This window comes from Acinetobacter sp. WCHAc060042 (assembly GCF_003231195.1).
In the GTDB taxonomy this organism is placed as follows: Bacteria; Pseudomonadota; Gammaproteobacteria; order Pseudomonadales; family Moraxellaceae; genus Acinetobacter.
The window spans coordinates 1-48,589 of record NZ_QKVN01000030.1; the positions used below are offsets into that span (position 1 = coordinate 1).

Sequence of the window (48,589 nt, forward strand, 5' to 3'; positions counted from 1 at the left end):
CCCCCAAATTCACTTATTTGAAACAGGCGTTGGTTTTTTCTACAAAACCCAGCAAAAATCGTATTTTTCATCTATTTTTTGATCATATTTATAATTTTTTCTCTTATTTTTTACAAGATAAGCTTTTCGTTTCCAATCTTTAAATCTATTTTCAGGCTTAAAATTCAATCAGTAGGCTTTATTTTTGGCTTGCCACTTAATTTCCAGTAAATTTTGAGCAACCCTTTTCAGACTGAACATTCCGCGATTCATTTGATTTGTATATTTCAAGACAGTATTTTTTTTAAAGATGTCGCTCTTTTATATTGAGTACAAACATTACATCCCAAAATCACTATATTCCCCCACATTTCCAGTTAAAAATGTGAAAGGACTCTGCTTTCCATAAGCGCAAATACTTCTTTTGTCTTTTATTTAATGCAAATAATAAAAAGCCCTCTTCTATCTATACCTCATTCAAGATAATTCAAAACAGTGCTGCAACAATATTTGCGATAAAACTTAATAATACGAAGTATCTGGATATAAGTAGAAAACACAGTGCTATATCACGAACTCGTATTAAATGAGTCCGTTGTACTCAACATCTATGGCAATTCGTTCTTTGTCTGCGTGTAATTGATTTTAAAAACTAAATTTTTGCCAATAAAAAAGGAAGAGATCTCTCCCAAAACCTCTTCCTCTGAGTTAGATCGTTATCTGATCCATAGATGTCATTATTATAGTTATCTTAAAAAAAGTCCCTTGGGGAAGAGACTTGAAAACTGTGGAGAGTTATTCCTATTGACCCTCTAGATATGTTAAAACACAAACTAGGCGTTGAAATCTTATACACTCTCATTTTAAATTGCAATATTTAAGGGAAAATTTAAGTATTGTTTTTATAAGGTTTTTTTTGAATTTGGTTATTTGATTTTTTTATAACGCATAAAAAACAAAAAGCAGACCGAAGCCTGCTTTTATATCAACAACTTAACATTTATAGATGAATAGCATTAGTCCGTAAAAGTGACTTTTGCAATGGCTTTTTTACCCGACTGGATAATTAAAGTGACATTTTCTTTAACAGAGAAACTCATATCAACCACTTTCCAGTCAACTTTGACCGCACCACGACCCACAGCATCTTTTGCTGCTGCTGCATTTGGGTTTAAGCCCGCTACGCGAAGAATCGTTGCAATAAATAACTCGCCACCAAATTCAGCGCGTGAAATCGTTACTTCTGGTGTCCCTTCGGGTAATTCACCCTCAGTAATCAAGTTACCTGCACCTTTATGTGCATTTTCTGCAGCTTCTGCACCGTGGAAACGCTCTACCAACTCAAGTGCTAAAATCTTCTTCACTTCTTGTGGATTACGCCCTTCAGCAATTTCGTTTAGCAGGACTTTAATTTCTTCAACGGATTTAAAGCTGAGTAAATCGAAATAGCGTTCAATTAAAGCATCTGGCATCGAAAGAACTTTTTGATACATCGCCCCTGGTGCATCAAATACCCCAATATAATTACCCAAAGACTTAGACATTTTGTTCACACCGTCTAAACCTTCAAGGATGGGCACCGTAATGCAGACTTGCGCTTCTTGGTCATAACGACCTTGCAGTGTACGCCCCATCAATAAGTTAAAGGTTTGGTCTGTACCGCCTAACTCCACATCTGCCTCAAGAGCAATCGAGTCATAACCTTGAACCAATGGATACAAAAACTCATGAATTGCAATCGGTTGATGGTTGTTATAACGCTTGGTGAAGTCATCACGCTCAAGCATACGTGCAACCGTTTGCTGTGATGCCAACTGAATTAAATCAGCCGCTGTCTTGGTTGCAAACCATTCTGAGTTAAAACGTACTTTGGTTTTATTCGGATCAAGAATTTTAAACACCTGTTCTTGATAGGTTTTTGCGTTTTCAAGTACTTGCTCACGCGACAATGGTGGGCGTGTTGCACTTTTGCCCGTCGGGTCACCGATCATCGCGGTATAGTCCCCAATCAGGAAGGTCACGTCATGACCCAAGTCTTGGAAAGTTTTCAGTTTATTAATTAAAACCGTATGCCCCAAGTGCAAGTCAGGCGCAGTCGGATCAAAGCCCGCTTTAATTTTTAAAGGACGATTTTCTTTTAATTTCTTCAGAAGATCTTCTTCAGAAATAATTTCATGCGTGCCTCGTTGAATGAGAGCAAGTTGTTCTTCAGCCGGCAGGAAATTTGACATCACAAAACCCAAACACATCAGTTATTCAATTTGTGCGATATACTAACACTTTTTCAGCACATTGCAGGCTTTAGAATAATCATGACAGCGATCTATATTGGGGTAATGACCGGCACCAGCATGGATGGTGTTGATATTGTTGCTGCTTCTTTTGATCCATTGCAGCTTCATGCCACCCTCACTCTTTCTTTCGATCCCGATTTACGCGATGAACTGATGGCACTCACTTTGCCTGGTGACAACGAAATCGACCGTATGGGTAAGGCAGATGTGGCTTTAGCAAAAATGATTGGTGAAGGCATCAATCAACTGATTGAACAAAGTCATTTAGATCGTAGTCAAATCAAAGCTGTTGGCTCACATGGACAAACCATTCGCCACCGCCCAGAGCATGGCTTTACCCTGCAAATTGGTGACCCAAACATCATCACTGAAATCACCCAAATTCCGGTGATTTCAGACTTTCGACGTCGTGATATGGCCGCAGGTGGACAAGGTGCCCCGCTGGTTCCTGCGTTTCACCAAGATATGTTCCAACATGAAAGCATTCATCGCGTCATCTTAAACCTAGGTGGCATCGCAAATGTCAGTATGTTGCCCGCAGGCCAACCTGATCAGGTCTACGGTTTTGATACAGGCCCAGCCAACATTTTAATGGACGCTTGGTGTGAACGCTTTACTGGGCAGCCTTACGATGAAAATGGCAATTGGGCAGCTTACGGCCATCCGATTCGCAGCCTGCTTGATCGTCTACAATCCCATGAATATTTTTCCAAAGAACCACCGAAAAGCACTGGTCGTGAAGACTTCAACCTTGAATGGTTAGATGAACAAATTGCTGACTGGCGCAATGACCTTGAATACGACGAACTTGAAGACAGCCCCGAAAATGTTCAAGCTACCTTAATGAAGCTCACCACACGCGCCATAAAAAAAGCCATCTACCGCTCTGACATGGATACCGGTGAAGTCTATGTCTGTGGTGGTGGTGCCTATAATTCACACCTTTTAGAACAACTACGCTGGCGCTTACGTAAGCACAATTGGTCTGTACAAACGACCTCCGCGATTGGCTTAGCCCCAACATGGGTGGAAGCCACCGCCTTTGCTTGGTTGGCTATGCGTTTTATCCAGCAACTCAATGGCAACTTACCCGCAGTGACAGGCGCACAGGGCGACCGTATTCTTGGAACGATTACTGCGGTTTAAACATCACAGCGCTTCTAGTCCTTTAGACGCAACATAAGCAAATCAAAAAAGCCAGTCGGTTATTCACCTGACTGGCTTTTTATCTATATCAACGATTTTTTCCTGTTAATGTTAACGCATCATTAACTTGGCATTTTCCTGACGGAAGGCTTTTAAGATTTGTTGCCCTGCTCGTCCCGTCGGACTTAAACCTAAACGAATCTGCTCCTGTCGAATCGCTTGGCGCGTTTTATCACCAATCAAACCGTCCACCGCGCCAATATCATAGCCACGATTCAGTAAAAACTGCTGAATTTCACGACGTTCAGAACGCGAAGTGCCTGCATCATCAGTTGGCCAAGTTGTAGTAAACCCGCCTTGCCCTTGTAAGCGGTCTGACAAATGCGCAATCGCTAATGCATAACTTTCTGCTGCGTTATAACTATAGATTGCATCAAAGTTTTTAAAGACTAAAAACAGTGGACCATTTTCACCAGCGAGCGCCATCAGCCCCGCTTGCGAACTAGAGGATAAATTGCCTTGAACTAACGCTGAGCCATCTGCGCGTACCAAGCCATTTTGCATCCAGTAAGATAAGGGCTTTTTATTGCGACGACTTTCACCACTCAGAGAAATCGCTTGCGGATTTTTTACTTCAAATCCCCAAGGTTGCCCGGTTTGCCAGCCGCGTTTTTTGAGGAAATTGGCTGTTGATGCCAAAGCATCTGTGGTACTCGACACCAAATCACGGCGTCCATCACCATCAAAATCGACCGCCAGCTCTTCATACGTCGATGGCATAAACTGGGTATGACCAAACGCACCTGCCCACGAACCTTTCAGTTGCGACTCAGTTAAATCGCCACGCTGTAAAATACGCATCGCGGCAAAAAACTCACCACGGAAATAGCTTTGACGGCGCCCCTCACAGCTCAATGTACCCAGAGCTTGTAATAATGGATATTTACCTGAAATATCACCAAAATTACTTTCAACGCCCCACACGGCAACCACAGTCTCCGCAGGCACACCATACGCGGCCGCAACCCGATTCAACACGTCACGATGCTGCGCCAATTTTTGCTGACCGACCGCAACACGCTCATCATCCACCAATCCTGACAAATAATCCCAAATCGGCGTGGAAAACTCAGGTTGGTAATTTAATTTTTCAATCACAGAATAATCAGGCGTTAAATTTTGCGTGTAGCGATCATAAGTGGATGCAGACACACCATTCGCCATCGCTTGGCTTTTTAAGTTGGCAATACAGCTTTGAAATAAGTTCTGAGGGCTATAATCGGAGCTTGCGACATTTGAACCGCCCGCAACTTTTTGACCATTAATAATAAGCTCAGCATTTGCCTGAGTCACCGCTAAAAAAATTGAACCTAAAAGAAAAGCAAAACGGTGCATAAAATCCCTAATGATTCTTTATCTCTAAATTATGCGTTTTACCTTAACACTTTCAATTTCACTTTTCTGAATCAAAACGTAAATGAATATTGATAATAATTTAAATTCAAAATCATCTTTTAAATTTAAAATCACTTACCCACAACACCACAAGCCTCAGCCGTTGAATTCAAAAACAAACTCCAGCTCAAAACGTGCTTTGAATTCAATCATCTTGATTTGAATTTATTTATCCACAACTCATCTTTAATGTTAATAATCAACAATATAAAAAGAATCAACCATCAGAAACCAAACTCAACATTTTCAAATTCAAAACTTTAAATTCATTCAGCGGTCTTTAAATTTATTCTTTTGAATTTAAATTCAAACAGCATCAAGGCTTTTAAATTTAAACATTCGATTTAAATTTAAAATGCGCTTTTGAATTCAAATTTTTTACTTCTATTTTTTAAATTCAAAACACGCCTAAAAAGATATCCACAGAATCAAGTTAACTGAGATTTCTGCTGGTTCAGCTTTTTTAGGTGAAAATCAGTGTCACATTCAATTGTGGGCTCTGTTTTAAACGTGCATCTCTGTACAAAACTCGCTTTATTTTGCTTTCAGTTTATTTTTCTATGCGCTAATTTTATCTAAACGGATAAAAAAACACGCAATTTATTTTAATTTTGATCCGATTAACGGTTACTTTTATCGAAGAGGCGCAATCATGCCTGAATGAATCCAAATAAAAAAGCGACCACTCTTGTGATCGCCTTTTTTAACAACAACTGAAGCTTTAGATGGTCATATCTTCGCTCAGTGCCAATGGATTCGGTAAAATTTTCGCCAACTGACGACATAGCGTCGTGAGTTGAGCGGTATCATTCGGCATTAAAGTCATGTGACCAATCTTACGACCTTCACGTTCTTGCTTATTATAAAGATGTAGATGTACACCTTCTAAGGCCAAGACTTGTTCAGACTGTGGATACTGACCAATAATATTGATCATGACCGTAGGGCGAACCACTTCAGTGGAACCCAAGGGTAAGCCTGCGACTGCACGAATATGGTTTTCAAACTGAGAGCATACTGCGCCTTCAATCGACCAGTGTCCTGAATTATGCACACGTGGCGCCATTTCATTGGCATACAAACCTTGGTCTGTAACAAACAGTTCTAAGGTCAATACGCCAACATAATTCAAATGATTCAATAGGCGAGTGATGTAGTCTTGTGCAACGGGTTGTAAGTCCGCACTATTCGGCGCAGGGACAATCGAGTGCGACAAAATACCATGATGGTGATGGTTTTCAGCCAATGGCCACGTTTTTACATCGCCATTTTGACCACGTACCGCAATGATTGAGACTTCACGTGAGAAAGTCACAAAGCTTTCTGCAATTAAACTGCCTGCAGGACCTAATTCAGCCCATGCTTGTTCAATTTGCTGTTCAGAACGCAATACAAACTGACCTTTGCCATCATAGCCGCCTGTGGCTGTCTTCAGCACAATCGGTAAACCTAACTCAGCAACCGCAGCGTTTAAGCTTTCTAGTGAATCTACCGCTTTATAAGGTGCAACAGGAATCTCAAGCGCATCAAATAACGCTTTTTCAGACAAGCGATGCTGTGCAATGGCTAAAGCCTGACGTGGCGGATGCATATCTTTTTGCTTGGTCAAAACATCAACATCAGACAAAGGCGTATTTTCAAACTCAAGGCTGAAGACATCTGCGCTAGCAATAAAGTCTTGTAAACCGTTTTCAGTTTTGCTTGAAATCACCGTTCCTAAAGCCGCTGAAGGACAGTCTGTACTCACATCAAAGAACGTACATTGAATATTTAGTGGCAAAGCCGCTTGCGCCATCATGCGACCCAGCTGCCCACCACCAAAAATACCGATGGTTTTATTCATGAGGAATGCCCCGTATTAAGCTTGGCCTGGAATATTGTTGCTTGCGACTTTGTCAGTTTGTGCAGCACGGAAATCTGCTACATTTTTTGCAATCTCAGGACGTGTTAGACCTAAAATTTGCGCTGCCATAATCGCAGCATTGGTTGCACCTGCTGGACCAATCGCCAAGGTGCCCACTGCAATACCCGCTGGCATTTGTACAATGGATAACAGTGAATCAACACCGTTTAAAATCGAAGACTTCACTGGTACACCCAGTACAGGTAAATCAGTTTTCGCCGCACACATTCCTGGTAAATGCGCCGCACCGCCTGCACCTGCAATAATCACTTGGATACCACGGTCACGTGCTTGTTCAGCATATTCAAAAAGACGATCTGGCGTACGGTGCGCAGACACAACTTCCGCTTCAAATGGGACGCCAAGTTGCTTAAGCATATTAGCAGTGTGTTCGAGAGTGGCCCAATCTGATTGAGAACCCATGATAATTCCAACGAGAGGAGTGTCTTGTGAAGCGGCCGCATTCATTGCAATGTTTCCAGAGATAGTTAAGAGAGATAAATCTCGACTAGCGCCAAGCTTTAATAAGAGCCCCGTATTATAGACTGATTTTTCAGCTCTCCAAAATTTAACCGTAAAACTAAATGCAGATTTTTCTTATTTTTTTATGGCGTAGCATAAAACTTAAATAAAAATAGGGCAGTAGCTCATTTTTTGATTTATTGGCTGCGAAAAACAAAATACACACAACCGAATAAACACAGTCCCGCCCACAAATAATCGAGCTTAAAAGGCTGTTTGAATAAGAAAAGCATAAAGGGGACAAAAACCAATAACGTCACCACTTCTTGGGTGATTTTCATTTCGCCCATCGACCAGCCTTGCTGTGACAACATACGGGTCGCAGGAATCATAAAACTATATTCCACCAACGCGATGAACCAACTAAATAAAATGGCTTGCCAAAGCGGCACCCCCGGTAAAAATTTTAAATGTCCATACCATGCAAGTGTCATAAAACAGTTGGCAATAATCAATAAAATAAAGGGCAGGGACATGAAGCTAAATCGCCGAGTTTAGGAGCATTTTATTGTACGTTTTTTGCTAGAAAATTCAGCAAATATTGCACTTTTCAGCCGATTTTTTTACAAAATAAAAGCGCTGTTCAAGCCGCAGAATAATTAAACGATTAGATACAAGAATCACTATCTTTTCGCTAAGCGCCTTGCTATGGTTGCTTTCACATCGAATTAATCACGACAACAGCACCAACAATACGTGATGTGTCTATAAAAGCAGTGGAGTGAGGCGGAATGCATCTGCATATTTTGGGTATTTGTGGCACCTTTATGGGGTCTTTAGCGCTTTTAGCACGTGATCTTGGCCATACAGTGACGGGTTCGGATCTAAACGTTTATCCTCCTATGTCCACCCAGCTCGAAAATGCAGGCATTACTTTAATGCAAGGTTATGACCGCAGTCATTTACAACCTCATCCAGATTTGGTCATCGTGGGCAATGCGATGAAACGCGGGATTGATGCAGTTGAATACATGCTCAATGAAGGCTTGCCCTATATTTCAGGCCCGCAATTTTTGGCCGATCATGTACTTCAAGGTAAACACGTACTTGGCGTAGCAGGCACGCATGGCAAAACCACCACCACCACCATGTTGGCTTGGGTATTGGATCAGGCGGGTTTAGAGCCAGGTTTCCTCATTGGCGGTGTACCTTTAGGTTTCTCTGAAAGTGCACGTTTAGGTGCTGGCAAATACTTCTGTGTCGAAGCTGATGAATATGATTCTGCCTTTTTCGACAAACGTTCGAAGTTCGTGCATTACCATCCCAAAACAGCCATTTTAAATAACCTTGAATTTGACCATGCCGATATTTTTGATGATCTAGCAGCGATTCAAAAACAATTCCATCACTTGGTTCGTACCATTCCTAGCGAAGGTCGTATTATTGCGCCTATTACTGAAAGCAATATTGATGAAGTTTTAGAACAGGGCTGTTGGACACCTGTGGTTCGTACCTCTTTAGAGGCTCACGACAAGTCTGAATTGTATGCCGAACAACTGAGTGCGGATGGTTCACATTTTAAAGTACTCCAACACGGCGTGGTAAAAGGCATCGTGCAATGGAACATGACAGGGCAGCACAGCGTGGCCAATGCATTGGCGACTATCGCTGCGGCTGAACACGTTGGCGTGAGCATTGAAACAGCGTGCGCAGCACTGTCTAACTTTGGTGGTGTGAAGCGCCGTATGGAGCTTTTAGGCACGGTACGTGGCGTTGAAGTGTATGATGACTTTGCCCATCACCCAACCGCAATTGATACTACGCTAGAAGGCGCACGTAAGCGTTTAGGAGAGCGTAAGTTGTGGGCGATTATTGAACCACGTTCAAATACCATGCGCATGGGAAGCCATAAAGATGGACTTGCGCACTCTGCACGTTTGGCCGATGAAGTGATTTGGTATCAGCCAGAAGGTTTGGACTGGGACTTACAACCTGTCATTGCAGCCGCACCGAACAAGGCCGTAGTTGCACGTACATTAGATGACATTATCCAGACCATTGTCAGTGATGCAGGTGAGGGCGATGCGGTCGTGATCATGTCTAATGGCGGCTTTGGTGGTTTACACCAGAAATTGATCAGCGCCTTAAACGCAGAGTAAGCTATTCTCTCTTAGACGAAAAAAACCGCAGTTCAATCTGCGGTTTTTTTACAAGCTTATTCAATTAAAAACCAGACATCGTGCCCGTATATTCAAAGTCTTTTAGTTTTGCCCAACCTTGAACCGTGTCTCCCAAACGCTTGCTGAAATACATGATCGAAACCCACTGTTCTTGGCCATCATCATAGGTGCTATAAGCAGTAATATGGTCATTTTTAATCATAAACAGATCTTTGATTTTACAAGCATTACTCGGTGCTGAATGAAAATACACTCTGGTTGGAACAATCACTTTCATGCCCCAACGTGGGATGATCTGGACTTCTTTTTGTTCGGCCTTTTCCTCAAATTTTACACAGTCTTCAGCATGCAATAAGGGGGCAACTAAACTAAATAGACCAATAGATAAAAGCGTCTTCATATACTTTAATTCCATTATCTTCAGCACTGCAAAGTACAAATTAGAACTGCAATGGCAGCTATATTGATCTCATTTTAGCTTAACGCTTAGAACCGCAGTGAATGCCATGAACAACTAAGCCGCAACATCCTCAAAACTTTTCTCACGGCGAAACATCACATCGACATAAGAACAAGTCGGGATAATTTTCAGGTTTTTCTCACGTGAAAAATCAACCAGAGTATCCAATAGCAAACGCGCCACACCTTGACCCCGTAGTGAATCATCGACCCAAGTATGATTGGCATCAATGGTTGTGTCATCTCGCCAAATATAGCTAATTTCAGCAATACGCTGACCGTCTGCATTATTTAAAAAAAACTCACCTTTTTGATCACGATCTACATGTTGAAATTGCATAGCACACTCATTGAATGGATTGATTTATAGTTTTCTATCTTAGTGGAATAAAACATCATGAATAGATGGATCTTTGTCGAATACCGATTTGGCAAAAGGACACAAAGGTAAAATTTTCACGCCCTTATCACGAGCAAAGTTAACCAAAACATCCAATAACTGACGCCCCACATGTTGCCCACGCAGTAACTCACTGACCCAAGTGTGGTCAATGATAAATTTATCACCCCCAGCCCAACTATAAGTCATTTCCGCCACACGATCATGGTCTTGCTCGACAAAAACTTCGCCTTTACTACCTGTTTCTTGATGTTGAATTTTCATTATTATTCCTCTTCGGTTTACTGTTTTTTTAGATTGCCACAAATTGAAGTAAAATTTTGTCTCATTTATATTTCATCTACAATTTTCTTTAATATTTGCTCAAACCATAAAAATATGCGATGCTTAGCTCACTTTTGGATCAAACCCAAAACCAAATTTATGTTGAACAAGGGGAGTAGCCTCCTCCAAACGTGAAAAATCCATGCTATGCATCACTTTCACGTGTCAGATTATCGTCATTACACTTTGCAAAAAGTCGGTATCTGAGCATTTTAGCGCACAAAATACATACGCTAAAATGTAGGCAAGACCTTGATCATGTTGTTACAGATGTTTTATTTCATCTGGCAGCAGGTCAAGGTTTTTTTGTGGCCGATTGCTGGATGTGGAGGATTTCATGGAATCTATCGGCAATTTATGGCTATACCTTGCTTTTTTCGGCATTGTTACTGTGATGCTACTGATCGACTTTTTAGGCTTTAAACAAAAAGAAGGCCAAGAAGTTAAAATCAAAACAGCCGCGTTATGGAGTATTGCATGGGTTTCCGTCGCATCACTCTTTGGTGCAGGTCTCTGGCTGTATCTACAACAAACTGCAGGTGTCACTGTGGCCAATACCAAGGTCATGGAGTACTTCGCAGGCTATTTACTTGAAAAATCTTTAGCCGTCGACAACGTCTTTGTCTGGCTGATGATCTTTGCTGCTTTTGCCATCCCACCTGCATTACAACGCCAATTACTGCTTTACGGTGTCTTGGGCGCGATTATTCTACGTACCATCTTTATTTTTATTGGCGCGTGGTTCGTGCAAGAGTTCTCATGGATTCTGTATATTTTCGGTGCCTTCTTAGTCTATACGGGCTTCAAATTCTTCAAAGGGCAGGGCGAAGAAGAAACCAATATCGAAGATATGGCGATCTTAAAATGGCTACGTAAACATATGCGGATTACCCCGCAAATGCACGGCAATAAATTCTTCGTCCGTCAAAACGGGATGTTGTGGGCAACGCCGCTGTTCTTGGTGTTGATTTTAGTTGAAGCGTCGGATGTAATTTTCGCGGTGGATTCCATTCCTGCAATTTTCGCGGTGACTTCTGATCCGTTTATTGTGTTAACAGCAAACTTAATGGCGATTTTGGGTCTACGTGCGATGTTCTTCTTGTTGTCTGGTGCAGCAACCAAGATGCATTATCTCCCGTATGGTTTAGGTATTATCTTGGTGTTCATTGGCTTTAAGATGCTGATGTTGGATGTGTTCCATATGCCAATTTGGATTTCACTGGGCTTTATTGTGTTGGTGCTGAGCATTACTGCGATCTTGTCGATTCGATACAGTAAGAAACATCATCAAACCACCCTCTAATCTTTTAAAAAAGCCTTCCACTGTGAAGGCTTTTTTATGACCAAATTTTAGTATGCACAAGACTTAATCCTATGATTTTCTATGTAAATGTACTGTACTTTGTGCAGACAGCTCCCTATGATAAGCGGGCTTAAAACCCTTGGTTTTACCTGTAATAATAAAACAACCCGAAGGTTGCTCATCCATGCGTACCAAAAAATTAACTCTTGTTGTGGTGCCGGTTTTACTCACGGCATGTAGCGGTTCTAAAACCCTACAACAGGATGTTTATAATAACCAATACAACTGCTACCAAGACTGGCATTTTGAACTGTGCGAACCTGCTAATGAAAATGGCGAATCAAGCTATAGTGGTTCTACTGGGGTTTATATCGGCCCACAATATTATAAAAATAATCGTAAAGTCCGTTACTTAGGTCAAGTCATGAAAGCACGTGGACGACATTCGACAGGCGCACCCAAAATCTCGACTCACGTTTTTAGCCATGCCAAATCCCAACCCATTCGGGGAGGCTTCGGCCGTGGCGGAGGCTCGTTCGGAGGTTAATACATGAAACGAGTTCTACTGCCTGAGCGTGCAAACTGGCAACAGATGCATCAAGAGATTGGTTTTGACTACTACAACTTGCCTTCGCGGGATGGTTCAATATATTGGTCAGAAGGGGTGGCTTATGAGTTTAGCCTCAAGCAAATTGAACAGCTTGAAGATGCCTCGAACGAATTACACCAGATGTGCCTTGAAGTGGCAGGGGACATGATTCAACGCGGTCATTATCCCGAATATTTTCAACTCCCCCCAGCAGCGATTCCTTTGATTGAGCACTCATGGAATAACCAAGCGCCGATGCTCTATGGCCGTTTCGATTTTGCCTATGATGGTCAAGCCATCAAAATGCTGGAATACAACGCCGATACGCCAACGGGTTTACTCGAAGCCTCTGTTGCACAGTGGCATTGGATTGAACAGGTCGAAAATATTGCAAACCGTGATCAGTTCAACAGCATTCATGAAAAGCTAATTGAGCGTTGGAAACAGCTCTATCCTGCGCGTAGCCGTGTCCATTTTGCAGCCTGCCAAGAAGCAGGGCGTGAAGATTGGGGCAATTTAGAATACCTCATGGATACCGCTTTTCAGGCAGGCTTAAATGTCAGCGAACTGTCGATGGAAAACATCGGTTGGAATGGCACAGCCTTCGTCGATTTGCATCAGCAAGAGATTCAGCATTTATTTAAGCTGTATCCGTGGGAATGGATTTGGGAAGAAAATTTTTCGCAGTTTCTCAAACCCGCAACCGAATGGATTGAACCGTGTTGGAAAATGCTACTCTCCAATAAAGCCCTGTTGATCGAGCTATGGAAACGCTTTCCAAATCATCCATTGTTGTTAGAAACCCACGCTTATGATGCACACGCTCACTATGCAGGGAAATGGGTGCGTAAGCCCATCTTAGCGCGCGAAGGCGCAAATATTCATATCCTACAAAACAATGTCGATTGCGGTGCAGCCTCAGGGAGTTTTTACTTCGATGACTACGACAAATATGGCTATGTCATGCAACGCTGGGTAAAAACTCCGTTGCATGAAGGCATGCTGCCTACCTTGGGACTTTGGATGGTCGGGGATGAATGTGCGGGGATGTCACTGCGTGAAGATGTGTTTGATGTGATTGGCAATGATGCGCATTTTGCTGCGCATTATTTTGTGGAATAAAGTGGCGCTCTAAATCACCTATTTAAAATAGGTGTCCAAAAAGTAATACGGCTCTGTTCAGGCGTTTTAGTAGAAGCACTATCACTTTTAGGTTATTCACGGCGGAGTCTTATCTTTTTTAAATTCAATACTGGGAGCTCATTTATTCTTTTGTTTCGCCAAATGAGAAGCGAAGTTTCGTAAAGAAAGCATTTGTCCTCTGCAAAACCTGCTCACGTTCTATAATTAAAAAATCTGTATTGCAAAAACAATCTATTCCAAACACTACGCAGGTTGCGGATGACGCTTGCGTCTATCAAATAAAGTTTAAATTGAAAAAGAAAATGCCTGTCAACTCTAAAACTGACAGGCATAGATTCGAAGACAATATTTTTTTCAAGCTTAAATGGTATGTGCTTTAACCCGCTTCATATAAGACACCAAACGCGTGAAAAACAAGATTTGCAGGAAGATGGTAAATAGCGAAATAGTCCATTCATACCAATGATCAAACGCCGTGCCTTCTAGATTAAAAGCAAAATAAAGCCCCAATAACACTGCACCAAATACCACACCCGCCACAGTGGTTTGTACCAAAATGGGAAAAGACAAGGCTGTGATTCGACCTAAGAAATGCTCACCCTCATCGCCGCCATTGGCTTTATAAGTGCTTTGAATCCCAATATACATAATCAATAAGGTCAAAAGTCCCTCAACACCAATCACACGAACATCACCATAGGGTGAATACATGCCGTAGTAATACACCACTGAAACCAATAAGGCGGTGACTAAGTAATAATTTTTATAATGCTTTTTATCGAGGGTATTGCTAGATAATTCATGTGCTAATGCTTTGGTATTCCAAAAATACATGCGGGTCATGGTCTCTTATTTTATCAATGCCGACACTGTACTGATTCAGCATTTAAAGATAAAGACTTTCTCAGCAAAATTTTGCGAATAGATTGAATCATTTAAGTCCAAAGCGTGTGCTTATGCATAGCATAAAAAAACTTCCGTAAATAGCCGTGAAAAATATCCAGTTTGCGGTACAATCAATCGAAAAAAAGTCAAAACGCAGGTTTAAAATGTCTTCTGTAGTTGCAACGACGGCGGTTCGCGGTCGCTTCCTAGATATTCAGAATACGGTTGCCCAAGCGCGTGAAATTCACGACCAAGTGCGTTACGTAGAAGATGGTTTACTGATTAGCCACAATGGCAAAATCCAATGGTTTGGATCTTGGCAGGAGGGGCAACAGCACCTTCCTGTTGGCGTCGAGGTTCAGCACTATCATGAACAATTGATTGTGCCGGGTTTTATCGACACCCACATTCATTTTCCACAAACAGAAATGGTGGGGGCCTATGGCGAACAGCTACTCGAATGGCTCAATACCTATACTTTCCCAACCGAATTACAATTTTCCGATAAAGCCTATGCCGACCAGATTGCCCAATTCTTTGTGCAAGAACTGCTGAAAAATGGCACCACCACAGCCTTAGTCTTCTGTACTGTGCATAGCGAATCAGTCGATGCACTATTTGAAGCGGCTGGGCAGCACCAGATGCGTCTGATCGCAGGTAAAGTCATGATGGACCGTCATGCACCTGAAGGTCTGTGTGACACACCTGAAAGTGCTTATGCAGACTCTAAAGCACTGATTGAGAAATGGCATGGCAAAGGCCGTAATCTATATGCAATTACGCCACGTTTTGCCCCAACCTCAACACCAGAGCAATTGGCTAAAGCAGGGCAGCTCAAAGCTGAATACCCAGATGTATATGTGCATACGCATTTAAGTGAAAATAAAAATGAAATCGCTTGGGTGAAAGACTTATTCCCAGAACAGCAAGGTTATCTCGATGTTTATCATCACTTTGGCTTAACGGGTTCACATTCGGTCTTTGCCCACTGCGTGCATTTAGAAGACGCAGAGTGGGACTGCATGCATCAGACTGACTCGGCCATTGCTTTCTGTCCGACCTCCAACCTCTTTTTAGGTAGTGGTTTATTTCCGTTAAACAAGACTTGGGAAAAGCAGGTAAAAGTTGGGCTTGGTACAGACATTGGTGCAGGAACCTCTTTTAACCAACTACAAACCCTCAATGAAGCCTATAAAGTACAGCAACTTCAAGGTGATAAACTGTCCGCATTTGAATCGCTCTACCACGCTACGCTGGGCGGTGCCAAAGCACTGAGCTTGGATGATAAGCTCGGTAACTTTAATGTAGGCAAAGAAGCCGACTTTGTGGTGCTCGACCTCAAAGCAACCGCGTTGCAAGCATTACGTCAGCAACGTGCAAAAGGGATTGAAGATGCTTTATTTGCTCTGATGACTATGGGTGATGACCGCAATATTCATGCGACTTATATTTTTGGTCAGAAGGCTTATCTGCAAGACTAAGCAGCAAATAGCAAAAATTTAAGCGGTTAATCAAGTTTTGAAACGACTTTGATTTTTGCCTCTAAACCAAGCTGCATCCCGCCTACAATGCAATGATTACATTTTCAGCGGGCAAAAGGGGGTGCATCTCGTTTAGAGATATATTAAAATTAATGCATATATAGAGGTGTTGCAGGTCAACGCCTTTTTTATTTTTGATTTTTTTTAATTTTTAGGTATCTACCCATGACCGTTCAAATGAGCGTAATGATTTCTACTGAAGAGATTCAAGCGAAAGTAAAAGAGCTTGGTGCACAAATTGATGCGCATTATGCAAACAGTGATAAGGAACTCGTACTGATTGGTTTATTACGTGGTTCAGTCATTTTCATGGCAGACTTATGTCGTAGCATTTCAAAACCACATGAACTCGATTTCATGACGGTATCGAGTTATGGCGGCGGTACGATATCTTCACGTGATGTAAGAATTTTAAAAGACCTAGATGGTGAAATTCGCGGTAAAGATATCTTAGTGATTGAAGATATCATCGACTCAGGCAACACCTTGAGCAAAGTATTAGAAATTTTAGAAACACGTTCTCCAAACTCAATTGAGCTATGCACCTTAGTCAGCAAGCCTTCACGCCGTGAAATTGAACTCGATGTGAAGTTTTTAGGTTTTGACGTTGAAGATAAATTCATCGTTGGTTATGGCCTAGACTACGACCAAAAGTACCGTCATTTGCCCTTTATTGGTGAAATTGGTCTTTAAGACCTATCGAGAAAAAAGTGGCCGAAGGCCACTTTTTTTATTTTCACTATCACATAAGTACATAAAACATACAGTTTTTAGCAGATTCACTCTACTGCATAGTCGCATTATGCCCGATGATAATTTTGCACATGATTTAAAAACAAAGACATGATAAAAAAAGGAGTTGGCTCATGTGGTCACTTATTGTTGCTATTGTCGTAGGTTTTATTGCAGGTCTCATCGCGCGTGCCATTCATCCAGGTGATGATAAAGCAGGCTTCATTGTTACCACGTTACTGGGGATTGCAGGTTCACTCTTAGCTACCTATGGCGGTCGTTTACTTGGTCTCTATAGTGAAGGCTCGGCAGCAGGCTTTATTGCTTCAGTTATTGGGGCCATCATTATTTTATTCATCTATAACATGGTCACCAAAAAAGCCTAAAACATCCATTAAAAAAAGCACCTTTTCAGGTGCTTTTTATATTTGGACTATTATAAGCCCAGTTCACGCCACATATTTTCAATGGTGGTTGAAGGCACAGCGCCATTCACTTTAAAACCATTTGAGAAAATAACCACAGGCGTTCCTTGTAAGCCTAAGCTCTGTCCCAATTGTAAGTTACGTTCAATTGGATTAGCACACGGTTTTTTCGATGTCGGCTGAGTTCCTTTCGCAATCAAATTTTTCCACGCAAGGGCAGGGTCTGCTTCACAAAATACTTGCTTCGATGGTGCAACTGATTGTGCCTTGATGGGGTAAATAAAAGTGTAGATGGTCACATCATTCAGCTTATTCAACTCAGCCTCTAACTGCTTACAGTAAGGACAGTTCGGGTCTGAAAAAACAGCCAATTGGCGTTTCCCATTGCCTTTAACCATTTTAATGGCATCTTTTAACGGCAGCTTATTCCAATCGAGCGAATTTTGTTGCACATATAAAGCTGCACTTAAATTTTTCTGATCTTTTAAGCGCACCATTGAACCTGCAATCACATGCTCAGCCGCTTCACCTAAATACACAATTTCGCCATCTAAAGATCCGCTATAAATGCCCGACATTTCTGTTTTTTGAATATTTTGAACATTAATATTTGGATAATTCTTTTTTAAGTTGGCTTGAACACTTTCTACACTGGCCATACTCATACTTGCAATTGCACTTGTAAGTAGTGCCAAACCCAGTTTTTTTATCATCACTTTTTGCTCTTTCAATCGGAGAACCACGGCGCTAGTGTAGAGTGTATTATTCAAGCATTGAATCATTTTTTCTTATGCTTTACCGAAACCCAACATGACAGAACGATCAACCGACCAAAGTTTCACGTGGAACATCAAATAAAATAGAGTTAATCTCGACTGAAACATGAACAATTTCCTCATGAATCGACAGCATCTCACGCACCTGATCTGCACAATAATCCGATGTTGTTTCTAAAGCCAAAATACATGAAAACTTGCCTTTACCTACTTTCCAAACATGTAAATCGGTCAAAGTCGTTTGTGGTAGTTCTGCCACTACCTCGCGAATTTCTTCCACCACATGATGGTCCATTTCAGCATCTAACAAGGTTTTTCCCGTTTCTTGCATTAAGCTCCATGCCCATTTTGCCACCAATATTGACCCCACAATCCCAAGGGCAGCGTCAAGAAAATCCCAACCAAAATACTTACCAAAAATCAAAGCAATAATAGCAAAAATAGACGTCACAGCATCTGCCACCACATGCATAAATGCAGCTTTCTGATTTAAATCATGATGATGGGCATGTACTTCTGCTGCATGATCATGAGCGTGATGGTGATGGTGATGGTGATGGTGATGGTGATGGTCGCCATCGTGCAGCAACCATGCACAGATTAAATTAACCAATAAGCCTAAAATCGCAATTGGAATTGCTTCGTTATAATGAATTTGTACAGGCGAAAAAAGGCGTTGAATTGAGTGAAAAGCCATAAAACCTGCTACTACCATCAGCAAAATAGCACTGCTGTAACCTGCAAGAATTTCAATTTTCCATGTGCCGAAACTAAAGCGCTGATCATGGGCATAATGCCGTGCAGCACGATAGGCAAAATACGCCAAACCCAGTGCCAGCATATGCGAACTCATATGCCAACCATCTGCCAGTAAAGCCATTGATTGGAAAATCCATCCACCAATCACTTCTAATAACATCATGACTGCCGTTAAAATGGTCGCGATTAATATCCGTTTTTGGGCCAGTGGATTACCTTCATCAAAATGATGCGTGTGCTGACGTGATGGGCTATTTTGCATTTAAAATCATTCACCAATATACTCCCATACAGTATATTTATTTTTTGGAGCAATGTGTTGAGTCATTTGCATAAAGATAAAAAAATTTTAAACCGCGTAAAACGTTTACAAGGGCAAGTGAACGCTGTTGAGCACTCCATTGCGCATCCAGAAGCCAGTTGTATCGACGTTTTACAACAAGTTGCTGCCATAAAAGGTGCAGTCAATGGGCTAATGAATGAACTCGTTGAAGCCCACTTACGCCATCATGTTTTAGCACATGCAGAACAGGTCAATGAAGAAGAGTTAGCTGAGTTCTTAAAACTGCTGAAACGTTACGGCTAAGTTTTATTGCGTTCTTTTTCAAGTTTTTAGTTGACCATTTTTTCCTCAAGCCGATACACTGTTGCTCTCTATCATTTTCTTCTCACTGTTTAAACAGATCACTTGTTTTGACAGAGAGCCTCATGGCATTTGCATGACAACAACCACTTCTTGGCGTCCATTTTGCATGGTTAGCCTTGCTTTAATGATGGGAACAATGGGGACAGCTTTGGCCAGTCCGCTTTACCCCCTATACCAAGCCTTATGGCATTTACTGCCGAGCCAAATCACCTATATTTTTGTGGCATATATGTTCGGCTGTCTTGCCACATTACTCTTTCTTGGACGGACCAGTAATAGCATCGGCTATCTACGTACCTTACAAGTGGGGCTGGTATTTATCACCGTGGGATTGGTGATTTCTGTCTATGCTTCTAATGCTCTAATCCTGTCTTTGGGGCGCTTTATTATTGGTATTGCGTCTGGTTTGATGACCACTTCAGCTTTATTGGGACTAATGTATACCGTACCGAAAAGTCATCAACAAATAGCGCCACAACTGAGTTCGATGATTACCGCAGTAGGTTTTGGCTTAGGCCCGCTGATTGGTGGCCTGATTGCTCAATTTTCAGAATACCCTTTGGTCAGCCCTTATCTCCCCGTTATTCTTGGTGCTGTAGTGTGTTTCTTTGGCTTATTTTGGGTTCAATCTCCCACGTTTACAGTACAGCCCTTTAGTCTTGCTCCGAAACTACTCCGACCAGAAGTACAATATCATCAGTTGTTTTTGATTGTTGGATTTACCGCATTTAGTGCCTTTGCTGCATTTAGCTTATTTGCTTCTTTATCTCCGTCATTTGTCAGTGATATTCTGCCGTGGCATGGCCCACTCGTCAGTGGCTCAGCCATTACCAGTATTTTGATTATCTCTGCCGTGGTGCAGTATTTTGCCAGAGCCATACCTGCTAATCAGTGTCTCAACTATGGCTTAATCACCTTGATCCTAAGCCTAGGCATTTTAGCTTTGTGTATGCTGTTTCAACTGAGTATATTTTTCTTTATCAGCGATTTTTTAGTGGGAATTGGGCACGGTTTAACTTTGATTGGTGCTTTTGGTCTGATTTATGCCATGACCACCACAGAAAACCGAGCGGCTGTAATGTCAACCTATCTTTTTATCGGTTATTTAGGTACGATTGTGCCCATTGTGGCTGTGGGCTATCTAGCAGATCACTTTGGCTTAAGTTTCGCAGTGATCAGCTTTTGTATTGCTATTGGTATATTGTGTTTTTATCTGTGGTTTTCACATCAGAGCAGTACACCTCTAACTTTAAATATGAAAAAGCCCTAATCAGAGGGTTTTTTCATCAATAGCAGTGTTATTTTCCAATACAGAACGATCCAAAAATTTTCCCAAGTAAATCATCCGCACTAAAGCCCCCTGTAATTTCACCGAGGGCATTTTGTGCCAAACGGAGCGACTCTGCGACTAACTCACCTGCGTTATACACCACCAATTGTTCACGGGCTTCAGCAAGATAAAGCTGAGTGCGTTTCATTGCGTCTAAATGGCGTGTACGCGCAATAAAGGTATCTTCTTCTGGCTGGAAGCCTGCATGCGCTGTAATCGCTTCTATGAGCGCTTGAACGCCAGTTTCTTGCTTGGCCGAAACCATAATATGACGAAAGCCGTTAAAATCTTCGATATGTGATGTTGTTTCCGTCAAATCACACTTATTGCCAATCAGCATTAAACGTTTCGGTTCAATATGCTCAGCAAAATATGCTTGCGCCAGTTTGAGTGGGTCTTCACCTTGACTTAAGTCATAAACCAAAAGTAACAGATCGGCTTGCTCAATTTCTTTAATGGCACGGCGGATCCCTTCTTTTTCTACAATATCACCTGTTTCACGCAAACCCGCGGTATCGGTTAGTGTTATAGGTAAACCATTCAGGGTAATTTTTTCATGTAAGACATCCCGCGTCGTACCTGCAATATCCGTCACAATGGCGCGTTCAATGCCCGCTAAAGCATTGAGTAGTGATGACTTACCCGCATTCGGTTTCCCTGCAATGACCACTTGTAAACCTTCACGCAGTAACTGTCCTTGACGAGCCGATTGTTGCACTTGGTTCACAGCAGCCGTAACACCATCTAAAAGATTTAAAATTTTCCCGTCCGCAAGAAAATCAATTTCTTCTTCAGGAAAATCAATTGCAGCTTCCACATGCAAACGTAGATGAATCAATTGCTCCAGCACGCGATTTACTTTAGTTGAAAATGCGCCTTGTAATGAACGTACTGCAGAACGTGCAGCCGCTTGTGATGTCGCATCAATCAAGTCAGCGATCGCTTCCGCCTGTACCAAATCCAGTTTGCCATTTTCAAAAGCACGCATGGAAAACTCACCGGCTTTTGCAGCAATTGCACCAAGCTCCAACAAACGTCCCAGTAAAGCATTTTGAATCACAGGGCCACCATGCCCTTGCAACTCAACCACATCTTCACCAGTGAACGAATTCGGGTTCGGAAAACAAATCGCTAAGCCTTCATCCATCACTTCACCAGATGCATCATAAAACTGGCGAAAACCTGCAAAACGCGCTTTCGGTAAGTCCTTTTGAGTCAAGGCCTGTGCAATCTCGTACGATTTAGGACCAGATAGGCGAATGACCCCGACACCACCACGCCCAGGTGGTGTTGCAATGGCAGCAATCGTAGTTCGGTTGTACATAACATTCACCTAAAAATCTTAAAAACGCGCAAAGAAAAATCCGCCTAAGATTACCATCTTAAGCGGATTTATTCAGCTTTTCGCGAAAAGTTGCCTCGATTAGCTCGACGCACTTTCCTTATTCAAGCGATCTTTTTCAACAGATTTGTTGATCAACGTTTGTTGAATGATCGTGATACTGTTGTTGACAATCCAGTACAACACCAAGCCCGAAGGGAAGAACAGCATAAAGACTGTAAAAACAATCGGCATGATGCGGAATACTTTGGCTTGCATCGGGTCTGCAGGCTGTGGATTTAAAGACTGCTGAATGAACATGGTTGCGCCCATCAACAGCGGTAAAATAAACCACGGATCCATTGCTGACAAATCTTGAATCCAAAGTAACCATGGTGCATGACGAAGTTCAACAGACTCCATCAATACCCAGTACAATGCAAGGAAGATTGGCATTTGTAATAACAATGGCAAACAACCAGCAAGCGGATTGACTTGTTCTCGTTTATACAATGCCATCATTTCTTGAGAGAAGCGCATACGGTCTTCACCGAACTCTTCTTTCATACGTTGCATTTCAGGTGCAATAACACGCATTTTCGCCATTGAGCGATAGCTCTTAGACGACAATGGCCACAGAATCAGTTTCACCAAGACCGTTAACAGAATAATTGCCCAGCCCCAGTTACCCACTAAACCGTGGAAGAACTCAAGACCCAAGAACAACAATTTCGCAATTGGCCATAACCAACCATAATCAACAGTTTGGTTCAAACCTGTTGCTAATTCTTTTAGCTCAGATTGAACTTTAGGGCCTGAATAGAAAGTCGCATCAATCTCAGCCACTGTTCCTGCAGGCACAGTAATTGTTGGTGAAGTAAAACCAATGATATTCATATCATCAGTCGACTTACGCGATTCTAATTTTGCAACATACGGTTGACCGTTACCTTGCGTAAGCTTTAAGTCACCTGGAATCCAAGCACTGACGAAATAGTGCTGAACCATAGCAACCCAGCCACCTTTCGCTTCAACATTCAATTTTTCTTCATTGAAGTTAGCAAATTTCAGCTTGTTATAATGTTCATCTGGCGAACCCCAAGCACCACCTAAGAAAGTGCCCAATGTGAAAATACCTTGGTCTGACTTACCTGGATCTTCAGAGTTGTCACGTTTGAGTTGACCAAACATTTGACCCTGCCAGTTTTGACCACTGCGGTTCACCACTTTATGGTTCACAACAATAGGATAGTCACCTTGCTTGAAGGTAAAGGTTTTAATGATTTCCACACCATCCGCTGTTTTCAGTACCATCGGTACAGTTAACACTTTGATGCTTTTACCATCTTCCGTTTGAACCGCTTTGGCATCGTTTAATGTATAAGCAGATTTTTCAATCTCATACATCGGGCGACCGCTACGATTACTGTCTGGACCATTAAGACCAATTAAACCAGACTGCGCCACATAAGTACGTTTCGCATCACTTTCCAGCATGACAAATGCTTCATTGCTGTCTTTGCTCTTGTCATGGTTTAACAATTCAATACGAACAATATCACCACCTTTAGGGTTAATCCAAAGATGATAAAGGTCAGTTTGTACTGAAATAAGCTGTTGATTTACAGATGCTTTAGCTTCTGTAACTGGTTGCTGAGTCGCGATATTTGCTTGTGGCATATCAGACGCTGCTGAAGCCGTTTGAGCATTTGGCAAATCTGCAGATACTTCATGCGAAACTACAGCAGCCTGTTGAGGCTGTTGCTGAGTTGCCACATGTCCATAATCTTTTTGCCAAGCCAAAATAAGCAAATAAGCGACAACAAACATGGCCCCGAGAATGGCAAACCTGGCCCATTGTTGCATATCTATTACCCCAAGTGGTTAGAGTGATTTTGGTTCAAGAAACAATCACGAAAGGGTACAGCAAGCAGACGCTTTTGAGAATCTATTTGCTGAAAAGAGATAAAACGAATCCTTTTAGCTGGAACAGGGTCATACCCCGATCCACCCCAAGGATGACAACGGCAAATACGTTTAGTAGCCAACCACACACCACGCACAGCACCATGTGTATGGACTGCTTCCAATGAATATTGAGAACATGTAGGGATATAACGACAACGCGGTCCAAGTAAAGGACTAATCGCAATTTGATAAAATCGAATTAACCAATGCAGTAACCGGACCATTGGCCATCTCTACTTTTGCAGGGAGGGAGCTATTTTTTGATGCTTTTTGGCAAGACGTTGTAATTTTTGCCAAGCAAATTGTAATTGCTGGTGCAACTCTGCATTAGGCACTGTTTCTATCCCCATTTTAGGCATAACCACAATATCTAAAGTTAATTGCTGTTGATGCAAGCGAAAGCTTTCGCGAGCCAAACGTTTTACTCTATTTCTTTCGTGTGCACGACGCACTTTCTTTTTAGCAACAACAATACCCAAACGACTATGAGGTTGTTCGGTCAGTTTTGCTAGAAATAAGAAATGGGGTTGATGCACTTTAAAAAGCGCACCATCGAAGACACTTTTATAATCGGCAGCACAGCGAATACGAACCTCTGTGCTGAAGCCATAAAGTGTAGTCATAACACCCAAAATCGCTTTAAGCGTTAACTATTGATTAAACAGTTAAGCTGTGACGACCTTTTGCACGACGACGAGCTAATACTTGGCGACCAGCTTTAGTAGCCATACGAGCACGGAAACCATGAACGCGCTTACGCTTTAATTCAGATGGTTGGAATGTACGTTTCATATCGAAACTCCAAAAATGATCATTCAATGAAGGTTCGCGATTTTAGTGTTCATTGCTTGAGCTGTCAATGAAAAATAGATTTTCTTGCAAAATTAACTTGTTTTTAATGTATGCCTGCAATAAAAGCTCAAATCTCTTATACACAGCGTTTTTTATTATACACAAGCTAGATTATTGTTTATTAAAGTGATATAAGTTATCAGCAAGATTATTCACATAATTATCCACAGTTGTTTAAATTCAATTACATTGTAATGCTTTAAATTTAAATTCATATCTCAAGCGAAGTTATCCCCAAAAACAGCGCTCTTATAAATAAATTCAAATTTATAAATTTAAATTTATTACTATTAGGGTTGTATTTTTCTGTGGAAATTGCACTTTTCTATTTAAAAAACATAATTATATGGTGTGGATAAAGTTGTTTTTATAAAAATAATAGTTTGTGGATAACTTTATGCTATATTCTATCCACAGCTTGAGGATAAACTTATCCACAATAGCATTTGAATTTAAATTTGTTTTCATAAGTAGTCTTTTTGAGCAATATCGACAGAATTTCCCATGACAGATGTGGATAACTTGGTTAGAATGGCGACCCGCTTCGGTGGGTGCTTCGTGTTTTTATTAATTATCGATGGAATGAATAGGGGTTTCACATGCTTTGGACGGACTGCTTAACTCGCTTGCGACAAGAGCTATCTGGGAATGTCTTTACGATGTGGATACGCCCTTTAGTTGCAGAAGAGTTAAATGACACATTACGTCTGTATGCGCCGAATCCCTATTGGACACGTTACATTCAAGAACACCATCTTGAGTTGATTACTATTTTAGTTGAACAACTCTCTGAAGGACGTGTGCGTAAGGTTGAAATTTTAGTCGATTCAAGACCTGGGGCGATTTTATCTGCGGCTGAACAACCTGCAACCACAACTGCAGCTTTAGAGTCAGCACCTACGCCTGTGCAGCGCCCTAAAAAAGAAAAAGACGAAAGTCCTGCTAAAAATAATCGTAAACGTCAGCTTAACCCTTTATTTAGTTTCTCACTTTTTGTTGAGGGGCGTTCAAACCAGATGGCTGCTGAAACATGTCGTAAGGTTTTGACTCAGTTGGGGGCTTCTCAGCACAATCCATTATTTTTATATGGTCCGACTGGATTGGGTAAAACGCATTTAATGCAGGCGGTTGGTAATGCTTTATTGCAAGCCAAGCCTAATGCGCGCGTCATGTATATGACGGCTGAAAGTTTTGTGCAGGATTTTGTCAGCTCTTTGCAACAGGGCAAAGTGGAAGAATTTAAGAAAAATTGCCGATCTTTAGATCTATTATTGGTCGATGATATTCACTTACTTGCAGGAAAAGAGGCAAGTTTAGTGGAGTTTTTCTATACATTTAACGCACTTTTAGATGAGTCTAAGCAAATTATTTTGACTTCTGACCGCTATCCAAAAGAATTGACTGAATTAGACCCTCGTTTGGTTTCACGTTTTTCGTGGGGCTTATCAGTGGGGGTTGAACCACCAGATATTGAAACACGAATTGAAATTTTGCTGAAAAAAGCAGAAAGCAATGACGTCGAACTGCCGCGAAATTGTGCCTTGTTTATTGCACAACAAGTCGTTGCGAATGTTCGTGAGCTTGAAGGTGCGTTGAATAAAGTGGTGGCCATTTCGCGCTTTAAAGGCACAGCGATTGACTTAGATGTCGTGCGTGAGTCTTTAAAAGACGTCTTGGCGATTCGTGCACGAACCATCAGTACTGAAAATATTCAACGTGTGGTGAGTGAGTACTTTAGAATTCCACTGAAAGAGTTGGTTGGACCTAAACGTACCCGTATTTATGCACGCCCACGCCAATTGGCGATGGGTTTGGCGCGTGAGTTAACGGGCGACAGTTTCCCTGAAATTGGGATGGCTTTTGGTGGGCGTGATCATAGTACGGTGATGCATGCCTGTGAAAAAGTGGTCAGTTTGAGAGATGAAGATCCGATCTTCAATGAGGACTATAAAAACTTACAGCGCTTACTACAAAGTTAAGTGTGATTGTTCAAATTCTGTTCTTGCAATGCGGCATGTTCTGCCGCATAGTACACTGCTAAAAACACTTTTATTTATTCTTTTATCTTCAGTATTTCGAGGAATGTATCGTGCGTTTAAAAATCGCGAAAGAAAGCTTACTTAATGTTCTATCACATGTCGTAGGAGCGGTTGAACGTCGCCATACTTTAAACATTCTTTCAAATGTCAAAGTTCAAGTAAATCAAGAGTCTTTGACTATTACAGGCTCTGATTTAGAGGTTGAGCTGGTTGCCAGTACCACACTTGCTGATGGGGCATGTTTACAAGCGGGTGAAACAACTGTTCCTGCACGTAAGTTGATGGATATTTGTAAATCTTTGCCAACTGCAGCCTTAATTGACTTACAGATTACTGAAGATCAACGCTGTATTTTAAAGTCAGGCAATAGCCGTTTTGTTCTCGGGACTTTACCAGCTGAAGATTATCCACTTTTAAGCACAGAAAACACGCAAGGCACCCAAGTAGCGGTGACGCAGCGTGAATTAAAGCGTTTATTTGAAAAAACTGCTTTTGCTATGGCGGTACAAGACGTACGTTTTTATCTCACGGGAACCTTGCTTGAGATTGATAACAATCAATTACGTGCAGTGACCACAGATGGTCACCGTTTGGCGCTGTGTGAAACTGTCGCCAGCTCAGATGCAACGCAGTTGATCCAAGCCATTGTGCCACGTAAAGCTGTAGCTGAATTACAACGTTTACTGAGCATTGAAGATGAGCAATTGGCATTGTTGATTGGTCGTGAGCTGTTGAATGTGACCATTTCAATTGCTAGTCGTGACAAAGAACAAGGTGAAACGACTGTTCGTTTCACGACGAAACTGATTGATGGTAAATTCCCTGACTATCGCCGTGTGATTCCACGTGGTGGTGATAAAAATGTCTTAATTGCACATGATGTCTTTAAGCAATCTTTACAACGTGTTTCGATTTTAAGTAATGAAAAACTACGTGGTGTGTTCTTAAATTTTGATGCCGATACGCTACAGCTTCGTGCGAATAACCCAGAACAAGATGAAGCCGTAGAAGACTTGGCGATTCAATATAGTAATGCACCAATGGAAATGTCTTTTAATGCCCAATATATCTTGGATGTATTAGGTGCATTGGATGGTGATGATGTGTCTATGACCATGACCGAAGCCAATCAGTCGGTTTTGGTTCAAGACCCTGCGCATCAAGATCAGACTTATGTTGTTATGCCAATGCGTGTTTAAGACTTAGGTTGACGCATGCAAATTACGCGTTTAAATATCGAACGTGTTCGAAATTTAAAGACGGTTGCTCTCCATGGATTGCAACCGTTTAATGTTTTTTATGGGCAAAATGGTTCAGGTAAAACCTCAATTTTGGAAGCCATCCATCTGCTGGCGACAGGGCGCTCCTTCCGTACCCATATTCCTAAAAACTACATTCAAACCGATACCCAAGATGCCATAATTTTCGCGCAGTCCAGTACAGAAAAGATTGGCATGCAAAAGCTGTTGTCAGGTGAACAGTTGATTAAGGTCAATGGTGACAACATTGCCACCCAAGGGCAGTTAGCCAAAATTCTTCCCCTACAACTGATTGATCCACAAAGTACCGATATTATTGATCATGGTGCGAAGCCGAGAAGGCAGCTACTCGATTGGTTGATGTTCCACGTGGAACCAGAGTTTTATCATGCATGGCAATATTACTCGCGTGTCTTAAAACAACGGAACAGTTTACTTAAAACACGACGAAATTTAAGTTTGGTAGACTTGGAACCGTGGAACAAAATGCTCAGTGATTATGGAGAAATGCTACATTCGCAAAGAGTGAGTATTGTGGAGCAATGGAAGGACTTTTTTGAGCAAGATTTAAAACAACTTTTGCCACATATTCAGGTTGACTTGGAATACAGTCCAGGGTTTCACACTGATGTAGGGTTACTGCATGACCTGCAAAGTCACCATCAAAAAGACCTCGACCGCCGCTATACGGAATATGGGCCGCATAAGGCAGATTTACGTTTAAAAACAAGCCTAGGTGATGCAGACGTGGTGCTTTCACGGGGACAAAAAAAGCTGTTAATCATAGCTTTAAAACTGTCACAGATTGCAATGCTGCATGCCTGTAATAAGGAAACTGTGGTATTATTAGATGATCTGACAGCAGAATTAGATTTAACAGCACAACAACGTTTAATAGAGCGATTGAGCCAACTAGGTAGTCAAGTTTTTATTACCACTTTAGAGTATGAATCAGTCAAAAATCACTTACATGATTTATCTATTTCTTATCAATTATTCTGTGTTGAAAATGGTCAAGTTCAAGTTGTCGCACAATGATTTTAGATTTTACCCATCACGGGATAGACCTATTTTTCGCTAGGGAGAAACCATGAGTTCAGAAGATCAACAAGCTGCTTCTCAAACGGAACAAACCACAGAAAAAGCTTATGATTCCTCTAGTATCAAAGTATTACGTGGATTGGACGCAGTACGTAAACGTCCAGGTATGTATATTGGTGATACGGATGATGGTTCAGGCTTACACCATATGGTGTTTGAGGTGGTGGATAATGCGATCGACGAAGCGCTTGCAGGTCACTGTGATGAAATCTTGGTGACGATTCACGAAGATGAATCTGTCAGTGTATCGGACAATGGCCGTGGTATTCCGACCGATATTCACCCTGAAGAAGGGGTTTCTGCAGCAGAAGTTATTCTCACTATTCTGCACGCAGGCGGTAAGTTTGATGACAATAGTTACAAGGTTTCAGGTGGACTACATGGTGTAGGTGTATCTGTGGTGAATGCATTGTCACGTAAGTTAGAATTGACGATTCACCGTGCCGGTCATATTCACCAACAAGAATACAAACATGGCGATCCTGTTTATCCTTTAGCGGTAATTGGTGATACCGAAACGACAGGAACAACTGTACGTTTTTGGCCAAGTGCTGAAACTTTTAGTCAGACTATTTTCAATGTCGATATTTTGGCACGCCGTTTACGTGAATTGTCTTTCTTGAACGCAGGCGTGCGCATCGTTTTGCGCGATGAGCGTATCCATGCGGAACATGTGTTTGACTACGAAGGCGGTCTGTCTGAGTTTGTGAAATATATTAACCAAGGCAAAACACATCTAAATGACATTTTTCATTTTACCGTACAGGCGGAAAATGGCATTGGTGTTGAAGTGGCATTGCAGTGGAATGATACTTATCAAGAAAATGTCCGTTGCTTCACCAACAACATTCCACAAAAAGATGGCGGAACGCATTTAGCAGGTTTCCGTGCAGCCTTAACCCGTGGCTTAAACAGCTACATGGAAAATGAAAACTTACTCAAAAAAGAGAAAGTAGCCGTTTCAGGGGATGATGCTCGTGAAGGTTTAACTGCGATTGTTTCAGTGAAAGTTCCTGATCCGAAGTTCTCTTCACAAACCAAAGAAAAGTTGGTTTCAAGTGAAGTGAAACCGGCGGTTGAACAGGCAATGAATAAATCATTCTCTGAATATTTGCTTGAAAACCCACAAGCGGCAAAAGCCATTGCAGGCAAAATTATTGATGCAGCTCGTGCCCGTGATGCAGCGCGTAAAGCGCGTGAAATGACGCGTCGTAAAAGTGCTTTAGATATTGCTGGTTTACCTGGTAAATTGGCGGATTGCCAAGAGAAAGATCCTGCATTGTCTGAATTGTATCTGGTCGAGGGTGACTCTGCGGGTGGTAGTGCGAAACAAGGTCGTAACCGTAAGATGCAAGCGATTTTACCGTTGAAAGGTAAAATCCTAAACGTGGAACGTGCGCGTTTTGACAAGATGATTTCATCACAAGAAGTGGGCACGCTGATTACGGCATTAGGTTGTGGTATTGGTCGTGAAGAGTACAACCCAGATAAACTTCGTTATCATAAAATCATCATCATGACCGATGCGGACGTGGATGGTTCGCACATTCGTACCTTATTGTTGACTTTCTTCTTCCGTCAAATGCCAGAGCTGGTAGAACGTGGTTATATCTATATTGCACAGCCACCGTTATACAAGCTGAAAAAAGGCAAACAAGAGCAATATATTAAAGATAATGATGCGCTTGAAACCTATTTAATTTCAAACGCAATTGATGAGCTTGAATTACACGTTAGTGAAGCTGCACCTGCAATTCGTGGTGAGGCTTTGGCGAATGTGATTGCAGATTATCAAACGTCTCAGAAGAGCTTGCAGCGTCTAACAGTTCGTTATCCTGCCAGTGTTCTAGATGCGTTGATTTCTGTGGAAGGCTTTAAGCTTGATCACAATCATGACCGAGCTTATGTCGAGCAGTGGGCTGAGCAAGTGCGTAGTGCTGTGGCAGAAATTCAGCCAAGCTTGCGTCCTGAGTTGAGCTTAGAAACGTTTGAAAAAGAGCTGGCAGATGGTCAAAAGATCGAGACTTATTTGCCTCGTATCACCATCTATGTACACAATCTGCCGCACAGCTATTTACTAGATGCGGGTTTATTGGGTTCAGGTGAATATGCACGCTTGCTGAAAAACTCTAAGAGCTGGTTCACGCTGCTTGAAGACGGTGCTTACCTGCAAAAAGGTGATCGTAAAATTGCAGTCACCAACTTCCATCAAGTTTGGCAGCATATTTTGTCTGATTCACGTCGCGGTATGATGATTCAGCGCTATAAAGGCTTGGGTGAGATGAATGCGGACCAGCTTTGGGAAACCACAATGGATCCTGAAAACCGCAACATGCTACAAGTGACGATTGAGGATGCGATTGAGGCTGATCGTATGTTCTCTTGTTTGATGGGTGATGACGTGGAACCACGTCGTGCATTTATTGAAGAGAATGCACTGAATGCGGATATTGATGCTTAAACGCTTTACAAAATACATAGAAAAAAGCACTCGTTAGAGTGCTTTTTTTACAGCATTTTTTATGCTTTTGAATAAAATATAAGCAATGTACAATGTTATTAAACTGACTTATAGCGATGTCATGATGTAAGTATCAAGTCTTTTTGCACAGTGCAAAATGTGAGGTCATTATGATGGATAACCAACTAGAACAAGTACGCGACATTTGGGTGAATGCATTTTTTACCGGTAATTATGAAGTTTTAGCTCAATATGAAGATGAGCATTTTAAAGTGGTCTATGAGCAAGCCGATCGTGTAGAAAGCAACTATACACGCTATGAAAAGATCGCACATGCGGTGAAAAATGGGGTTTGGAAACCTCAAAAACCTGATGTCGAATTTGAAGAATTTGAGTTTAACCGAGACCAAACACGCTGTCAGGTTTTGATTGGTTTGGTTGAAAATAGCCAACAAATCCAAGAAACATGGATTTTCGATCGGGGTTGGAAAATACAAGAATTACGTTTTTTAAAGGCGAAAAGAGCCATTTTAAATTAAAGAAAAACGGCTAAAAAGGGTTAACTTTAGCTAAAATAATCGAATAAATAAGCATCACCAAGCTGTGGATAAAATATAAATACGCTTTATATTAGGTGTCAAAATACGTATAATTTTATCCACAATGGATGTGATCTGAAGAATCTAAATTTAAAAGTTGTGATATTTTTTGAATTTAAAAACCGCTTTCCTGTTTACCTTGTCCTTTTAAATTCAAAACAAACTGTTTTTGAATAATTTGAAATGTTGCTGTTGTTTAGTGGCCGAGATGTTTTGCTACAGAAAATTGTGCTTTGGACACGCATAATTAAGTTTATTTGAGTTTACATGATTGAATATTCTATTAATTTAGCAGAATTAAATAATCGAAAAATCACTTTTTAAGAATATCTAAATAATAGTTATTATTTTTCATAAGTATATGTTTTATTTTAAAAAAATATAATTTTCTTGATGGAAAACTGGATTGATTTTTATATCAAAGAGGTCCGTTTGGAGAGTGTTTGAAAAACATTCAGCCAAAGTCCGCCGATAAAAATGAAAAAGCATAAAAAAACCCGCGATGCTTGTGCATCACGGGCAGTGGTAGCTGTGTTAGATAGAATGTTTTAGTCTTCGAATGAACTTTCGAGCTCTTCAAGTTCCATCATCAGCTCTAGCATTTGTTCTTCAGCTTCACTGACTTGGTTTTTCAGTTCGGTTTGCTCATTCATCAATTTCATGAGTTCATCTTTGCGTGCAGCGTCATATAGGCCAGCATCACCAAGTAAACTTTCGATTTCGACTAAACGTGGCTGGTGCTTTGCTAGCAGGCTTTCACATTTTTCGATATTTTTACGAATCGGGCGCGTTTGTTCACGGCGCTGTGCAGCCAATTTACGCTGCGCTTCTTTATCCACTTTGGAAACGAGCGTTTTTTGCTCACTGACTTTAGACACTACAGGTGCTATTTGTCCACCTTGTTTAATCATCTCTAGGCGCGCTTGGCGTAACCAGTTGGCATAATCGTGTAGATCGCCTTCAAATTCGGTAGATTTTCCAGCATGGACTAAAATGAGGTCATCGCACACACTGGCAATCAGTTGGCGTTCGTGCGAAACCAAGACCACAGCACCTTCATAGTCTTGTAAAGCCATGGTCAGAGCATGGCGCATATCTAAGTCTAAATGGTTGGTCGGTTCGTCTAGAATCAAAACATTGGGGCGTAACCACACGATTAACGCCAATGCCAAACGCGCACGTTCACCGCCTGAGAAGCTCTCGCAAGGGGTATCCATCCGTTCGCCACTAAAGCCGAAACTGCCTAAAAAGGCACGTAAGGTCGCTTCACTGATTTTTTTATCCGCAATTCGTGCCAATTGCAGCATTGGGCTGGCCGATTCATCCAGTGAATCCATTTGATGCTGGGCAAAATAACCAATATTCAGCAGTTCGGAAGCTTTGCGTTGTCCTGCGAGTAAAGGTAAATCACCAACCAAGGATTTGATTAAGGTTGATTTACCAGCACCATTCATCCCCAATAAGCCAATCCGGCTCGTTGGGGTGATTTGTAGGTTGATATTGGTGGCAATCAGCTTATCGCCATAACCAATATCAGCCTGCTCTAGAGTGAGTAGTGGTGAACTCATTTTGGTGGGTTCACGGAAGCTAAAGGTAAATGGGGTATCGACATGCGCAGGAGCAAGCAGCTGCATCCGTTCCAGTTGTTTAATTCGGCTTTGTGCTTGACGCGCTTTAGTGGCTTGAGCTTTAAAGCGATCAATATATTTTTGAATATGTGCCCGTGTTTCGAGCTGCTTTTCATAGGCTTGTTGTTGTTGTGCCAAACGTTCTGCACGAGTGGTTTCAAAGGTAGAATAGTTACCGCTATAGAGGGTGAGTTCTTGATTTTCGATATGCAAAATACGGTTAGTAATGGCATCTAAGAAATCGCGGTCATGTGAAATTAAAATCAAAGTACCTGTATAGGCATTTAACCAATCTTCTAACCATAAAATAGCATCGAGATCTAAGTGGTTGGTCGGTTCATCCAGTAATAATAAATCCGAACGGCTCATCAGAGTACGTGCTAAGTTTAAACGCATCCGCCATCCACCAGAGAAACTCGAAACCAAAAGTTGGTTTTGATGTTCCATAAAACCCAGACCCGCCATAAGCTGAGCGGCTTTAGCGGGTGCAGAATAACCGTTAATTTCGTCGAATCGGCCATGTAAATCAGCCAGTTCAGTGTCAGTTAACTGTTCAGGATGGTTGAGCTGTTGTTGAATGTTCCAATATTCTTCATCACCGGTCAGGACGAAATCAATTGCAGCCATATCTAAGGCTTTTACTTCCTGCGCCATGTGCGCCACTGTCCATACAGCAGGACGGCTCAGGGTGCCATCATCAGGACCGATTGAGCCTAAGAGTGCAGCAAACAGGGTTGATTTTCCAGCACCATTGACACCGGTGAGACCAACTTTCCAACCCGGATGGATTTGCATGGAGGCTTTTTGAAATAACACTCGTCCACCACGGCGCAATGAAACTTGATCAAGCTGAATCATGGAACTATCAAATATCAGAAAAAGGTGCGCCTATTCTAATGGATGCGTCAGCAAAAGACTAAACATTCAAAATTTATCTGAACTGAAATCTTGAATAGTTACTTTTAAGGGGAGGATGAAACCATTTGACCTTTGGTCGGAAAGCTAAAAGTTGACCTTTTTTGACCTATATTGAGAAATAGCACACAGATATATTTCCCCAGTAAAACAAAAAACATGAAGGGATAATAATGAAAAGAAAAGGAATTTTTATTTTATCGACACTCGCACTGTGCGCTTTCTCCAGTATGGTGCAGGCGAAGCAACAAGTCTGTGTCTTTGACTTACTGGGTAAAGCAGGTGAATCTTATAAATTCTTAGAAGAATGGGCTTTGGTCAGTAAAAAATGGGGCGCACAGGTACAGTTGATTTCGTTTCAGGACGAAGACTTGGCCGGTAAAGCCTTTCAAAATGATAAATGCGATGCGGTGTATATGACCTCGATGCGCGCGCGCACCTATAACAAGTTCGCCGGTTCGATTGATGCCTTAGGTGGAGTGCCAAGCAATAAAATTGCACAAAAGGCCGTGGAGTATGTGCTTGATCCTCGCAATACCAAACGCATGACCACCACATTACAAGGGGAAAACTATGAAGTGGCAGGCATTGGCTTAATTGGTTCAGCTTATATTTTTGTCAAAGACCGAAGTTTGAACACTATTGAGAAAGCGCAAGGTAAAAAATTTGCCATCCTGCATTATGACCGTGCACAACGGGTGATGGTAGAGCGGGTAGGCGCTGTTCCTGTGATGTCGGATATCTCCAACTTTATAAAAAAGTTTAATACAGGTGAAGTGGATGTGGTTGCTGCACCTGCTTATGCCTACAAACCACTAGAAATTGAAAAAGGTCTAGGCGCTAAAGGGGCTATGCTTAATTTTCCCGTGGTCAATGTCACTGCAGATTTAATTGTCAGACCCGAGCGTTTTCCTGCCCAATTTGGCGAGCAATCGCGACAATGGTTTTTACAAAAAATCCCGCAATCCTTTGCCATGGTGCAGCGACTAGAAGCGGCCATTCCAAGCAAAATCAAAATGCAACTGAGTAAAGAAGATAAAGAAAAATATCAGCGTATGCTACGCGAAGGGCGCATTGATTTAACCAAACAAGGAGTCTATGACCCAGGCATGATGCGCGTGCTGAAAAAAGCCCGTTGTACGGTTGAACGCACGAACTTTGAATGTTCATTGGGTGGTGAATAAGGCGAAAAGCTGTATTTCTTTGTAATATTAAGCATTATTCATGTAAAGCGGATGATACTGGTTTTTATTCTAAAATGATGAATTTAAAGTAGTTTATAAATCATCCGAAAATAAGAGATTGAGAAAAGCAAAAAAATTTGCCCAATTGACAGTGATTTTTGAGTAAATGCTCTATTTTTTTAATTTTAACTTGCTTAATATTTTGCATGTGTATGGACACCTGTCAAACAACAAAATGAACAAGGACATAAGAATGAAAAAACTAACCCTCGCACTCGCTGCTTTTTCTGCTTTGGGTGTGGCGTCGACGGCACAAGCGGCTAAAGTGGACATCTGTGTATTTGACTTGCTTGGCAAATCAGGTGAGTCCTATCAAATGGCGCAAGAATGGGCTCTAGCTGCAAAAGGCTGGGGGGCTGAAATTAATTTAATCCCTCGTCAAGATGAAGCCGTTGCCGACAACGATTTTAAAGCAGGTAAGTGTGATGGTGTGTTTATGACCGCTATGCGTGCACGGCAGTACAATAAATTTGTCGGTTCTATTGATGCATTGGGTGGTGCTCCAAGCAATGCTATTGCACAACGTGCGATTACTTTTGCATTGGATCAGCGTAATGCGACCAAAATGGTGACCAATCTTGGAGGTAAAAAATATGAAGTGGCCGGGATTGCACCTTTAGGTTCAGCTTTTATTTTTGTACGAGATAAAAGTATTAATTCCATTGAAAAAGCGGCGGGTAAAAAGTTTGCAGTCTTGGGCTATGACGATGCGCAAAAAATCATGGTACAACGCGTCGGTGCGCAAGCGGTGATTTCTGATGTGTCTAACTTTGTGGCGAAGTTTAATAATGGTCAAGTCGATATGGTCGGCGCACCTGCTTATGCTTATAAACCCTTAGAAATTTATAAAGGTTTAGGCACAAATGGCGCCATGTTTAACTTCCCTGTACTACAAGTGACCGCTGATTTTGTGATTCGCCCCGATCAATTTCCCGCAGGCTTTGGACAAAAATCGCGAGATTGGTTTGTGAAAAACCTACCGAAAAGCATCGCGATGATAGGCCGTTTAGAAGCAGGCATTCCTGCAAAATACAAAATGAACCTCACAGCAGAAGACAAAACCAAATATCAAAAAATGTTGCGTGATGGTCGGATGGATATGACCAAACGAGGCATTTATGACCCAGCGATGATGTCAGTCTTGAAAAAAGCCCGTTGCTCGGTGGATAAAGCCAACTTTGAATGCTCACTGGGCGGTGAATAATTTTCTGAATGTGTTCCAAGAAAGCTCAGTTTAAATTGAGCTTTCTTTTTTGTTTTTAATCGACTGATTTAAATGGTTTTGATGCAACTAATTTATATAGCGCGTAGGAAATGAGTGGTTATGAACCGAGTGAAGTTTCATTCGGGGCATCAAAAAATAACAAAGAGCACAAGTGAATGGCTCATCACAATAAACAACAATAAGTCTAAAGGAAGATGTATGAAACAGTGGATGAAAAGCCTCAGTGTTGGGACATTAGTCATTTCTGCAACAGCGATGGTACAGGCTAAACAAGTGGTTTGTGTCTTCGATTTGGTCGGAAAAAATGGTGATGTCTATAGCTTGATGAAAGATTATCAGTTGGCGGCTAAAAACTGGGGGGCGGATATTGAACTGCGTGTAGGCCAAAACGAAGCTGTGATTGCTGAGGATTTCAAAGCAGGAAAATGTGATGCTATTAGTGTCACAGGTATGCGTGGGCGTCAATTCAATGCGTTTACAGGTTCACTCGACGCGATTGGTGCGATTCCCGATCTCAATTTAGCAGTGAAAGTCATGCAAGGCTTGGCCAGCCCAGCTTTTGCTAAATATATGGTGAATGGTAAGTACGAGGTCGCAGGTGTGATCCCCGTTGGAGACGCTTTTTTATTGGTGAATGACCGTAGCATCAATACCGTAGCGAAAGCCGCAGGCAAGAAAATTGCGGTTTTAGACTATGATCAAGCACAAAAAGTCATGGTTCAACAAATTGGTGCACAAGCTGTCAGTGCTGATGTCACTAACTTTGGGGCTAAGTTTAATAATGGTCAGGTTGATATTATTGGTGCACCTGCTGCCGTGTTTAAACCTTTGGAATTACATAAAGGTTTAGGAACGAAAGGCGCCATTGTGAATTATCCGATTTTACAGGTCACAGGGAATATCATTATTCGCCCGGATAAATTCCCTGCAGGTTATGGACAAAAATCACGGGAATGGGTCAAAGGACAGTTACCGCGTGCATTTGGTATTTTGGGTAAAATGAAAGCCGAAATCCCACAAAAATATTGGATGCAGGTGCCTGCAGCCGATCAACCTGGCTATCAAAAGATGATGCGTGAAGCACGGATTGATCTCACCAACCGCGGTATTTACGATAAGCGAATGATGAAACTGTTATGGCAATTCCGTTGTAAGCAAGCAGCGAAAAACTTTGAATGTGGCTTACAAGATGAGAATTACAAACAATCTTGATAAAATTAGTCTGATTTGACTTTAAATATTCAAATAGGGACCATATATTGAGTATGCTATACTCGAAATATGGTCTTTTTGATTTGAAAGACAGCTGAACCGAACTGAGGAATCTAAGATGAATGCCCAAGCACTTGAACTAAGCGACAATGCCGCAAATAAAGTACGTCAATTACGTGACAGTGAAGGGAATCAAGATTTAATGCTCCGTGTATATGTTACGGGCGGTGGTTGTTCAGGTTTTTCTTATGGTTTTAACTTTGCTGAAAACCAAAATGAAGACGACGCAGAATTTATCAATGGTGATGTGAAAATGTTGGTTGACTCATTGAGTTATCAATATTTGGTCGGTTCAGTGGTGGATTATATTGAAGGTTTGGAAGGTTCACGTTTCGTCGTGCAAAACCCAAATGCAACAACGACCTGTGGTTGTGGTTCATCGTTCTCGATCTAAACCTGACCGGATTAAAAAAGCCCTCATCATGATGAGGGCTTTTTTATGTGCAATCATTCGCTTTCAATCGAGTTTAATTGCATCGAGTAAGTCAAAAATAATCGTGGTGACATCTTGGCTTAAGTCTCGGTTATTAAAAACTTCATAGGCAGTAATCGTGACATCGGTGTCACTCGGTAACAGTTTCTGTTCTTCTTCAATCAAATCATTGATCGGCAAAAGCGTCTGTTTCACTTCCAGATGTAAAATATCCTTAAACTCTAAATTCTCATCTTCAAGTTCTAACAGTTGCTCGTTGAAATAGGGCAATAGAATAGAATGGAGATAAGGTTGAATCTCAACAATATCAAAGATTTCGATATCACGAGTTTCTTCAATCGTACTGATGTGGTCATTTACTTCGATTAAGATATGGTAGTAACTCACATTCGTCTCCAAAGCTTCTAGTGGATATTCAATTATTTACAATAACACGAACCCGAGTCAAGATGTGCTGTGATTGTATTTCATACACCCATTAAAATTAGGGGATTGTTTTTAGCAATCCATCACTTCAACGGGCATTGAACAACGCAATATCGGCACCTTGTAAACGAAAATGCTGCATATCTTGTTCTTCTAACATGGGATACATCAGTGCCTTGGGGTCATTATGATGTTTCATGCCTAAGGCGTGACCAAATTCATGTGCCAAGGTCATGCGTAGGTCATCTTCTGACTCGAACTCATAAATGTGAATTTCTCGCCCATTAAACAGACCTTTATCAAATGGCCGGGGTTGAAAACGCTGATTAAACTGATCAATCGCAAGATTAAGGCCTTGATCTAAGCGATTGAGTTCATTCACTCTTTGATTATATTCGTTAACACGCGTGTTAAAGCTTGCAATTTGTTGTTCTAAAAAGTTTTGCTGTTCACGAAGTCGCGCTAAACTTTGTTGTACCGCAGGCTGTTGTGCGACAGGCACGCCACCATATTGATTGTACTGGTGGATCATGGCGTTATAGTTTTGGTTGAGTTCTTGTAGACTGCGTTGTTGCATATTTAAAGCGATTTCGTGACGTGCGAGATTTTCTTGCATCGCTTTGAGTTCACTATTCTTTTGGCTGATACTGGCTTCATTTTGCGTGAGTTTAGACAGTTGATCACGGCGTTGTAGTGATTCATCTTGTCTTTGATCATAAATGAGATGAATACTGAGTCGAGCATCAGGGTCATAAACAAAATAATCTTTTCCGAGACCTTGTTTCCAAATATCAGTGGCTTGTTGGCTGATCTGTTTCAGTTCTACTTCACTTAGGTTAAAACGAGGGTCAACTTCTGCAATCCGATAGCGAATACGTTGATCGAAAGGGTGGGTGATGCGATCTAACAATGGATTGAGCCGAAGTTGAGGATGTTGCAGATTTTTATAAAAAATCATCCCTAAAAAGCCAAGTAGAGCAAACAATACAATGAGACGCATATTTTATTCATAGATCGTTGTTTTTAACTACTTTAGCTTAAAAAGGATGATAGCTAAATAAAAATGCGTCAGATTAAGGGCTTTAAATTAGACCCAATGTAGTCAAGCTTTGTTTAACCAGTTGCTCACGTACGCTGGCTGGAATTCCCGTTTTCATGTGCATATTTAAAGAGAAATAGACCTTTTCGCGATCGGGATATTCTACCCAGCCTGTCCACCAACCAACTTGCGGTTCTATGTCCATGCCCCAACCTGATTTTGCATAGAGTTTATAATTTGGTTTCTGTTCAATCAGTAGCATGTCTTGTACCGCTTGTTGCACTTCTGGTTTAAATGCAAGCTTTTTATTTGCCAGCTTTTCGACAAAAAGGACTTCTTGGACAGGCGTAATTTGCAGTGGGCCGACTAACCAAAAATTATCGACAACGGTGCCAATCTGTTGATTGCCATATTCAATGCGTTGCACTTCTTTTTGCATCAGGTCTAGACCAATGCGCCGTGCTAGCTCCTGATAAATGGGAACGGCAGATGCCTGCATGGCTTGCCCTAAAGTCATGTCTTTTTCCCATGCAGGAAAGCTACGCTTTTGACCATCCCATTTAAATACTTCGTTAATGGTTGCCTTGTCATGCTCTAGTCCGATTAAGGCATTCAGCATTTTAAAGGTAGAAGCGGGCACATACGGTGTCTGAGCGCGGCTTAGGTCATTGCCGTAGCTGTGTAAGCCATGCTGATCCTTAATGACAATCACCCCAGTGGTTTGAAGTTGATCGAAGGCCTGTTGGATCTGCTGCTGCGCACTTTGTTGCTGGTGATTTTTAGCTGTTTCTACGGAGGGGTTTATTGTGGTACAAGCAGAACCGAAGGTTGTAATGAGGGCGAGGAGTCCAAATTGTAAAGTTTTCATGGTGGCTAAGTTCTAAATTTTTTATCAGGCTAATGTAAAAGTGGAATACGACACAACGTGATTTAGGTAATAAAAAACCGCGCTTTCGCGCGGTTTTTTATTAAAGAGACAAATTATTTTTTGTCGTCTTTTACTTCTGTGAACTCAGCATCTACAACGCCATCGTCCGCTTTTTGTTGTTGACCAGCGTCACCGCCGAATGCATTTGGGTCGAAACCTTCAGCACCGCCTTGACCTTGCGCCGCTTCATAAGCACGTTGTGTGATCGGCATAATGATGTTTTGTAAAGCTTCAGTTTTCGCTTTAATGTCTTCTACATCATTTTCTTTAGTCGAAGTTTCAAGCTCAGCGACTGCAGTTTCAACAGCAGTTTTTTCATCGCTTGTTACTTGCTCGCCTAGGTCTTTCACTGCTTTTTGAGCAGAAGATACTAATGCATCCGCTTCGTTACGTGCTTTCGCAAGTTCTTCGAACTTACGATCTTCTTCAGCATTTGCTTCAGCGTCTTTGATCATTGCTTCGATTTCAGCATCAGACAAACCTGAGTTTGCTTTAATCTGGATAGATTGCTCTTTACCAGTGCTCTTATCTTTCGCAGATACTTTTAAGATACCGTCAGCATTGATGTCGAACGATACTTCAATTTGTGGCACACCACGTGGAGCAGGTGGAATGTCGCCCAATTGGAAGTTACCCAACAATTTGTTTTGCTGTGCCATTTTACGTTCACCTTGGAACACAGAAATGTCTACAGCAGGTTGGTTGTCCGCAGCAGTTGAGAACACTTGAGATTTCTTCGCAGGAATCGTGGTGTTTTTCTCAATAATTGCTGTTAACACGCCACCCATGGTTTCGATACCAAGTGTCAACGGCGTCACGTCAAGAAGAAGTACGTCAGTTTTGTCACCAGACAATACCGCACCTTGAATCGCAGCACCCATTGCTACCGCTTCGTCAGGGTTTACGTCTTTACGTGGCTCACGACCGAAGAACTCTTGTACTTTTTGTTGTACAAGTGGCATACGAGACTGACCACCCACCAAGATCACATCAGAAATCTCAGAAGTTGAAAGACCTGCATCTTTAAGTGCAATACGGCAAGGTTCGATGGTACGTTCAACCAAATCAGCCACTAAACCTTCAAGTTTTGCACGCGTTACATTGATCACTAAGTGTTTAGGACCAGTCGCGTCCGCCGTGATGTATGGAAGGTTAATTTCAGTTGCATTTGATGAAGAAAGCTCGATTTTTGCTTTCTCAGCAGCTTCTTTCAAACGTTGTAACGCAAGTGGATCATTTTTCAAGTTCACACTTTGTTCTTTCTTGAATTCTTCAACCAAGAATTCAATTAACGCGTTATCAAAGTCTTCACCACCAAGGAAAGTATCACCATTGGTTGATAACACTTCGATTTGTTGGTCGCCATCAAGGTCTGCAATTTCAATGATTGATACGTCAAAAGTACCACCACCTAAGTCGTAAACTGCAATTTTACGGTCGCCTTCTTTTTTGTCCATACCGAACGCAAGTGCAGCAGCCGTTGGTTCGTTAATGATACGTTTAACATCAAGACCTGCAATTTTACCTGCATCTTTGGTTGCTTGACGCTGTGCATCGTTAAAGTAAGCAGGAACGGTAATTACCGCTTCAGTCACTGTTTCACCTAAGTAGTCTTCGGCTGTTTTCTTCATCTTTTTCAAGATTTCAGCAGAGATTTGTTGAGGTGCTAGTTTCTTATCGTTTACATCAACCCAAGCATCGCCATTGTCTGCTTTGATGATTTTGTAAGGCACAAGACCGATGTCCTTTTGAACAGCTTGGTCTTGGTACTTACGACCGATCAAACGTTTGATCGCGAATAATGTGTTTTTCGGATTAGTCACTGCCTGACGTTTTGCAGACTGACCCACCAAGATTTCGCCATCTTTATACGCAATAATAGATGGTGTTGTACGTGCGCCTTCAGCGTTGTCGATAACTTTAACTTTGTCACCTTCAAGTACAGCGACGCAAGAGTTTGTTGTACCTAAGTCAATACCAATGATTTTAGCCATTTGGATGATTCCTCAAAAATTTTTGCAATGTTTTTGCTTGTTATTCGATATGAGAGCCGTTCAATTTTTTTCAAGTGATAATGACGAAAAAATTTCACAAACTCTCGAATTTATAAGGCTTATGCGCCAACCATGACCATTGCTGGACGGAGCAAACGACCATTTAAGGTATAACCTTTTTGCAATACCGTTCCGATCTCGTTGGCTTTCGCATTTGGATCAATCCCGACTGCTTGATGCAAATCCGCATTGAAACCATTTGCTGTATCAACTGCGACCACACCAAATTTTTCCAGTGCAGTGAGTAACGATTTCAACGTCAGTTCCACACCTTCAAACATTGGTGTTTTCTCTTCACCCGATGCGTTAATGGCACGTTCTAAATTATCCACTGAGTCAAGTAACTCTTTTGCGAATTTTTCTAGCACGGTGTCTTTATGCTTATCAGATTCACGTTGAATACGCTCTACACTTTTTTGTGCTTCGTATACAGCGTTTGCAGTACGTGCTTTTTCAAGCTTTAAGCTTTCTTCAAGATTGGTAATTTGAGCTTGTAAATCCTCAACTGAAACTTCAGCTTGCTCCGTTTCAGCTTGAGTTTGCGCTGTTTGTGAATCCGCTTGCTCTTGCCCTAGATCTTGAGCGTCTTGATTTTGCTCAGTTGCCATTGATTTACTCCGTTTAAATGGGTTCTTAAACATGTACAGTCCTTCAGGCATCAGTGTTAACTGGGTTAATCTGAACTGCCATGCGTTATTGAATTCAGGATTACTACAAAAGGTCGGGGCAACAGCCAAAAATTCAAGCGGATTGAGCGATTAATTCATTCATTTTGGGCAAAAATTGATTTAATGTTGTGCTGTAGTTCTCAGTTTTAAATAAATGATGCATTAAACGCGATATTGAGAGGGGGTTGGTTCTAGCTCTTTTGATCGTTAAATTAAATAATTTTTATAAAATTTATCTGTTTTACTTGCTTTTAGTGTAGCCGCATAATGTCTTAGTTCGCAGTGATCATGTTCTGTGGAGAGAGTAGAGCATGGTGGCTGCATCTAAATTTGTAACACTTTTGCCAAGTGCCACAAGCCTTGGCTTTTTTATATTGAACATTTCAAATCCGCTTTTTTTTACACTCAAAACGCTGAATCTGTATATGTAAATCCTTGCTTGATTTTAGTCCTGAAGATTACTTTGATTAAACTTTTGGGTTTGAAACGGGCTAAATACATTATTTAATCGTGTATCAACATAAGATAGTTCTGCAATTAAGGGGAATACTTGCAGTGATGTCTTGCTGCTCCGAAATATGAAATACAAGCGATATAATGAATGCAGAATCAGAAAGTTAAACGAATCTTTTTGATCTGGACTTGAGTTGTTTTCAATTTTTATAGGTTAATAAAAAATTGCACAAGTTGTACTGGGAGTTGTAGAAACTACAACTCAAGATGTGTGTAAAAGTTTTTGGATTTAACAAAGATAGGCAGGGCAAAGTTTGGCTTTGCTATTTTGTATGACGTAAAAGGAAATCAAAAAATGTTAAAGAAGAAAACAGCATTATTGTCTCTAGCGCTTTTAGGTTCAGCATTTGCAATAGCTGGTTGTAGCTCAAATGAAACTACTACAGCGCCTGAGTCTGCTCAAGTGACCACTGCACCAGATGCAACAGCAACCGTTGAGGGAAGTACTGGAGTAGAGGTTCAAGCGGATCCTGCTGCTCAGGTTGAACCGATCCAATCTACACCTGCGATAACACAACAATAAAGCTTAAAAGAGAGCGTTCTCTTACATTCGCTTTGTTAATGACCTTCACTGGATGCCGTGAAGGTCTTTTTTAGAGGGTAAATCACTCAAGCTACTCAGCCATGCTATTTCATTAGTCTGATGTACGATTACGATTTTCTCGTTCTTGACGTGCGTTATCCCAACTTTTGTTTTGATCGCGGCGTTGATCATCGGTACGTTGCTTACGATCATTGTTGGATTGTTTACGTCGATCTTCAGTCCGTTGACGCTCTTGCTCACGCTTTTTCTGTTGCCAGTCTTGATGACGTTGATTGGCGATCCGTTTGCGCTCAGCTTCAATACGTTGTCGTTCTTGTTCGCGGTTCTGGCGTTCCCATTCAGCATGTCTCAGGCGATTTCGATCTGCCTCGCGACGTTCGCGTTCAATACGGTTTTGTCGTTGTTGATATTCCCAGCGTTGGTGATCACGTTCGTATCGGTCATCATGGCGATCATATCCTCGATCATCATAGTCATAGCGGTGACCATAGCGTCCGTCATAATAGCCATCATCAGGAAACGCCACACAGCCAACAAATAGGCTGCTGACGAGTGAGAGCAATATTATTTTTTTAGTCATGGTGAGTCTCCTTACAAAAGCGAAATAGCAAAACACTCCTAAATCGGCATAAAAATTGTCAATGACAAGCTCTTAAAAGAAGATTAGCGTATAGGGCATATTGCTATGTATCTTGATGTGAAGACTTATATAAGAGAATGGTCACATAATTACTGATCATGTAGAGAATATGAAGAACGAAAAAAAGGATATGATTGACATGGTTGGATTGAATAAAATTTTACAAAAGTGGATGGAAAAAGGACAAGGTCATGTTGCGCGAGCAATTGATCATTTACCAAGTACGGCCCAAGAAGGACTAGTGAAAGCGCTAGGTTATCCTTATCCTTTTGAACAACTGGATCCATTCATAAAATGCCTGATGGCTGCACAATATAAACAAGGTAAATCAGGTTTTATTCTTGAGGACTTTCACCGTTCTCGTAAGCTCTTCGACCATCAAATTCAAATGTTGACCAGTAAGCCGACCACTGTCAAATTGGTAGAGGATTTACGCCTACCCCTGCAAAGTGGGACGGTTTTTGCTAGACACTACCATCCTGCACCCAATAAAAAGCTTCCCATGTTGGTATTTTATCATGGTGGTGGTTTTGTGGTGGGTAGCTTAGATACTCATGACGAGGTGTGCCGACTTTTGGCTGTCCATGGCAAAGTGCAAGTGTTAAGCATAGATTATCCTTTAGCTCCTGAAGCTAGTCCGCAGTTATTGATTCAATCTTGTGAAGACGCTTTAGCTTGGGTGTATCAAAACCGACGTCAACTTAAAATTTTGAAAGATCGAATTGCAGTAGCAGGTGATAGTGCTGGTGGCAATATCAGTACAGTGGTGGCACAGCGAAGCGCGGCAAAAGCTTATGCACCAAGTGCGCAATTCTTAATTTACCCTGTGGTTGATTTCAAAAGTCGCCATCCTTCATTCTTTGCATATAAAGACGGACTCACCTTAACTGGGCAAGATGTCGATATGGTTACCGCTTTTTATGCTGACCAGCATCAAGTGGCTTTAGATGATCCGCTAGTTTCTCCTACCTATGGAGTGCTAAAAGGTTTAGCTCCTGCCTATGTCATTACAGCGGGTCATGATTTATTACATGATGAAGGTGAGATTTATGCCATCAAATTAAAACAGCAGGGCAATAAGGTGCATTATCAAAATTATCTCGATCAACCCCATGGGTTTGTGAACTTCACCATCATTTCTCGTCGGGCAAAAAAAATCACCATAGAAATGGCAAAGAACTTTAGAAAATTTTGGGATAAGAATGCTAAATAAAAAAGCATGAATGTTAAAAAAATAATGTTTCACGTGGAACAATTTTTCTATTTGACGCGGACTTTGGCTTCTGGAAAAACAAGTTGAAAGCTCGGGACATAAAAACTTTGTAGTGCCTTGGCTTGACCAAAGTCTGGAAAGAGGGTGGTATGGTTTTCCCACTCAAATTTTTTCAGTTTCATTAGCTTTGCGCGAAACTGTGGAGAAAACTCATAACGTTGACCTTGCCATGCTTGCTGTATTTTGAGCATGGAACGTGGAATGTGATGACTATTGATATAAAACGGACGTGCCTTTTTACATTGAGTTAAGGTTAAACGTAGCGTTTGGTTTTGAGTGCTGAGTTGGCATTGTGTTGTTTCATGTTGCGTATGCCAATCAAACTGAGCGAACTCTTTTGGAATGCCCCAAAGGTATTGACCATGTTCAACCGAAATCTGTGTCGATACATAAATTTTAGGAATTGAACTTAAACGCCGTTTACTCAGTAAGGGATGATCAAGTAAAAGCAGTTCATCATAAGGACCAACAGGGGATTGATGATAACGAACCAGCATGACTTGAACCACACGGCCAATAGGTGAAGGGGCGATACGAAACACTTTATATTGTCGAATAAATTGCGGACTGATCCAATAATTCAAAATAAAAGCTTCACCTTGTAAATGCCAAGGTGGAAATTGACTCAATTGAGAAAGGATTAGAGCTTCATTCATCGTTATTCTCGTTTTCTTAGAAGAAGTAGTGTTTTATTTATACTGAACGATTAATATACCGAAATCTAATAACATCTGAATGCTGTGAGTAACGAAATGTTAAAGAAGAGTTTAGTTGCAGTGACGGCTACATGTATGAGTATGGTGGTCATGGCAAATAACACGATTGTTGAAATGAAAACATCAATGGGCAACATCGAGATTGAACTGTTTAACGATAAAGCGCCAATCTCAGCAAAAAACTTTGAAGACTATACGAAAGCTAAGTTTTATAACGGCACAATTTTTCATCGCGTCATTCCGGGGTTCATGGTGCAAGGTGGCGGCATGACTGCTGACCTTGTAGAAAAATCAACACGACCAGCCATTCAAAATGAATCAAGTAATGGTCTATCTAATAAACGTGGCACTTTGGCGATGGCACGAACCAACCTACCGCATTCTGCAACCAGTCAGTTCTTTATTAATGTAGTGGATAATAACTTTTTAGATAAAAGTACCAATAACGCAGGTTATGCGGTATTTGGTCAGGTCACTAAAGGTATGGATGTGGTGGATAAGATCACTAAAGTACCGACAGGACGTACAGGACCGTACCAAGATGTACCGAAACAACCTGTTCAAATTCTCAGTGTGAATATTAAAGCAGCAACAGTGCAAAAGTAATGAAAAAAGAACGTAGAAATATTAAATCTATATTTCTACTTTAAAATTATTAAGTTAGGTTGGTTGTTGTATGTTTTTGAATCTTTTTAGTGCATAAAAATACAACACTCGATAAAACAACCAGTTAAAAGCAC

At 41.4% G+C, this 48,589-nt stretch carries 46 protein-coding genes; 22 read left to right on the plus strand and 24 right to left on the minus strand.

From position 1 onward, the window contains the following. Positions 1–995: 995 nt before the first annotated feature. Positions 996–2,228, minus strand: a complete 1,233-nt coding sequence (gene tyrS, locus DPG01_RS13180) for a tyrosine--tRNA ligase (RefSeq protein WP_110975401.1) — start codon at positions 2,226–2,228, stop codon at positions 996–998. A gap of 63 nt (positions 2,229–2,291) precedes the next feature. Between tyrS and DPG01_RS13185 the strand changes: the two genes are divergently transcribed. Beyond that, complete coding sequence (locus DPG01_RS13185; protein WP_086210945.1) at positions 2,292–3,419, plus strand: anhydro-N-acetylmuramic acid kinase; 1,128 nt, start codon at positions 2,292–2,294, stop codon at positions 3,417–3,419. 111 nt (positions 3,420–3,530) lie between these two features. Here the strand turns inward: DPG01_RS13185 and DPG01_RS13190 are convergent, their stop codons facing one another. The 4 genes from DPG01_RS13190 to DPG01_RS13205 form a co-directional block, all read right to left on the minus strand. Further along, positions 3,531–4,814, minus strand: coding sequence for a lytic murein transglycosylase (locus DPG01_RS13190; protein WP_110975402.1), 1,284 nt, complete (start codon positions 4,812–4,814; stop codon positions 3,531–3,533). Between the two features lie 781 nt (positions 4,815–5,595). Next, a complete protein-coding gene (locus tag DPG01_RS13195) occupies positions 5,596–6,717 on the minus strand; it encodes a 5-(carboxyamino)imidazole ribonucleotide synthase (RefSeq protein WP_110975403.1) in 1,122 nt (373 codons plus the stop codon). A 15-nt stretch (positions 6,718–6,732) separates the two neighbouring features. Continuing rightward, positions 6,733–7,245, minus strand: a complete 513-nt coding sequence (gene purE, locus DPG01_RS13200; protein WP_004697498.1) for a 5-(carboxyamino)imidazole ribonucleotide mutase — start codon at positions 7,243–7,245, stop codon at positions 6,733–6,735. Positions 7,246–7,436: 191 nt separating this feature from the next. Beyond that, complete coding sequence (locus DPG01_RS13205) at positions 7,437–7,775, minus strand: DMT family protein (RefSeq protein WP_004977754.1); 339 nt, start codon at positions 7,773–7,775, stop codon at positions 7,437–7,439. A gap of 255 nt (positions 7,776–8,030) precedes the next feature. Here DPG01_RS13205 and mpl point away from each other — a divergent pair, with 255 nt between their 5' ends. Further along, on the plus strand, positions 8,031–9,398 hold the full coding sequence (gene mpl, locus DPG01_RS13210; protein ID WP_110975404.1) for a UDP-N-acetylmuramate:L-alanyl-gamma-D-glutamyl-meso-diaminopimelate ligase: 1,368 nt from the start codon (positions 8,031–8,033) through the stop codon (positions 9,396–9,398). Positions 9,399–9,462: 64 nt separating this feature from the next. Here the strand turns inward: mpl and DPG01_RS13215 are convergent, their stop codons facing one another. From DPG01_RS13215 to DPG01_RS13225, 3 genes are all read right to left on the minus strand, one after another. Next, on the minus strand, positions 9,463–9,819 hold the full coding sequence (locus DPG01_RS13215) for a hypothetical protein (protein WP_171327417.1): 357 nt from the start codon (positions 9,817–9,819) through the stop codon (positions 9,463–9,465). Positions 9,820–9,933: 114 nt separating this feature from the next. Continuing rightward, the gene (locus tag DPG01_RS13220; protein ID WP_087528470.1) at positions 9,934–10,218 is read right to left on the minus strand and encodes a GNAT family N-acetyltransferase; all 285 of its coding nucleotides are present in this window, start codon (positions 10,216–10,218) and stop codon (positions 9,934–9,936) included. A gap of 39 nt (positions 10,219–10,257) precedes the next feature. Next, positions 10,258–10,542 carry a GNAT family N-acetyltransferase gene (locus tag DPG01_RS13225; protein WP_110975405.1) on the minus strand — a complete coding sequence of 95 codons (285 nt, stop codon included), beginning with the start codon at positions 10,540–10,542 and terminating at the stop codon, positions 10,258–10,260. A 397-nt stretch (positions 10,543–10,939) separates the two neighbouring features. Here DPG01_RS13225 and DPG01_RS13230 point away from each other — a divergent pair, with 397 nt between their 5' ends. From DPG01_RS13230 to DPG01_RS13240, 3 genes are all read left to right on the plus strand, one after another. Next, positions 10,940–11,905 carry a TerC family protein gene (locus tag DPG01_RS13230; RefSeq protein ID WP_110975406.1) on the plus strand — a complete coding sequence of 322 codons (966 nt, stop codon included), beginning with the start codon at positions 10,940–10,942 and terminating at the stop codon, positions 11,903–11,905. Between the two features lie 184 nt (positions 11,906–12,089). Next, positions 12,090–12,452 carry a hypothetical protein gene (locus tag DPG01_RS13235; RefSeq protein ID WP_086210952.1) on the plus strand — a complete coding sequence of 121 codons (363 nt, stop codon included), beginning with the start codon at positions 12,090–12,092 and terminating at the stop codon, positions 12,450–12,452. 3 nt (positions 12,453–12,455) lie between these two features. Further along, positions 12,456–13,616, plus strand: a complete 1,161-nt coding sequence (locus DPG01_RS13240) for a glutathionylspermidine synthase family protein (protein WP_110975407.1) — start codon at positions 12,456–12,458, stop codon at positions 13,614–13,616. A 381-nt stretch (positions 13,617–13,997) separates the two neighbouring features. Here DPG01_RS13240 and DPG01_RS13245 read toward each other — a convergent pair whose 3' ends face one another. Beyond that, positions 13,998–14,471 (minus strand): hypothetical protein, encoded by a 474-nt coding sequence (locus DPG01_RS13245; protein WP_110975408.1) that lies wholly within the window; start codon positions 14,469–14,471, stop codon positions 13,998–14,000. 215 nt (positions 14,472–14,686) lie between these two features. Between DPG01_RS13245 and guaD the strand changes: the two genes are divergently transcribed. From guaD to DPG01_RS13260, 3 genes are all read left to right on the plus strand, one after another. Then, complete coding sequence (guaD, locus tag DPG01_RS13250; RefSeq protein ID WP_110975409.1) at positions 14,687–16,003, plus strand: guanine deaminase; 1,317 nt, start codon at positions 14,687–14,689, stop codon at positions 16,001–16,003. A 225-nt stretch (positions 16,004–16,228) separates the two neighbouring features. Further along, a complete protein-coding gene (gene hpt, locus DPG01_RS13255; protein ID WP_110975410.1) occupies positions 16,229–16,756 on the plus strand; it encodes a hypoxanthine phosphoribosyltransferase in 528 nt (175 codons plus the stop codon). Positions 16,757–16,929: 173 nt separating this feature from the next. Beyond that, on the plus strand, positions 16,930–17,181 hold the full coding sequence (locus DPG01_RS13260; protein WP_086210876.1) for a GlsB/YeaQ/YmgE family stress response membrane protein: 252 nt from the start codon (positions 16,930–16,932) through the stop codon (positions 17,179–17,181). A gap of 50 nt (positions 17,182–17,231) precedes the next feature. Here the strand turns inward: DPG01_RS13260 and DPG01_RS13265 are convergent, their stop codons facing one another. Both DPG01_RS13265 and dmeF read right to left on the minus strand, forming a co-directional pair. After that, positions 17,232–17,933, minus strand: a complete 702-nt coding sequence (locus tag DPG01_RS13265; protein WP_087528464.1) for a DsbC family protein — start codon at positions 17,931–17,933, stop codon at positions 17,232–17,234. A gap of 109 nt (positions 17,934–18,042) precedes the next feature. Continuing rightward, positions 18,043–19,017 (minus strand): CDF family Co(II)/Ni(II) efflux transporter DmeF, encoded by a 975-nt coding sequence (gene dmeF, locus DPG01_RS13270; protein WP_110975411.1) that lies wholly within the window; start codon positions 19,015–19,017, stop codon positions 18,043–18,045. Positions 19,018–19,074: 57 nt separating this feature from the next. Between dmeF and DPG01_RS13275 the strand changes: the two genes are divergently transcribed. Together DPG01_RS13275 and DPG01_RS13280 are read left to right on the plus strand one after the other, a co-directional pair. Further along, positions 19,075–19,341, plus strand: coding sequence for a metal/formaldehyde-sensitive transcriptional repressor (locus DPG01_RS13275; RefSeq protein ID WP_086210901.1), 267 nt, complete (start codon positions 19,075–19,077; stop codon positions 19,339–19,341). A 166-nt stretch (positions 19,342–19,507) separates the two neighbouring features. After that, a complete protein-coding gene (locus tag DPG01_RS13280) occupies positions 19,508–20,671 on the plus strand; it encodes an MFS transporter (protein ID WP_110975425.1) in 1,164 nt (387 codons plus the stop codon). A gap of 28 nt (positions 20,672–20,699) precedes the next feature. Here DPG01_RS13280 and mnmE read toward each other — a convergent pair whose 3' ends face one another. The 5 genes from mnmE to rpmH form a co-directional block, all read right to left on the minus strand. Then, positions 20,700–22,055, minus strand: a complete 1,356-nt coding sequence (gene mnmE, locus DPG01_RS13285) for a tRNA uridine-5-carboxymethylaminomethyl(34) synthesis GTPase MnmE (RefSeq protein ID WP_110975412.1) — start codon at positions 22,053–22,055, stop codon at positions 20,700–20,702. A gap of 99 nt (positions 22,056–22,154) precedes the next feature. Next, positions 22,155–23,918 carry a membrane protein insertase YidC gene (gene yidC, locus DPG01_RS13290; protein WP_110975413.1) on the minus strand — a complete coding sequence of 588 codons (1,764 nt, stop codon included), beginning with the start codon at positions 23,916–23,918 and terminating at the stop codon, positions 22,155–22,157. 5 nt (positions 23,919–23,923) lie between these two features. Then, complete coding sequence (gene yidD, locus DPG01_RS13295; protein ID WP_086210880.1) at positions 23,924–24,244, minus strand: membrane protein insertion efficiency factor YidD; 321 nt, start codon at positions 24,242–24,244, stop codon at positions 23,924–23,926. A gap of 9 nt (positions 24,245–24,253) precedes the next feature. Further along, positions 24,254–24,643 carry a ribonuclease P protein component gene (gene rnpA / locus DPG01_RS13300; protein WP_086210881.1) on the minus strand — a complete coding sequence of 130 codons (390 nt, stop codon included), beginning with the start codon at positions 24,641–24,643 and terminating at the stop codon, positions 24,254–24,256. Between the two features lie 34 nt (positions 24,644–24,677). After that, entirely contained in the window at positions 24,678–24,812 is a 135-nt protein-coding gene (rpmH, locus tag DPG01_RS13305; RefSeq protein WP_000831329.1) for a 50S ribosomal protein L34, read from the minus strand. A 659-nt stretch (positions 24,813–25,471) separates the two neighbouring features. On the opposite strand from rpmH, the gene dnaA reads away from it, so the two are divergent. From dnaA to DPG01_RS13330, 5 genes are all read left to right on the plus strand, one after another. Then, complete coding sequence (dnaA, locus tag DPG01_RS13310; RefSeq protein ID WP_086210882.1) at positions 25,472–26,851, plus strand: chromosomal replication initiator protein DnaA; 1,380 nt, start codon at positions 25,472–25,474, stop codon at positions 26,849–26,851. A gap of 110 nt (positions 26,852–26,961) precedes the next feature. Further along, on the plus strand, positions 26,962–28,110 hold the full coding sequence (gene dnaN, locus DPG01_RS13315; protein ID WP_110975414.1) for a DNA polymerase III subunit beta: 1,149 nt from the start codon (positions 26,962–26,964) through the stop codon (positions 28,108–28,110). Positions 28,111–28,125: 15 nt separating this feature from the next. Beyond that, a complete protein-coding gene (gene recF, locus DPG01_RS13320) occupies positions 28,126–29,208 on the plus strand; it encodes a DNA replication/repair protein RecF (RefSeq protein WP_110975415.1) in 1,083 nt (360 codons plus the stop codon). A 52-nt stretch (positions 29,209–29,260) separates the two neighbouring features. Next, a complete protein-coding gene (gene gyrB / locus DPG01_RS13325; protein WP_110975416.1) occupies positions 29,261–31,732 on the plus strand; it encodes a DNA topoisomerase (ATP-hydrolyzing) subunit B in 2,472 nt (823 codons plus the stop codon). A gap of 170 nt (positions 31,733–31,902) precedes the next feature. After that, positions 31,903–32,271 (plus strand): hypothetical protein, encoded by a 369-nt coding sequence (locus tag DPG01_RS13330; RefSeq protein WP_110975417.1) that lies wholly within the window; start codon positions 31,903–31,905, stop codon positions 32,269–32,271. 608 nt (positions 32,272–32,879) lie between these two features. On the opposite strand, the gene DPG01_RS13335 is transcribed toward DPG01_RS13330, so the two are convergent. Further along, a complete protein-coding gene (locus DPG01_RS13335; RefSeq protein ID WP_110975418.1) occupies positions 32,880–34,817 on the minus strand; it encodes an ATP-binding cassette domain-containing protein in 1,938 nt (645 codons plus the stop codon). Positions 34,818–35,047: 230 nt separating this feature from the next. Between DPG01_RS13335 and DPG01_RS13340 the strand changes: the two genes are divergently transcribed. The 4 genes from DPG01_RS13340 to erpA all read left to right on the plus strand — a co-directional run bounded on the left by DPG01_RS13340 (position 35,048) and on the right by erpA (position 39,009). Further along, on the plus strand, positions 35,048–36,058 hold the full coding sequence (locus tag DPG01_RS13340; RefSeq protein ID WP_171327419.1) for a putative solute-binding protein: 1,011 nt from the start codon (positions 35,048–35,050) through the stop codon (positions 36,056–36,058). 253 nt (positions 36,059–36,311) lie between these two features. Further along, complete coding sequence (locus DPG01_RS13345; RefSeq protein WP_058951454.1) at positions 36,312–37,322, plus strand: putative solute-binding protein; 1,011 nt, start codon at positions 36,312–36,314, stop codon at positions 37,320–37,322. A gap of 231 nt (positions 37,323–37,553) precedes the next feature. Next, the gene (locus DPG01_RS13350; RefSeq protein ID WP_162622343.1) at positions 37,554–38,555 is read left to right on the plus strand and encodes a putative solute-binding protein; all 1,002 of its coding nucleotides are present in this window, start codon (positions 37,554–37,556) and stop codon (positions 38,553–38,555) included. Positions 38,556–38,673: 118 nt separating this feature from the next. Beyond that, positions 38,674–39,009, plus strand: coding sequence for an iron-sulfur cluster insertion protein ErpA (gene erpA, locus DPG01_RS13355; RefSeq protein ID WP_086210890.1), 336 nt, complete (start codon positions 38,674–38,676; stop codon positions 39,007–39,009). Between the two features lie 63 nt (positions 39,010–39,072). Here the strand turns inward: erpA and DPG01_RS13360 are convergent, their stop codons facing one another. The 5 genes from DPG01_RS13360 to grpE all read right to left on the minus strand — a co-directional run bounded on the left by DPG01_RS13360 (position 39,073) and on the right by grpE (position 44,103). Continuing rightward, positions 39,073–39,447: a hypothetical protein gene (locus tag DPG01_RS13360; RefSeq protein ID WP_171264512.1), complete on the minus strand. Its 375-nt coding sequence runs from the start codon at positions 39,445–39,447 to the stop codon at positions 39,073–39,075. A 115-nt stretch (positions 39,448–39,562) separates the two neighbouring features. After that, positions 39,563–40,474, minus strand: coding sequence for a matrixin family metalloprotease (locus tag DPG01_RS13365; protein ID WP_110975420.1), 912 nt, complete (start codon positions 40,472–40,474; stop codon positions 39,563–39,565). An 82-nt stretch (positions 40,475–40,556) separates the two neighbouring features. Beyond that, complete coding sequence (blaOXA, locus tag DPG01_RS13370) at positions 40,557–41,381, minus strand: OXA-211 family carbapenem-hydrolyzing class D beta-lactamase (RefSeq protein WP_110975421.1); 825 nt, start codon at positions 41,379–41,381, stop codon at positions 40,557–40,559. A 113-nt stretch (positions 41,382–41,494) separates the two neighbouring features. Then, positions 41,495–43,435: a molecular chaperone DnaK gene (gene dnaK, locus DPG01_RS13375; protein WP_086210894.1), complete on the minus strand. Its 1,941-nt coding sequence runs from the start codon at positions 43,433–43,435 to the stop codon at positions 41,495–41,497. 119 nt (positions 43,436–43,554) lie between these two features. Beyond that, on the minus strand, positions 43,555–44,103 hold the full coding sequence (gene grpE / locus DPG01_RS13380) for a nucleotide exchange factor GrpE (RefSeq protein ID WP_110975422.1): 549 nt from the start codon (positions 44,101–44,103) through the stop codon (positions 43,555–43,557). An 868-nt stretch (positions 44,104–44,971) separates the two neighbouring features. Here grpE and DPG01_RS13385 point away from each other — a divergent pair. After that, a complete protein-coding gene (locus DPG01_RS13385) occupies positions 44,972–45,199 on the plus strand; it encodes a hypothetical protein (protein WP_086210896.1) in 228 nt (75 codons plus the stop codon). Positions 45,200–45,311: 112 nt separating this feature from the next. On the opposite strand, the gene DPG01_RS13390 is transcribed toward DPG01_RS13385, so the two are convergent. Then, on the minus strand, positions 45,312–45,800 hold the full coding sequence (locus DPG01_RS13390; RefSeq protein WP_110975423.1) for a hypothetical protein: 489 nt from the start codon (positions 45,798–45,800) through the stop codon (positions 45,312–45,314). A 199-nt stretch (positions 45,801–45,999) separates the two neighbouring features. On the opposite strand from DPG01_RS13390, the gene DPG01_RS13395 reads away from it, so the two are divergent. After that, a complete protein-coding gene (locus DPG01_RS13395; protein ID WP_110975427.1) occupies positions 46,000–47,073 on the plus strand; it encodes an alpha/beta hydrolase in 1,074 nt (357 codons plus the stop codon). 47 nt (positions 47,074–47,120) lie between these two features. On the opposite strand, the gene DPG01_RS13400 is transcribed toward DPG01_RS13395, so the two are convergent. Next, positions 47,121–47,789 carry an acetoacetate decarboxylase family protein gene (locus DPG01_RS13400; protein ID WP_110975424.1) on the minus strand — a complete coding sequence of 223 codons (669 nt, stop codon included), beginning with the start codon at positions 47,787–47,789 and terminating at the stop codon, positions 47,121–47,123. Between the two features lie 96 nt (positions 47,790–47,885). Here DPG01_RS13400 and DPG01_RS13405 point away from each other — a divergent pair, with 96 nt between their 5' ends. After that, positions 47,886–48,455 (plus strand): peptidylprolyl isomerase, encoded by a 570-nt coding sequence (locus tag DPG01_RS13405; protein ID WP_086210899.1) that lies wholly within the window; start codon positions 47,886–47,888, stop codon positions 48,453–48,455. Positions 48,456–48,589: the final 134 nt, after the last annotated feature.

Excerpts from the sequence above, each read along its gene's own strand:
- tyrS (WP_110975401.1), bottom strand. The coding sequence starts at position 2,228 with ATGTGTTTGGGTTTTGTGATGTCAAATTTCCTGCCGGCTGAAGAACAA.
- DPG01_RS13185 (WP_086210945.1), top strand. The coding sequence starts at position 2,292 with ATGACAGCGATCTATATTGGGGTAATGACCGGCACCAGCATGGATGGT.
- DPG01_RS13190 (WP_110975402.1), bottom strand. The coding sequence starts at position 4,814 with ATGCACCGTTTTGCTTTTCTTTTAGGTTCAATTTTTTTAGCGGTGACT.
- DPG01_RS13195 (WP_110975403.1), bottom strand. The coding sequence starts at position 6,717 with ATGAATAAAACCATCGGTATTTTTGGTGGTGGGCAGCTGGGTCGCATG.
- purE (WP_004697498.1), bottom strand. The coding sequence starts at position 7,245 with ATGAATGCGGCCGCTTCACAAGACACTCCTCTCGTTGGAATTATCATG.
- DPG01_RS13205 (WP_004977754.1), bottom strand. The coding sequence starts at position 7,775 with ATGTCCCTGCCCTTTATTTTATTGATTATTGCCAACTGTTTTATGACA.
- mpl (WP_110975404.1), top strand. The coding sequence starts at position 8,031 with ATGCATCTGCATATTTTGGGTATTTGTGGCACCTTTATGGGGTCTTTA.
- DPG01_RS13215 (WP_171327417.1), bottom strand. The coding sequence starts at position 9,819 with ATGAAGACGCTTTTATCTATTGGTCTATTTAGTTTAGTTGCCCCCTTA.
- DPG01_RS13220 (WP_087528470.1), bottom strand. The coding sequence starts at position 10,218 with ATGCAATTTCAACATGTAGATCGTGATCAAAAAGGTGAGTTTTTTTTA.
- DPG01_RS13225 (WP_110975405.1), bottom strand. The coding sequence starts at position 10,542 with ATGAAAATTCAACATCAAGAAACAGGTAGTAAAGGCGAAGTTTTTGTC.
- DPG01_RS13230 (WP_110975406.1), top strand. The coding sequence starts at position 10,940 with ATGGAATCTATCGGCAATTTATGGCTATACCTTGCTTTTTTCGGCATT.
- DPG01_RS13235 (WP_086210952.1), top strand. The coding sequence starts at position 12,090 with ATGCGTACCAAAAAATTAACTCTTGTTGTGGTGCCGGTTTTACTCACG.
- DPG01_RS13240 (WP_110975407.1), top strand. The coding sequence starts at position 12,456 with ATGAAACGAGTTCTACTGCCTGAGCGTGCAAACTGGCAACAGATGCAT.
- DPG01_RS13245 (WP_110975408.1), bottom strand. The coding sequence starts at position 14,471 with ATGTATTTTTGGAATACCAAAGCATTAGCACATGAATTATCTAGCAAT.
- guaD (WP_110975409.1), top strand. The coding sequence starts at position 14,687 with ATGTCTTCTGTAGTTGCAACGACGGCGGTTCGCGGTCGCTTCCTAGAT.
- hpt (WP_110975410.1), top strand. The coding sequence starts at position 16,229 with ATGACCGTTCAAATGAGCGTAATGATTTCTACTGAAGAGATTCAAGCG.
- DPG01_RS13260 (WP_086210876.1), top strand. The coding sequence starts at position 16,930 with ATGTGGTCACTTATTGTTGCTATTGTCGTAGGTTTTATTGCAGGTCTC.
- DPG01_RS13265 (WP_087528464.1), bottom strand. The coding sequence starts at position 17,933 with ATGATAAAAAAACTGGGTTTGGCACTACTTACAAGTGCAATTGCAAGT.
- dmeF (WP_110975411.1), bottom strand. The coding sequence starts at position 19,017 with ATGCAAAATAGCCCATCACGTCAGCACACGCATCATTTTGATGAAGGT.
- DPG01_RS13280 (WP_110975425.1), top strand. The coding sequence starts at position 19,508 with ATGGTTAGCCTTGCTTTAATGATGGGAACAATGGGGACAGCTTTGGCC.
- mnmE (WP_110975412.1), bottom strand. The coding sequence starts at position 22,055 with ATGTACAACCGAACTACGATTGCTGCCATTGCAACACCACCTGGGCGT.
- yidC (WP_110975413.1), bottom strand. The coding sequence starts at position 23,918 with ATGCAACAATGGGCCAGGTTTGCCATTCTCGGGGCCATGTTTGTTGTC.
- yidD (WP_086210880.1), bottom strand. The coding sequence starts at position 24,244 with ATGGTCCGGTTACTGCATTGGTTAATTCGATTTTATCAAATTGCGATT.
- rnpA (WP_086210881.1), bottom strand. The coding sequence starts at position 24,643 with ATGACTACACTTTATGGCTTCAGCACAGAGGTTCGTATTCGCTGTGCT.
- rpmH (WP_000831329.1), bottom strand. The coding sequence starts at position 24,812 with ATGAAACGTACATTCCAACCATCTGAATTAAAGCGTAAGCGCGTTCAT.
- dnaA (WP_086210882.1), top strand. The coding sequence starts at position 25,472 with ATGCTTTGGACGGACTGCTTAACTCGCTTGCGACAAGAGCTATCTGGG.
- recF (WP_110975415.1), top strand. The coding sequence starts at position 28,126 with ATGCAAATTACGCGTTTAAATATCGAACGTGTTCGAAATTTAAAGACG.
- gyrB (WP_110975416.1), top strand. The coding sequence starts at position 29,261 with ATGAGTTCAGAAGATCAACAAGCTGCTTCTCAAACGGAACAAACCACA.
- DPG01_RS13330 (WP_110975417.1), top strand. The coding sequence starts at position 31,903 with ATGATGGATAACCAACTAGAACAAGTACGCGACATTTGGGTGAATGCA.
- DPG01_RS13335 (WP_110975418.1), bottom strand. The coding sequence starts at position 34,817 with ATGATTCAGCTTGATCAAGTTTCATTGCGCCGTGGTGGACGAGTGTTA.
- DPG01_RS13340 (WP_171327419.1), top strand. The coding sequence starts at position 35,048 with ATGAAAAGAAAAGGAATTTTTATTTTATCGACACTCGCACTGTGCGCT.
- DPG01_RS13345 (WP_058951454.1), top strand. The coding sequence starts at position 36,312 with ATGAAAAAACTAACCCTCGCACTCGCTGCTTTTTCTGCTTTGGGTGTG.
- DPG01_RS13350 (WP_162622343.1), top strand. The coding sequence starts at position 37,554 with ATGAAAAGCCTCAGTGTTGGGACATTAGTCATTTCTGCAACAGCGATG.
- erpA (WP_086210890.1), top strand. The coding sequence starts at position 38,674 with ATGAATGCCCAAGCACTTGAACTAAGCGACAATGCCGCAAATAAAGTA.
- DPG01_RS13365 (WP_110975420.1), bottom strand. The coding sequence starts at position 40,474 with ATGCGTCTCATTGTATTGTTTGCTCTACTTGGCTTTTTAGGGATGATT.
- blaOXA (WP_110975421.1), bottom strand. The coding sequence starts at position 41,381 with ATGAAAACTTTACAATTTGGACTCCTCGCCCTCATTACAACCTTCGGT.
- dnaK (WP_086210894.1), bottom strand. The coding sequence starts at position 43,435 with ATGGCTAAAATCATTGGTATTGACTTAGGTACAACAAACTCTTGCGTC.
- grpE (WP_110975422.1), bottom strand. The coding sequence starts at position 44,103 with ATGGCAACTGAGCAAAATCAAGACGCTCAAGATCTAGGGCAAGAGCAA.
- DPG01_RS13385 (WP_086210896.1), top strand. The coding sequence starts at position 44,972 with ATGTTAAAGAAGAAAACAGCATTATTGTCTCTAGCGCTTTTAGGTTCA.
- DPG01_RS13390 (WP_110975423.1), bottom strand. The coding sequence starts at position 45,800 with ATGACTAAAAAAATAATATTGCTCTCACTCGTCAGCAGCCTATTTGTT.
- DPG01_RS13395 (WP_110975427.1), top strand. The coding sequence starts at position 46,000 with ATGGTTGGATTGAATAAAATTTTACAAAAGTGGATGGAAAAAGGACAA.
- DPG01_RS13400 (WP_110975424.1), bottom strand. The coding sequence starts at position 47,789 with ATGAATGAAGCTCTAATCCTTTCTCAATTGAGTCAATTTCCACCTTGG.
- DPG01_RS13405 (WP_086210899.1), top strand. The coding sequence starts at position 47,886 with ATGTTAAAGAAGAGTTTAGTTGCAGTGACGGCTACATGTATGAGTATG.